This is a genomic window from Sandaracinaceae bacterium, assembly GCA_016706685.1.
Lineage (GTDB): Bacteria > Myxococcota_A > Polyangia > Polyangiales > Houyiibacteriaceae > JADJJE01.
In genome coordinates, this window is sequence record JADJJE010000004.1 from 57,672 (window position 1) to 115,010 (window position 57,339).

At 69.3% G+C, this 57,339-nt stretch carries 51 protein-coding genes, 2 tRNA genes and 1 pseudogene (2 of these 54 running past the window's edge); 42 read left to right on the forward strand and 12 right to left on the reverse strand.

Annotated elements, in window-relative coordinates; translation table 11 throughout:
• The 16 genes from IPI43_08085 to IPI43_08160 form a co-directional block, all read left to right on the forward strand.
• On the forward strand, positions 1-1,853 hold the 3' portion of the coding sequence (locus IPI43_08085) for a tetratricopeptide repeat protein (protein MBK7774087.1). The gene continues 8,284 nt to the left of window position 1, outside the view; only the last 1,853 of its 10,137 coding nucleotides appear in the window; the start codon falls outside the window, past its left edge; its stop codon occupies positions 1,851-1,853.
• A gap of 324 nt (positions 1,854-2,177) precedes the next feature.
• Positions 2,178-3,389 (forward strand): acetyl-CoA C-acetyltransferase, encoded by a 1,212-nt coding sequence (locus IPI43_08090; protein ID MBK7774088.1) that lies wholly within the window; start codon positions 2,178-2,180, stop codon positions 3,387-3,389.
• Between the two features lie 25 nt (positions 3,390-3,414).
• The gene (locus tag IPI43_08095; protein ID MBK7774089.1) at positions 3,415-5,592 is read left to right on the forward strand and encodes an enoyl-CoA hydratase/isomerase family protein; all 2,178 of its coding nucleotides are present in this window, start codon (positions 3,415-3,417) and stop codon (positions 5,590-5,592) included.
• A gap of 403 nt (positions 5,593-5,995) precedes the next feature.
• Positions 5,996-6,199 carry a hypothetical protein gene (locus tag IPI43_08100; GenBank protein MBK7774090.1) on the forward strand — a complete coding sequence of 68 codons (204 nt, stop codon included), beginning with the start codon at positions 5,996-5,998 and terminating at the stop codon, positions 6,197-6,199.
• A 124-nt stretch (positions 6,200-6,323) separates the two neighbouring features.
• Positions 6,324-8,276 (forward strand): threonine--tRNA ligase, encoded by a 1,953-nt coding sequence (gene thrS, locus IPI43_08105; GenBank protein ID MBK7774091.1) that lies wholly within the window; start codon positions 6,324-6,326, stop codon positions 8,274-8,276.
• A 69-nt stretch (positions 8,277-8,345) separates the two neighbouring features.
• On the forward strand, positions 8,346-9,167 hold the full coding sequence (locus IPI43_08110; protein ID MBK7774092.1) for a serine/threonine protein kinase: 822 nt from the start codon (positions 8,346-8,348) through the stop codon (positions 9,165-9,167).
• Positions 9,168-10,034: 867 nt separating this feature from the next.
• Positions 10,035-10,769: a translation initiation factor IF-3 gene (locus IPI43_08115; protein MBK7774093.1), complete on the forward strand. Its 735-nt coding sequence runs from the start codon at positions 10,035-10,037 to the stop codon at positions 10,767-10,769.
• A 119-nt stretch (positions 10,770-10,888) separates the two neighbouring features.
• The gene (gene rpmI / locus IPI43_08120; GenBank protein MBK7774094.1) at positions 10,889-11,083 is read left to right on the forward strand and encodes a 50S ribosomal protein L35; all 195 of its coding nucleotides are present in this window, start codon (positions 10,889-10,891) and stop codon (positions 11,081-11,083) included.
• A 6-nt stretch (positions 11,084-11,089) separates the two neighbouring features.
• On the forward strand, positions 11,090-11,434 hold the full coding sequence (gene rplT / locus IPI43_08125) for a 50S ribosomal protein L20 (GenBank protein ID MBK7774095.1): 345 nt from the start codon (positions 11,090-11,092) through the stop codon (positions 11,432-11,434).
• A gap of 139 nt (positions 11,435-11,573) precedes the next feature.
• A complete protein-coding gene (gene pheS, locus IPI43_08130; protein MBK7774096.1) occupies positions 11,574-12,644 on the forward strand; it encodes a phenylalanine--tRNA ligase subunit alpha in 1,071 nt (356 codons plus the stop codon).
• A 9-nt stretch (positions 12,645-12,653) separates the two neighbouring features.
• The gene (locus IPI43_08135) at positions 12,654-13,937 is read left to right on the forward strand and encodes a phenylalanine--tRNA ligase subunit beta (protein ID MBK7774097.1); all 1,284 of its coding nucleotides are present in this window, start codon (positions 12,654-12,656) and stop codon (positions 13,935-13,937) included.
• Entirely contained in the window at positions 13,934-15,178 is a 1,245-nt protein-coding gene (locus IPI43_08140) for a phenylalanine--tRNA ligase subunit beta (GenBank protein ID MBK7774098.1), read from the forward strand. Before IPI43_08135 ends, IPI43_08140 begins: the two co-directional genes overlap by 4 nt.
• Positions 15,179-15,454: 276 nt before the next feature.
• Complete coding sequence (locus tag IPI43_08145) at positions 15,455-15,805, forward strand: integration host factor subunit alpha (protein ID MBK7774099.1); 351 nt, start codon at positions 15,455-15,457, stop codon at positions 15,803-15,805.
• Between the two features lie 69 nt (positions 15,806-15,874).
• Positions 15,875-16,267, forward strand: a complete 393-nt coding sequence (locus IPI43_08150) for a MerR family transcriptional regulator (GenBank protein ID MBK7774100.1) — start codon at positions 15,875-15,877, stop codon at positions 16,265-16,267.
• 89 nt (positions 16,268-16,356) lie between these two features.
• Positions 16,357-16,430: transfer RNA gene (locus IPI43_08155), tRNA-Pro, on the forward strand.
• A 95-nt stretch (positions 16,431-16,525) separates the two neighbouring features.
• On the forward strand, positions 16,526-16,999 hold the full coding sequence (locus IPI43_08160; GenBank protein MBK7774101.1) for a hypothetical protein: 474 nt from the start codon (positions 16,526-16,528) through the stop codon (positions 16,997-16,999).
• An 18-nt stretch (positions 17,000-17,017) separates the two neighbouring features.
• Here IPI43_08160 and IPI43_08165 read toward each other — a convergent pair whose 3' ends face one another.
• The 3 genes and pseudogenes from IPI43_08165 to IPI43_08175 form a co-directional block, all read right to left on the reverse strand.
• Entirely contained in the window at positions 17,018-17,356 is a 339-nt protein-coding gene (locus IPI43_08165; protein ID MBK7774102.1) for an SCP2 sterol-binding domain-containing protein, read from the reverse strand.
• A 122-nt stretch (positions 17,357-17,478) separates the two neighbouring features.
• Complete coding sequence (locus IPI43_08170; GenBank protein ID MBK7774103.1) at positions 17,479-18,168, reverse strand: hypothetical protein; 690 nt, start codon at positions 18,166-18,168, stop codon at positions 17,479-17,481.
• 530 nt (positions 18,169-18,698) lie between these two features.
• Positions 18,699-18,944: pseudogene (locus IPI43_08175) on the reverse strand (winged helix-turn-helix transcriptional regulator).
• Positions 18,945-19,074: 130 nt separating this feature from the next.
• Here IPI43_08175 and surE point away from each other — a divergent pair.
• From surE to IPI43_08210, 7 genes are all read left to right on the forward strand, one after another.
• Positions 19,075-19,875, forward strand: a complete 801-nt coding sequence (surE, locus tag IPI43_08180; protein ID MBK7774104.1) for a 5'/3'-nucleotidase SurE — start codon at positions 19,075-19,077, stop codon at positions 19,873-19,875.
• A complete protein-coding gene (locus IPI43_08185) occupies positions 19,872-20,417 on the forward strand; it encodes an adenine phosphoribosyltransferase (GenBank protein ID MBK7774105.1) in 546 nt (181 codons plus the stop codon). The genes surE and IPI43_08185 overlap by 4 nt, the downstream gene beginning before the upstream one ends.
• Positions 20,418-20,545: 128 nt before the next feature.
• Entirely contained in the window at positions 20,546-22,366 is a 1,821-nt protein-coding gene (locus IPI43_08190) for an acyl-CoA dehydrogenase C-terminal domain-containing protein (protein MBK7774106.1), read from the forward strand.
• 76 nt (positions 22,367-22,442) lie between these two features.
• Positions 22,443-23,438 (forward strand): MBL fold metallo-hydrolase, encoded by a 996-nt coding sequence (locus tag IPI43_08195; GenBank protein ID MBK7774107.1) that lies wholly within the window; start codon positions 22,443-22,445, stop codon positions 23,436-23,438.
• A complete protein-coding gene (locus IPI43_08200) occupies positions 23,425-24,342 on the forward strand; it encodes a hypothetical protein (GenBank protein ID MBK7774108.1) in 918 nt (305 codons plus the stop codon). The genes IPI43_08195 and IPI43_08200 overlap by 14 nt, the downstream gene beginning before the upstream one ends.
• A gap of 44 nt (positions 24,343-24,386) precedes the next feature.
• Positions 24,387-24,833, forward strand: coding sequence for an SsrA-binding protein SmpB (smpB, locus tag IPI43_08205; protein MBK7774109.1), 447 nt, complete (start codon positions 24,387-24,389; stop codon positions 24,831-24,833).
• Positions 24,830-25,102: a hypothetical protein gene (locus IPI43_08210; protein ID MBK7774110.1), complete on the forward strand. Its 273-nt coding sequence runs from the start codon at positions 24,830-24,832 to the stop codon at positions 25,100-25,102. The genes smpB and IPI43_08210 overlap by 4 nt, the downstream gene beginning before the upstream one ends.
• 46 nt (positions 25,103-25,148) lie before the next feature.
• Here the strand turns inward: IPI43_08210 and thrC are convergent, their stop codons facing one another.
• The gene (gene thrC, locus IPI43_08215; GenBank protein MBK7774111.1) at positions 25,149-26,477 is read right to left on the reverse strand and encodes a threonine synthase; all 1,329 of its coding nucleotides are present in this window, start codon (positions 26,475-26,477) and stop codon (positions 25,149-25,151) included.
• Between the two features lie 60 nt (positions 26,478-26,537).
• Positions 26,538-28,016 (reverse strand): hypothetical protein, encoded by a 1,479-nt coding sequence (locus tag IPI43_08220; protein MBK7774112.1) that lies wholly within the window; start codon positions 28,014-28,016, stop codon positions 26,538-26,540.
• 219 nt (positions 28,017-28,235) lie between these two features.
• Between IPI43_08220 and IPI43_08225 the strand changes: the two genes are divergently transcribed.
• The 12 genes from IPI43_08225 to IPI43_08280 all read left to right on the forward strand — a co-directional run bounded on the left by IPI43_08225 (position 28,236) and on the right by IPI43_08280 (position 40,668).
• Entirely contained in the window at positions 28,236-29,864 is a 1,629-nt protein-coding gene (locus tag IPI43_08225; protein MBK7774113.1) for a L,D-transpeptidase family protein, read from the forward strand.
• 77 nt (positions 29,865-29,941) lie between these two features.
• Positions 29,942-30,199, forward strand: a complete 258-nt coding sequence (locus IPI43_08230; protein MBK7774114.1) for a hypothetical protein — start codon at positions 29,942-29,944, stop codon at positions 30,197-30,199.
• Entirely contained in the window at positions 30,196-30,357 is a 162-nt protein-coding gene (locus IPI43_08235) for a hypothetical protein (GenBank protein ID MBK7774115.1), read from the forward strand. The genes IPI43_08230 and IPI43_08235 overlap by 4 nt, the downstream gene beginning before the upstream one ends.
• Before the next feature lie 65 nt (positions 30,358-30,422).
• A complete protein-coding gene (locus IPI43_08240) occupies positions 30,423-30,743 on the forward strand; it encodes a hypothetical protein (GenBank protein ID MBK7774116.1) in 321 nt (106 codons plus the stop codon).
• A gap of 478 nt (positions 30,744-31,221) precedes the next feature.
• Positions 31,222-31,734 carry a ribosome maturation factor RimP gene (locus tag IPI43_08245; protein ID MBK7774117.1) on the forward strand — a complete coding sequence of 171 codons (513 nt, stop codon included), beginning with the start codon at positions 31,222-31,224 and terminating at the stop codon, positions 31,732-31,734.
• Between the two features lie 26 nt (positions 31,735-31,760).
• Positions 31,761-33,473 (forward strand): transcription termination/antitermination protein NusA, encoded by a 1,713-nt coding sequence (nusA, locus tag IPI43_08250; GenBank protein MBK7774118.1) that lies wholly within the window; start codon positions 31,761-31,763, stop codon positions 33,471-33,473.
• 21 nt (positions 33,474-33,494) lie between these two features.
• Positions 33,495-34,106 (forward strand): DUF448 domain-containing protein, encoded by a 612-nt coding sequence (locus IPI43_08255; protein ID MBK7774119.1) that lies wholly within the window; start codon positions 33,495-33,497, stop codon positions 34,104-34,106.
• Positions 34,106-36,895 carry a translation initiation factor IF-2 gene (gene infB, locus IPI43_08260; GenBank protein ID MBK7774120.1) on the forward strand — a complete coding sequence of 930 codons (2,790 nt, stop codon included), beginning with the start codon at positions 34,106-34,108 and terminating at the stop codon, positions 36,893-36,895. The genes IPI43_08255 and infB overlap by 1 nt, the downstream gene beginning before the upstream one ends.
• Positions 36,896-36,986: 91 nt before the next feature.
• On the forward strand, positions 36,987-37,400 hold the full coding sequence (gene rbfA / locus IPI43_08265) for a 30S ribosome-binding factor RbfA (protein MBK7774121.1): 414 nt from the start codon (positions 36,987-36,989) through the stop codon (positions 37,398-37,400).
• A complete protein-coding gene (locus IPI43_08270; GenBank protein ID MBK7774122.1) occupies positions 37,397-38,383 on the forward strand; it encodes a DHH family phosphoesterase in 987 nt (328 codons plus the stop codon). The genes rbfA and IPI43_08270 overlap by 4 nt, the downstream gene beginning before the upstream one ends.
• 33 nt (positions 38,384-38,416) lie before the next feature.
• A complete protein-coding gene (truB, locus tag IPI43_08275) occupies positions 38,417-39,427 on the forward strand; it encodes a tRNA pseudouridine(55) synthase TruB (GenBank protein ID MBK7774123.1) in 1,011 nt (336 codons plus the stop codon).
• Positions 39,428-39,441: 14 nt separating this feature from the next.
• The gene (locus IPI43_08280; protein MBK7774124.1) at positions 39,442-40,668 is read left to right on the forward strand and encodes an FAD-dependent oxidoreductase; all 1,227 of its coding nucleotides are present in this window, start codon (positions 39,442-39,444) and stop codon (positions 40,666-40,668) included.
• Positions 40,669-40,698: 30 nt separating this feature from the next.
• On the opposite strand, the gene IPI43_08285 is transcribed toward IPI43_08280, so the two are convergent.
• The 3 genes from IPI43_08285 to IPI43_08295 all read right to left on the reverse strand — a co-directional run bounded on the left by IPI43_08285 (position 40,699) and on the right by IPI43_08295 (position 44,651).
• Positions 40,699-43,956 carry a sulfatase-like hydrolase/transferase gene (locus IPI43_08285; GenBank protein ID MBK7774125.1) on the reverse strand — a complete coding sequence of 1,086 codons (3,258 nt, stop codon included), beginning with the start codon at positions 43,954-43,956 and terminating at the stop codon, positions 40,699-40,701.
• Between the two features lie 78 nt (positions 43,957-44,034).
• Positions 44,035-44,106 (reverse strand) — tRNA-Cys (locus tag IPI43_08290).
• Between the two features lie 107 nt (positions 44,107-44,213).
• Positions 44,214-44,651, reverse strand: a complete 438-nt coding sequence (locus IPI43_08295) for a hypothetical protein (protein MBK7774126.1) — start codon at positions 44,649-44,651, stop codon at positions 44,214-44,216.
• A 176-nt stretch (positions 44,652-44,827) separates the two neighbouring features.
• Here IPI43_08295 and acnA point away from each other — a divergent pair, with 176 nt between their 5' ends.
• From acnA to IPI43_08315, 4 genes are read left to right on the forward strand one after another with little or no spacing between them, the layout of a single operon-like run.
• The gene (acnA, locus tag IPI43_08300) at positions 44,828-47,506 is read left to right on the forward strand and encodes an aconitate hydratase AcnA (GenBank protein MBK7774127.1); all 2,679 of its coding nucleotides are present in this window, start codon (positions 44,828-44,830) and stop codon (positions 47,504-47,506) included.
• 27 nt (positions 47,507-47,533) lie between these two features.
• Positions 47,534-47,803 (forward strand): acyl carrier protein, encoded by a 270-nt coding sequence (locus tag IPI43_08305; protein MBK7774128.1) that lies wholly within the window; start codon positions 47,534-47,536, stop codon positions 47,801-47,803.
• Complete coding sequence (locus IPI43_08310; protein ID MBK7774129.1) at positions 47,800-48,573, forward strand: glycosyltransferase family 2 protein; 774 nt, start codon at positions 47,800-47,802, stop codon at positions 48,571-48,573. Before IPI43_08305 ends, IPI43_08310 begins: the two co-directional genes overlap by 4 nt.
• The gene (locus tag IPI43_08315) at positions 48,570-48,992 is read left to right on the forward strand and encodes an acyl-CoA thioesterase (protein MBK7774130.1); all 423 of its coding nucleotides are present in this window, start codon (positions 48,570-48,572) and stop codon (positions 48,990-48,992) included. The genes IPI43_08310 and IPI43_08315 overlap by 4 nt, the downstream gene beginning before the upstream one ends.
• A 554-nt stretch (positions 48,993-49,546) precedes the next feature.
• Here the strand turns inward: IPI43_08315 and IPI43_08320 are convergent.
• From IPI43_08320 to IPI43_08335, 4 genes are read right to left on the reverse strand one after another with little or no spacing between them, the layout of a single operon-like run.
• Positions 49,547-50,743, reverse strand: coding sequence for a tryptophan 7-halogenase (locus IPI43_08320; protein ID MBK7774131.1), 1,197 nt, complete (start codon positions 50,741-50,743; stop codon positions 49,547-49,549).
• On the reverse strand, positions 50,740-51,969 hold the full coding sequence (locus IPI43_08325) for a beta-ketoacyl-ACP synthase (protein ID MBK7774132.1): 1,230 nt from the start codon (positions 51,967-51,969) through the stop codon (positions 50,740-50,742). The genes IPI43_08320 and IPI43_08325 overlap by 4 nt, the downstream gene beginning before the upstream one ends.
• Positions 51,956-52,744, reverse strand: coding sequence for a beta-ketoacyl synthase chain length factor (locus IPI43_08330; protein MBK7774133.1), 789 nt, complete (start codon positions 52,742-52,744; stop codon positions 51,956-51,958). Before IPI43_08330 ends, IPI43_08325 begins: the two co-directional genes overlap by 14 nt.
• Positions 52,741-53,913 (reverse strand): beta-ketoacyl-ACP synthase, encoded by a 1,173-nt coding sequence (locus tag IPI43_08335; GenBank protein MBK7774134.1) that lies wholly within the window; start codon positions 53,911-53,913, stop codon positions 52,741-52,743. The genes IPI43_08330 and IPI43_08335 overlap by 4 nt, the downstream gene beginning before the upstream one ends.
• Positions 53,914-53,994: 81 nt before the next feature.
• Here IPI43_08335 and greA point away from each other — a divergent pair, with 81 nt between their 5' ends.
• The 3 genes in view from greA to IPI43_08350 are tightly spaced (at most 21 nt apart) and all read left to right on the forward strand, a layout consistent with a single transcriptional unit that may run on beyond the window.
• Positions 53,995-54,471 carry a transcription elongation factor GreA gene (gene greA / locus IPI43_08340; GenBank protein ID MBK7774135.1) on the forward strand — a complete coding sequence of 159 codons (477 nt, stop codon included), beginning with the start codon at positions 53,995-53,997 and terminating at the stop codon, positions 54,469-54,471.
• A gap of 21 nt (positions 54,472-54,492) precedes the next feature.
• Entirely contained in the window at positions 54,493-56,697 is a 2,205-nt protein-coding gene (locus tag IPI43_08345; GenBank protein ID MBK7774136.1) for an ATP-dependent DNA helicase RecG, read from the forward strand.
• On the forward strand, positions 56,694-57,339 hold the beginning of the coding sequence (locus IPI43_08350) for a sulfatase-like hydrolase/transferase (GenBank protein ID MBK7774137.1). Its footprint extends 2,471 nt past the window's final position; 646 of the gene's 3,117 nt are visible here — the first part of the coding sequence; its start codon is at positions 56,694-56,696; its stop codon lies off the right edge, out of view. The genes IPI43_08345 and IPI43_08350 overlap by 4 nt, the downstream gene beginning before the upstream one ends.

Genomic DNA, 57,339 nt, shown 5'->3' on the forward strand with positions numbered 1-57,339 from the left:
CCCTCGGGCGCGAGGAGATCACCGACATCTTCTATCGCTTGGGTGTGGTCAAGCGCGAGCAGAACGAGAAGCGCAAGGCGCTCAACATGTTCGACAAGGCGCTGGAGGAAGACAACTTCCACCGGCCCACGCTCGAGGCCGTCATCGGGCTCTACGAAGAGCAGCAGAAGTGGGACCAGGTCATCCACTACAAGAAGCAGATCCTCGAGGTCTCCACGAGCGACGACGAGCGCTTCAACTTGAACGTGGAGATCGGCGATCTCTGGAACGACAAGCAGAAGAACCCGGGCAAGGCCATCGAGTCCTACAAGGAAGCGACCTACCTCAAGCCGGAAGATCACCCCGTCCTGCACAAGCTCTTGGCCGCGTACCAGCGCACCAAGCAGTGGGAAGAGGCCATCGACATCATCGAGCAGATCTCGGCGGCCGATAAGCGCGACGTGGCTCGCGCGAAGTTCAGCTACACCGTGGCCGTCATTCGGCGCGACGAGCTGAAGGACGTGGACGGCGCCATCGACAAGTTCAACGAGGCGCTCGACACCAACCCGAAGGAGCTGAAGGCCTTCGAGGCCATCAACAAGATCCTCACGGAGAAGAAGGACTGGAAGGGCCTCGAGCGTGCGTACCGCAAGATGATCCATCGGGTCATCAACATGCCCGACATGAAGGACTTGCAGTTCAACCTGCTGCACACCCTGGGCATCATCTACCGCGACCGTCAGAAGAACTTCGACTCGGCCGCAGAGGCGTTCCGCATGGCGTCCGGGCTCAACCCCGACGCCGACACCATCCACGTCATCCTCGCCGAGCTCTACACGGCCATGGACGGCAAGAACGTGGAGGCCATCGGCGAGCATCAGTGGCTGCTCAAGCGTGACCCGAACCGGGTGGAGTCCTACCGCGCGCTGTACAAGCTGTACTTCGACGCGCGCGCCTACGACAAGGCCTGGTGTGTGGCCGCCACGCTCTCCTTCCTCAAGAAGGCGGACAACGAGCAGCAGCAGTTCTTCCAGCAGTACAAGCAGGAGGGGATGATTCGGCCCACCTCGCGCATCGACAACGAGCGCTGGCTGAAGCTGCTCTTCCACCCCGACGAAGACCTGGTGCTCTCGAAGATCTTCGAGCTCATGGCGGTCCCCCTCTTCGCCGTGAAGGGTGCGTCGGATCAGGCGCTCAACCTGCACACCCACAAGCCGGTGGACGTCGCCAACTCGGACGTCATGTTCGCACGCACGTTCGGCTTCGTGATGCAGGTCATGAACCTGGCCATTCAGCCGCGCCTCTTCGTGCTGCAGAACGTGCCCGGTGGCATGGCGGACCAGTGCAGCAAGCCGCTGCCCTCGGTGGTCGCCGGCAACGGTGTGCTCACCGGCTACAAGCCGCAGGACCTGACGTTCCTCATTGGCCGTCACCTCGCGTACTACCGCGGTGAGCACTTCATCCGCACCATGCTGCAGTCCCACACGGAGCTGCGCATGGTGCTGCTGGCGGCGCTCCGCATCGCGGGTGTGGGCCAAGCGGATCCGCAGGTGGACCAGTGGGCCCAGCAGCTGGTGCCGCACTTCCAGCAGGCGCAGATCGACACGCTGCGCGGCCTGTGCCGGCGCTTCATCGAGGCCGGCGGCTCGGCCGACGTGAAGGTCTGGATGCAGTGCGTGGAGGGCACCGCCATTCGCGCGGGCTTCTTGCTCTGCAACGACCTCGAGACCGCGGCCAACCTGGTGCGCCAGCTGCCGCCCGCGGGCACGGCCGACCTGCCGCCCGGCGACAAGCTGAAGGAGCTCGTGCTCTTCAGCATCTCGGAGCAGTACTTCGCGCTGCGCGAGGGCCTCGGCATCCAGATTCAGGTGTGAGTCTGAGGTTCCCGCGGTAAGTGGGATGAGGCATCCGGACCCCGGCGAGCGACTGAGAAGTCGTTCGACCGGGGTCTTCGGTTTTGGGGCTTGGGCTTGGTGGGGGGCGAGCACGAGCACGAGCACGTCAACGATCACGATCACGTCCACGCGGGCGTGATCGTGATCGTTGACGTGAACGTTGACGTGCTCCTGCTCGTGCTCGGAAAGGGGATCCGGCTTGCTCGAGCCAAGAATCCACACTAGAACGTGTTCCACTTTGGCGCCGCCCCTCGCTCTCGAGGGCGACTCGCTGCACCCCACCAGAGCCCCCCGGGTACCCACATGACTGAGTGCTTCATCTACGACGCCGTGCGCACGCCGCGCGGCAAGGGTCGCAAGAAGGACGGCGCGTTGGCCGACGCCACGCCGCTCCACCTCGCGAAGACCGTGCTGGCGGCGCTGCCCGCGCGCGGCTCGTTCGACAGCGCGGCCATCGACGACGTGATCCTGGGCTGCGTCGAGCCGGTCATGGAGCAAGGTGCCAACATCGGTCGCCTGGCGGCGCTGGCCGCAGGCTATGACGAGAGCGTCCCGGGCTTCCAGGTGAACCGCTTCTGCTCGTCGGGCCTCGAGGCCGTCAACCTGGCCGCCGCCAAGATCAAGGCCGGCGACGCCGACCTCGTGGTGGGTGGTGGCGTGGAGAGCATGAGCCGCGTGCCCATGGGCGCTGCCGGCGGCTCGTGGTCCACGGACCCGTCCATCGCGTTCCCCACGCACTTCGTGCCACAGGGCGTGAGTGCAGACCTGCTCGCCACCCTCAGCGGCCACAGCCGCCGTGACGTGGACGCGTTCGCCGCCGAGAGCCAGCGGCGCGCCAAGCAGGCCTGGGACGAGGGCCGCTTCGCGAAGTCGGTGGTGCCCGTGAAGGACGTCATCGGCGTCACCATGCTGGACCACGACGAGTTCATCCGCCCCGAGACCACGGTGGACAGCCTCGGGAAGTTGGAGGCCAGCTTCAAGGTCATGGGCGAGAGCTACGGCTTCGATGCGGTGGCCATCCAGCGCTACCCGCAGGTGGAAGCCATCAACCACATCCATCACGCCGGCAACAGCTCGGGCATCGTGGACGGTGCTTCAGCAGTGCTGCTGGGCAACGCGGAAGCCGGCGCGCGCCTGGGCCTCAAGCCCCGTGGCCGCATCGTCACCTCGTACAGCATCGGCAGCGAGCCGTGCCTCATGCTCGCGGGCCCCGCGCCGTCGGCCAGGAAGGCTCTGGCGCGCGCAGGCCTCACGGTGGCGGACATCGACCTCTGGGAGATCAACGAGGCCTTCGCGTCGGTCTGCATGCACTTCATGACGGAGATGGGCATCACCCACGAGGTCACCAACGTGAACGGCGGCGCCATCGCCATGGGCCATCCCCTCGGAGCCACTGGCGGCATGCTGGTCGGTGTCGTCCTCGACGAGCTCGAGCGCCGCAACCTGCGTCGCGGTCTCATCACCCTCTGTGTCGGCGCCGGCATGGGCACCACCACCATCATCGAGCGCGTCTGAGCGACCACGGAGAACGACAGTGACCATCATCGACTACAAAGTAGAAGACGGCTGCGCGATCCTGACGTGGGACGAGCAGGGCCAGCCCATGAACGTGCTCAACGGGCAGTCGCTCGCGGAGCTGGACGCCGGCGTGAAGCGCGCGCTGGCCGACGACGCCGTGAAGGGCATCGTCCTGACCAGCGGCAAGACCGGCATCTTCGTGGCGGGCGGCGACCTCAAGCAGATTGAAGCGCTGGGCAGCGGGCCCATCGACGCCGCGGATCTCTTGGCCAAGACCAGCCTGGTGCTGGACCAGCTGCGCCGCATGGAGACGTGCGGCAAGCCCGTGGTGGCCGCCATCAACGGCGTCTGCCTGGGCGGCGGGCTCGAGGTGGCGCTGGCCTGTCATCGCCGCATCGCGGTGGACTCGCCGCACGCGAAGATCGGCCTCCCCGAGGCGGGCATGGGCCTCATGCCGGGGGCCGGCGGCACGCAGCGTTTGCCGCGCTTGATTGGTGTCCAGGGGGCGCTCGGGCTGATCATGACCGGCAAGCAGTTGTCCCCCGAGGAGGCGCTCAAGCAGGGCGTCATCCACGAGGTGGTCGCGGTGGACCAGCTGCTCGCGAAGGCGAAGCAGTACGTGCAAGACGGCGGCAGCGCCATCCAGCCGTGGGACGACAAGCGCTACCAGGTGCCCGGCGGCGGCGCCGAGTCGCCCAAGTTCATGCAGACCATGATGGGCACCATCGCGATGACCCACATGAACACCTTCGGGAACATGCCCTCCCAGCAGGCCATCCTGTCGAGCGTGTACGAGGGCCTCGGCCTGCCCATGGACCGCGCCGGCAAGGTGGAGACGCGCTACTTCATCACGCTGCTGCAGGACCCCACGGCGCGCAGCATGCTGCGCACGCTGTTCTTCAGCCTGCAGGAGTGCCAGAAGGGCGCGCGCCGTCCGAAGGACGTGCCACGCAGCACCATCAAGAAGCTGGGCATCCTGGGCGCCGGGCTGATGGGACAGGGCGTGGCGCAGGTCTCGGCCAAGGTGGGCATCGACGTGGTGCTCCTGGACCGCGACCTGGCCGCCGCCGAGCGTGGCAAGGAGCGCGTGGCGGCTTCGCTGCAGCGTGACCTCGACAAGGGGCGCACCACGCAGGCCAAGAAGGACGCGCTGCTGGCGCGCATCCACGCCACCGCGTCGTACGAAGACCTCGCAGGCTGCGACCTGGTGGTGGAAGCGGTGTTCGAGGACCGTGGCATCAAGGCGGCGGTCACCAAGGCGGCCGAGGCTGTGCTCGGGCCTGACGCGGTGTTCGCGACCAACACCTCGGGTTTGCCCATCACGGGCCTGGCCGAGGCCTCGGTGCGCCCCGAGAACTTCATCGGCATGCACTTCTTCTCGCCCGTCGAGCGCATGCAGATGGTCGAAGTGATCATGGGCGCGAAGACCTCGCAGGCCACCCTCGCCAAGGCCTGGGACTTCATCCTGGCGATCAAGAAGGCCGCCATCGTGGTGAACGACAGCCCGGGCTTCTACACCAGCCGCGTGTTCGGGACGTTCATCACCGAGGGCAACCAGCTGCTGCTGGAGGGCGTTGCCCCCGCGCTCATCGAGAACGCGGCCAAGCTGGCGGGCATGCCCATGCCGCCGCTCAGCATCAGCGACCAGGTGGGCCTCGGCACGATGCACAAGGTGGCGCAGCAGGCCAAGAAGGACCACGCCGCCGCGGGCAAGGAGTGGAACCCGTCTCCCGCGCAGGGCGTCATCGCCAAGCTCATCGAGATCTACGACCGCTGGGGCGCGTACCCGCCGCCCAAGGAAGACGGCACGGCGCGCACGCCCGGTGGCTTCTACGAGTACGAGGGCAAGACCAAGCGCATCTGGCCAGAGCTACAGAGCGCGCTCAGCGAGTTCATCGCGCAGGGAGCTGCCCAGCCCAGCGGCGAGGAGGTGCGCACGCGCTATCTCTTCACCCAGTGCCTCGAAGCCGCCCGCTGCCTGGAGCAGGGGGTCATCACCGACGTCCGCGACGGCGATGTGGGGGTGATCCTGGCGGTCGGCTTCCCGGCGTTCACGGGCGGGCCGTTCACCTTCATCGACAACTACGGGGTATCCGAGTTCGTGGCTGACGCCGATGCCCTCGCGGCTCAGCATGGGGAGCGCTTCTCGCCACCGGCGCTGCTGCGTGAGATGGCCGCGGCGGGCAAGACGTTCTACTAGGGGGCGCGGCGGAGAGTCGGAGGAGCCCGGTTTGGCTGTGCGCCAGGCCGGGCTTCTGCCGTTTGGGATTCCGCCTCGTTGACCTGGGCGTTGTCGGCGACGGCGACGAAAAAGGGAGCACGGCCACGCGGTAAACGCACTCAGGGCCGTCGCCGTCGCCGTCGCCGTCAACGACAACGACAACGACAACGACAACGTCAACGACAACGACAACGACAACGTGGACACAGGATGGAGGTCGGCTTTGGGTCAACGTTCTGGCCCGGCCGGATAGCTTTCTCGCGTTGACAGAGTGAATCTTTCTCCGTCAGGTCTGTTTACTGTGGGTAACCCAGCTGTAAACTGTGGCTCAGGGTGCACCCCGGGGGGTGCGCCGCTGTTCGCAGACCGAAACGAGGCACCCATGTTCACCATCGATCCCAGTGACCAACAAGAAGCCGAGCTCGACCTGTACGACAACCTGGCCCGCATCTCCAAGGCGCCGCCCGCGCTGACCGAGAGCACCGAGTTCGAGTGCCAGGAGCTGCTGTCGTCCGTGACGGCTGCCCAGGCCACGGCCGAGGTGTTCGAGATGGACGACGACTCGTGGCAGTGCGGCCTCGCCTAGTACGTGGGACCAGCGCGTCGTTCGAGAGCTGCGCTCTCGTGATCTAGCCTTGTCAGCTGCGGCGGCGCGCCGTACAAGCACCCAGCGCGATCAGCACCGGTCGCCCTCTAGACAAGGCGCAGAGATGTCGGGAACAGCACGCGAAGTGCTCGCAGCCAGCGAGCAGCTCACCAAGCAAACCGTGGCGGCCATGGTCGATGGCAAGGTCTTCGACCTGCACACTGCGCTCCCGACTGCGTACACCAAGCTGACCCCCATCGAGTCCCATCAGGACACGGCGCTCAGCATCATTCGGCACAGCAGCGCCCACGTCATGGCCGACGCGGTGCAGCGCTTGTTTCCTGGCACCAAGGTGGCCTTCGGCCCCGCCATCGAGAACGGCTTCTACTACGACTACAGCCGCCCGAACGGCTCGTTCTCGGAGGAAGACCTGCGCGCCATCGAAGCGAAGATGCAGGAGATCATCGATGGCGACACGCCCTTCCGCCGCGAGAACGTGACCAAGGACGAGGCCCGCGCCATCCTGCAGGCGCTGGAAGAGCCGTTCAAGCTCGAGCATCTGGAGCGCCTCGAGGGGCAGATCTCGGTCTACCGCCACGGCGACTGGGTGGACCTCTGCGAGGGGCCGCACGTGCCCAGCACGGGCTTCCTGAAGGCCTTCAAGCTCACCACGGTGGCGGGGGCCTACTGGCGCGGCGACGAGCGCAACCCGATGCTGCAGCGCATCTACGGGACCGCGTTCGCGTCGCCCAAGGCGCTCAAGGCGCACCTCAAGCAGATTGAAGAGGCCAAGGCGCGCGACCACCGCAAGCTCGGCAAGGAGCTGGACCTCATCGCGTTCCACCCGTGGGCGCCGGCGTCGCCGTTCTTCCTCCCGCGGGGCGCGCAGGTCTACAACCGCCTCGTCGAGTACGTGCGGCACCTCTACGAGGGCACGGGCTACGAAGAGGTCATCACGCCGCAGATCTTCGACAAGGAGCTGTTCGTCACCTCGGGGCACTTGCCCGCGTATGAGGAGAACATGTTCATGGCGGCCACCATCGAGAACCTCGAGAAGGCGAGCGCCGCGCTCATCGAGAACCCGCCAAAGGACGCGCACGAGTGCGGCCACACGCTGGGCGACGCCATCCGCTTCGGCATCAAGCCCATGAACTGCCCCAGCCACTGCCTCATGTTCGGCATGCGGCACCACAGCTACCGCGACCTGCCATGGCGCGTGGCCGACTTCGGCCGCCTGCATCGCTTCGAGCGCAGCGGCGTGGTGCAGGGGCTCACGCGCGTGCGCACCTTCGCGCAGGACGACGCCCACATCTTCTGCACGCTCGACCAGGTGCAGAGCGAGATCCAGGCCTTCTTGGACTTGGTCTATCGCGTCTATGAAGACTTCGGCTTCGACGAGGTGCGCATCGTGATCGCCACGCGCCCCGACCAGCGCTTGGGCAGTGACGAGGTCTGGGACAAGTCCGAGGCCGCGCTCGAGGATGCCGTGAAGGCCAAGGGCCTCCCGTACACCATCGCCGAGGGCGAGGGCGCGTTCTACGGCCCCAAGATCGAGTTCCACCTGAAGGACGCGCTGGGCCGTCCGTGGCAGCTGGGCACCATCCAGGCGGACTTCAACCTGCCCGAGCGCTTCGACCTGACCTACATCGGGGAGGACAACACCACGCACCGCCCCGTCATGCTGCACCGTGCCGTGCTGGGCTCGGTGGAGCGCTTCCTCGGCGTGCTCATCGAGCACGTGGGTGGGTCGTTCCCCACCTGGCTTGCGCCCGAGCAGATCCACCTGGTCACGGTCGCTTCGGACTTCGATCCGTACGCCCACGAGGCTGCCAAGGTGCTACGTGAGAGCGGCTTCCGCGTGACCGTGGACACCACCAACGACCGCCTGGGCGCGAAGATCCGCAACGGCCGCCTGAAGCGCATCCCGTTCATCGGGGTCATCGGGCAGGCCGAGGTGGAAGGCCGTGGCCTCGCCATTCGCTCGCGCGACGAAGACAAGGATCTCGGTTTCATCGCTTTGGATGACGTCATCGCACGCCTGCGTGTAGAGTCGCTTCCCCCGAGCCGGCGCCACTAGCACGGAGCCCCTCACCACCTCATGGCCGGCCCTTCCACTCAGACACTGCGGAGAAGACTCGGGCAACGAGTGAAGAGCCGGTATCGCCTCTTGGAGGTGGTGGGCTCGGGCGGGCAGGGGGCTGTCTACCGGGCCGTGGACGAGCGCGACGGCGACCATGTGGCCGTGAAGATCCTCCACACCGAGGTGGCCGAAGACCCGAACGCGCGCGAGCGCCTGGTGCGCGAAGCCCGCGCGCTCATGGTGCTGGCGGGCACGGCGGCGCTCGAGGTGCTGGACCAGGGCTTCACGGAGGACGGCAACCTGGCGCTGGTCACCGAGCTGCTGAGCGGCGAAGAGCTGGACGACTTCTTGGTGCGCCACGAGCAGGGGGGTGGCCGCCTCAACGTGCCCGAAGCCCTGTCCCTCTTCCAGCCCATCGCCGACACGCTGAGCAAGGCGCACGCGCTCGGCATCGTGCACCGCGACCTCAAGCCGGCGAACGTGTTCCTGACCCAGGACGCCGCGCGTCGCGTGCGCCTGATGGACTTCGGCTTCGCGAAGTTCGGCCACCTGCGCAGCCTCACCGCCGATGGCTTCGTGGCGGGCAGTCCGAGCTACCTCTCGCCCGAGGCCTGGCGCAACCAGCCCGTCACGCCCAGCATGGACGTCTACGGCTTCGGAGCCATGATCTTCCGTGTGCTGGCTGGGGCGCCGCCCTTCGTGGGCGCCCACCCCATCGAGACCTTCCGCCTCTGCACCGGCGCGCCGCGGCCAAGCCTCCACGCCTTACGCCCGGAGCTCCCACCGGACGTGGACCGCTGGGTGCAAATGGCCCTCGCCGTGGACCCTTCGGAGCGGTTCCAGAACGCGGGCGCCTCGCTCGCGGCGCTCAAAGGCCTGCTCGCGTAGCTCACCTGGGTTCGAATGCGGGCGTGTTCGATCGGAGGGCGCGGGGCATCCTGGTCTGCGGGATCGCTCGCGCTGGCGCTCGCTCTGGCACCCCCCTGGAAGCGGCACTTCGCTGCGCTGCGTTTGCTTCCGGGGCCCCCCCAAGTCCCGCTGCCCAGGACGCCCCGCGCCCTCCCTGCAACCGCGTGGAATTCGATCCCTCGACTGAGCCCGTCGGGGGCTGCGAAGAGCCGCGAGCGGTGCATCCGGGCCCAGCAGCGCTCGACGGGGCAGTTGTGCTCGGGGGTGGGCTCACCTGAGCTCGACGAAGCGCGTGGGGCTGGGCGAGCCAGCCGGCCTCCACGAGCGCACCCACGTTCGGTCGAGTTCAGTCGAGCCTTCCCTTGCGAACGAAGGGCTTCTCGGGCCTCGTTTCCTTACATTCGAGGACGGGCAGGTGTTGGGGCGCGTGCGCCTACTCCAGACCCCGTCGAGTGACAGGGTCCACTCTGGGTACGGCCCGCATCCACCGTCGGACGCAGCCGCGCGCCGCTCCAGACGCTCGCGTGGAGCGGGACGGGCGCCCTGGGCAGCGGGGCTTGATGGGCCCCAGAAAACAAACGGAGCGAAGCGCAGTGCCGTTTTCAGGGAGGTATCAGAGCGAGCGCCAGCGCGAGCGCACCCGCAGACCGGGGTGCCCGTCCCGCTCCTCACGATCACCTTCCCGACGGGGGAGAGAAGCCCTCCGATCGCCAGAAGCGGGCCATACCCGAAGAGAGGGTGCTTCCGCTTTGCCAGGTTCGGGGGTAGGCTCTGCGCGCCGCTTCACTTGCCCGCTCGCGGAAAGTGAGTAGAAGAGGCCCCAGAATCCTTTCAGGAGAAGCCACCATCGCTAGCCGTCGATTTGATCCCCGTGACCGCCAGAGTCCCTTTGGTCCCCGAGTCAACGAACGCATCCGCGTTCCAGAGGTCCGTGTCATCGGGCCGGATGGGGCCATGCTCGGAGTGCTCGAGACCCACGAGGCTCGCCGCATCGCGAGGGAAGCCGATCTCGACCTCGTCGAGGTGAACCCCAAGGCTGTCCCGCCGGTCTGCAAGATCATGGACCACGGTCGCTTCAAGTACGAAGAGAAGAAGAAGCAGAACGAGGCCAAGAAGAAGCAGGCGCAGGTGGAGCTGAAGGAGATCAAGCTCCGCCCCAAGACCGACGAGCACGACATCGCGTTCAAGGTGAAGCACGCGCGCCGCTTCCTGGAAGAGGGCAACAAGGTCAAGATCACGGTGCGCTTCCGCGGCCGTGAGATCACGCACCCCGAGACCGCCCAGCGCCAGATCGACGCCATGGTCGAGGCCGTGGGTGACGTGGCCATCGTGGAGCTCTACCCACGCATGGAGGCCCGCACCATGACCGCCATGCTCGCGCCGCGCGTGAAGCCGAAGCCGCGCGCCGTGCGCGAGGGTGGTGGTGGCCGAGAGGCTGCCGTCGAGCGCACCGACAGCTCGTCCACGGACGACGAGTACGTCGACGACGAAAACTACGATGACGACGATGAGGACGACGACGACGACATGGACGACGCCGACCGCGCCGCCGCCGCCGAGAAGTTGGCCGACAAGACCTGACACCGGGGTGGCTCGACGCCGGGTCGCTTGACTCCGGCTCGCTTGCCCCGTAAACCACGCCCCCTTCCGCTCGCCGCCGCGTGTTCGCTGGTGTCCGAGCTTTTCAGTGAGGAATAGAGATGCCCAAGATGAAGACGAAGCGGGCTGCGGCCAAGCGCTTCAAGCTCACCGGTACCGGCCGGATTCGCCGCAGCAAGGCTGGCAAGCAGCACCTGATGCGCGGTAAGTCCGCCAACCGCCTCCGCAACCTCAAGAAGAACGACATGGTGAGTTCGGCCGACGCGCCGCGCATCATTCGTTTGCTGCAAGGCTGATTCGACATGCCACGCGCCAAACGAGGGTTCAAAGCCCGCCGCCGTCGTAACCGTGTCTTGAAGCTCGCCAGTGGCTACTACGGCGCTCGCAGCCGTCAGTTCCGCAGCGCCGTGTCGCAGGTGCGCCACGCCTGGAAGGACGCCTTCGCGGCGCGCCGCGTCAAGAAGCGCAACTTCCGCAAGCTGTGGATCACGCGCATCAACGCGGGTGCCCGTCAGCACGGGGTCACGTACTCCAAGCTGATCAACGCGCTCAAGAACAAGGACATCCAGATCGACCGCAAGGTCCTCGCGGATCTCGCCATGAACGAGCCGGCCGGCTTCAAGGCCGTCATCGACGCGACCCGCTAGTCCCCGCCCGACATGCTGCACGCCGTGACGCGGGGAACAATCATGGTTCCTGGTCACGGCGTCGCTGTTTCTGGCGTGGCACTTCTCCGTTCGTCTTTGGGTGTCTCGGGAGTTCTAGAGCATGAGTGATCACGACCCGATGGTTGAGTTGGCGGCGGGCCTCACGGCGATCGCAGCGGAGTACGAGGCGGCGCTCGAGGGCGCGGTCGACGAGCACGCGCTGCGCACGGCCAACGGTCGCTTCCTGGGCCCGCAGGGCTCCCTGACGCTGCTGATGAAGCGCATGCCGGAGCTGCCGGGCGACCGCCGCAAGGAGTTCGGCCAGCAGGGCAACGCGCTCAAGCAGGCCATCACCACGGCCTTCGACGGTCATCTGCTGCGCATCGCCCGAGCGCTGCGCGAGGCCGAGCTGACCGGCCCCGCGCTGGACGTCAGCCTGCCGGCGCGCCCCCGCCCGGTGGGGCGCCTGCACCCCATCACGCGCATCCAGGACGAGCTGCTGGACATCTTCGCGTCGCTGGGCTTCGAGGTGGCCGACGGGCCCGACATCGACTTCCACGAGAACTGCTTCGACAAGCTGGGCTTCCCGCCGGACCACCCCGCCACGGACATGCAGGACACGTTCTTCGTGACCCAGCGCGACCGCGGGGACGCCGCCACCACGCTGCTCCGCACGCACACGTCCACCATCCAGGTGCGCGAGATGTCGCGTCGCAAGCCGCCGCTCGCCATCGTGGCCCCGGGCACGGTCTACCGCCGCGACGACGACGCCACGCACTCGCCCATGTTCCACCAGATCGAAGCGTTCGTGGTGGACACCGACGTGACCTTCGCGGACTTGAAGGGCGTGCTGCAGCTGTTCGCGCAGCGCCTGTTCCACAAGGACATCACGGTGCGCGTGCGCCCCAGCTACTTCCCCTTCGTGGAGCCCGGCGGCGAGGTGGACTTCGGCTGCGTGTTCTGCCGCGCGTGGGAAGGCGACGCCGCGCGCACGGCCGCCTGCCGCGTGTGCAAGGGCTCGGGCTGGGTGGAGGTCCTGGGCTGCGGGATGATCCACCCCGTGGTCTTCGAGAACGTGGGCTACGACCCGAACGAGGTCAGCGGCTTCGCCCTGGGAATGGGCATGGATCGCCTGGCGATGCTCAAGTACGGCATCCCCAACATCAAGCTGCTGTACGAGAACGACGTGCGCTTTCTCTCCGCTTTCTGAGGACGAACGATGCTGGCTTCCCATGAATGGCTGAAGGCGCTGAGCGGTGTGCAGATCTCCGCTCAGGAGATGGCAGAGAAGCTCACGTCGGCTGGGCTCGAGGTGGAGTCGCTCACCCGCAAGGGCGAGGGGCTCGAGCACGTGGTGGTGGCCGAGGTGCGCGCCATGCGGCCGCACCCCGCGCGCGAGAAGCTGCGCTTGGTCACCGTGTTCGACGGCGAGCGCGAGCAGGAGGTGGTGTGCGGCGCGCCCAACGTCCCGGCTCCCGGGGGCAGGGTGATCCTCGCCAAGCTGGGCGCCGTGCTGCCGGGCAACTTCGTCATCGCCGAGCGTGAGCTGGGCGGGGTCATCTCGTGCGGCATGCTGTGCAGCGAGGGCGAGCTGCAGATTGGCCCCGGCGGTGAGGGCATCTTCGTGTTCGGCGAGGGCGACCCCGCGGCGCCCGGCACGCCTGTGGCGGACGCGCTCTGCCTGCACGACGTCATCTTCGAGATTGGGCTGACCCCCAACCGCCCCGACTGCCTGGGCCACATCGGCCTCGCGCGCGAAGTGGCGCTGTTGGCGGGGGTTCCGTTCAGTGCGCCGCTCGCGCCTGCACCCCAGCGCCTGGCCACGGGCGGTGAGGCAGGCTGGCAGGCTTCCGCCACGCGCTTCGAGCTGGCCTTCGCGGGCGAAGCGGCGTCGCGCGTGCCGGCGCCCAGCAGCGGCGCCCCGGTGCGAGTCACCATCGAAGACGCGGTGCGCTGCCCGCGCTACGGCGCGGCGCTGGTGCACGGGGTGACCGTGGCGCCCAGCCCCTTCTGGCTGCGCTATCGCCTTCAGAACCTGGGGGTGCGCGCCATCTCCAACCTGGTGGACGCCACCAACCTGGTCATGCTCGAGCACGGCCACCCCATCCACGGGTTCGACCTGGCTCGCGTGAAGGGGAGCGCCATCATCGTGCGCGGCGCGACCCCGGGCGAGAGCATGCAGACGCTGGACGGCACCACGCGCCAGCTCGAGGCAGGCGACCTGCTCATTTGCGATGGCGAGCGGCCGGTGGCGCTGGCCGGTGTGATGGGCGGCCTCGACAGCGAGATCCGCACCGACACGCGCGACGTGCTCATCGAGTGCGCGTTCTTCCAGCCCCAGGCCGTGCGGCGTACGTCGCGACGCGTGGGTCTGCACACGGACGCCAGCCACCGCTTCGAGCGCGGCGTGGACCCGCGCGGTGTACAGCGTGTGCTGGCCCGCGCGGCGCAGCTCATCGCCGACCTGGGCGGCGGCGTGCCGTGGGGACGGCTGTCGAGGTGATTGCCAGCGAGAGCCCCGCGCGCCGCATCGAGCTGCGCGCGGGCAGCGTGCAGGCCCTGCTGGGCGTGGACGTCCCCGTGGCCATCTGCGAGCGCATCCTGCGCGGCATCGGCTGCGACATCGTGCAGAACACCAGCGCGGGCTTCGTGGTGGACGCGCCCACGTTCCGGCCGGATCTCGCGCGCGAGGTGGACCTGATCGAAGAGGTGGCGCGCATCCACGGCTTCGACAACATCCCGGCCAAGACGCCGCGCGTGCGGCCGTCGGACACGGGCACTCCGGCGCCCATCACGTTCCGGCGGCGCGCGCTCCTCGCGGGCGTGGCCGTGGGCATGCACCAGGCCATCAACTACCGCTTCCTGGCGGTGGGCGACCTGCGCCGCGCGCGCGTGTCCACGGACGCCGTCGCGCTGGCCAACCCGCTCTCCGAAGAGCGCAGCGTCATGCGCACGTCACTCCTGCCCTCGCTGCTGGCGGCGGCCGGCGCGGCGCAGCGGCACCAGGCGCGCAGCGTCTCGCTCTTCGAGGTGGGTCGCACCTTCCACCCTCGCGGGCCGAGCGACGCGGCCACCCAGAGCGCCGACGCCCACCTCCCCGTGGAGCGCGAGTGGCTCTCGCTCTTGCTGGCGGGCGCAGCGGACACCTGGCTGGGTGACGACCGCAGCTTCGACTTCTACGACATGAAGGGCCGCGTGGAGGCGCTGGTGCACACCCTGGTGGGCGTGCTGCCGGAGCTGGTGGTGGACACCGAGCTCGACCAGCGCGCGCCCGCCTTGCACCCCCGCCGGCGCGCCAGCGTGCGCGTGGCCGGTGAGACGCTGGGCGTCGTTGGCGAGCTGCACCCCGAGGTGGTGGACGACTTCGGCCTCGACGGCCGCCCGCTCTACGCGGAGCTCGACATGCAGGCCCTCGAGCGCGCGAGCGTGCGCGTGGGCGTCACGCAGGCGGGCGAGCTGCCGCGCTTCCCCGCCACCACGCGCGACCTGGCGCTCTTGCTGGCCGACGAGCACCCCGCAGGCGACGTGGCCGCGGCCATGGCGGCCGAGGGCGCGCCACTGGCGGAGTCCGTGCGCGTGTTCGACGTGTACCGCGGCGACCAGATCCCTGCGGGACACCGCAGCGTGGCGTTCCGCGTGACCTACCGCGACCCCGCCGCGACGCTCAAGGACAAGGACGTGGACAGCGCGCACGCTCGCGTGGTCAAGACCGTCACGGCGCGCTTCGGCGCCCAGCAACGTTAGAGCGTGATGCCGGATGGGCGGAAGTCCTGGCTTGTCTGAAGCGCCGCGTGCGGCGTTGCTCCTCCTCCCCGATGCGACAGCATCGACTCGTCGTCGCGCCTTGCTCGCGCCCCTTCATCCTGCGCCATCCCCTTGCGCCCATCCTGCATCACGCTCTGGCCCGCGAGCGCGATCGCCGCGGCCGCCCGAGCGCCGAAAGCTCACGCTTGAGCTTGGCGCGTTCCTGTGGTTTTCTCGTGTCCTTCTGGCGCTCTAGCCGACTCCGCGAGGTTCCTGGTGACGAAAGCTGAAATCATCGACGCCGTGTACGAGAAGGTCGGCGGGTTCTCGAAGAAAGAAGCCGCCGAGGTCGTGGAGGCGATGTTCGACACCATGAAAGAGGTGCTCGCCGAGGGGGAGAAGATCAAGATCTCCGGCTTCGGGAACTTCGTCGTGCGCGACAAGAGCCAGCGCTGGGGGCGCAACCCGCAGACCGGCGAGCCCATCCCGATCAGCGCGCGCAGCGTGCTGACGTTCAAGCCGAGCCAGGTCTTGAAGACCGCCCTCAACCCGCACCGTGAAGCGTCGAGCGATCTGGACGACCAGGACGAAGACGACGACCGCGCCGGCGACGCCGAGCAGGGCTGATGACGCGTGGTGCGGCGGCGCCCCAGTCTGCCTGATCGCCTCTTCTTCAAGATTGGAGAGGTCGCGGAGATGGTCGGCGTGAAGACGCACGTGCTGCGCTACTGGGAGGGCGAGTTCGACCAGCTGCGACCCAAGAAGACCCGCGGCGCCCATCGGCACTTCACGCGCGCCGACGTGGACATGGCGATGCAGATTCGCCGCTTGCTGCACGACGAGGGCTACACGGTGGCCGGCGCCAAGCTGCGCCTCGCCGAGCTGGAGGACCGCGCGACGCCCGCGCCCCGTCGTGAGGTGGCTCTCCGCGCCGAGCTGCTGGGCCTGCGGGCGGACCTCGTGAAGGCGCTCGCACGCCTCGACCGACTCATCGCGCCGCCGCCGCCGGTGCCCGACACCGAGGTGCGGGTGGAGGCCGTGGTGCCTGCGATGGCGCGGCTCCGTCAGCCCACGCGCACGCGCGCATGAGCGCGACGTTTAGTGGAAAAAGGCATTGCCAATCCAGCGGCTTGCAGTATCTTCCGCGTCCCTCACCCCACCATCCAGAACGCCGTTGTCGGGGCGTAGCGCAGCTTGGTAGCGCACTATACTGGGGGTGTAGGGGTCGCTGGTTCGAATCCAGTCGCCCCGACTAGAAAGCCCGCAAGCACTCGTGCTGCGGGCTTTCGCCTTTGTGTCGGAAGTCAGCGACCACCTCGGGGAGACTTCGCGGTATCGTGGGCGTGGATGGCCAACGAGTCTGGACGACCGCGCGCCCGCACCACGCTGGACTATTGGCCAGTCGTCGTGAACGTCATCGAGAACGGCCATGACCTCTCCGAGATAGAAGACGTGCTCGCGGTGAACGAAGTCGCGCTCTCACGTGGGCCGCAGTTCGTCACCATCCGCGACTTCCGCACGCACAACCAGCAGGTCACCGCGCTGCAGCGCAAGCGCCTCGCGCAGTGGCAGGACGACAACTGGAAGCTCATCCAAGCGCGCTGCTTGGGGGTGGCCAACATCATGCCGTCGCCAGTGGTGCGCGGCGTCCTGCGGGCGGTGTTCTGGATGTCCACGCCTCCCACGCGGGAGGAGGTCTTCGACACCACCGAGCAGGCCGTGGCCGCAGCCTACCGCTGGGCCAAGGAGGCCAACCTGCTCATCCCCTCTGGCTTCACCCCCGAGCGCCTGACTGCCGACCTCTTGGCCAACAAGATCTGAGCGCTCGGGTTCAGGTCCTCACTCGGCGGGCGGGAGGAACTTCTTCATCTTCTGCGCGAGCGGGATCTTGCCCTTCACCTTCATCTTGCGCGTCATGTACGCCTTGGCGCCGTCCAGCTCGCCGTTGCCCATCTGAAGGAAGTGCTCGCCCTTCATGGTGATGGTCACGGAGGGGTTCGGGTGCTCGCCGGCGGTCACGGGACCGAGCACGCCGTCCTCCACCGAGAAGTGGAACTGACCGGAGTTGTCGCCCGAGAAGTCGTACTGGATGACGCAGCTCACGCCCTTGGCTTCGCTGGAAATGAAGCGCTCGCCGAGGCGCTCGAAGTACTCACTGATGCTCGAAACCTTATTCATTGCCAGCCTCCAAAGGGGGTACTGAGGTGTACGGAGACCGAAGATATACAGCGTAGACCTGAGGCTCGCCAGCCCAAAGTGAAACCTGTTCTATTTTGCGCGAGCCGCCCGCAGACCCTGTCTCATGCGGCCAGCGCCCCCTGCGCCACGCTGTAGTGCCCCGCGGCCAGCGCCCGCGCCGTCTCGGCGGGTGTCTTTGGCTGGCGCGCACACCACTCGAGGTACGCCAGGAACGAGATGTCCGGGTCGCTCACCTGATGGGCGGGCATCGGGAAGTCTCCCTGCACGGCACGCTCGAGCGCCGTGAGCAGGTTCTCGTGGTAGCCCTCGTACACGGTGAGGTCGCGCATCCACTCGGCGCGCGGGTCCCTGCCGTCCACCACGTCGCGCGCGCGCCGCAGTGCCTCCTCGAGCTTGCCCGGGTGCACCGACAACATCTGTAGGTCGTAGACGAACTGCACGCCGTCATGGTGCGCCCCGAGCAGGTGGCAGATCACACGCTCGGGCGAGCTCAGCAACCCCGAGAAGTCCAGCGGCGCGACCGCCTTCTCGCGCAGCAAGAACGGGAAGCGCAGCGGCCGCGACTCGAGCAACCGGGCGCGCAGGCTGGGCCGCACGGGGTGCGTGGCGCTGGTGCCGATGCTCTCGGGCCGGAACACCACGCGGTGCCACATGCGCAGCACTCCCAGCGAGATCTGCCAAGCGTTGGGGACATCCGTCACCAAGCCAGCGCGGCGAATCTGGTCCAGCCGCTCTTCCACGACGTCGGGGCGAAACAAGATGGGGTAGAGCAGGGTGCGGTCGAGGTTCATGGGGCAATCTCCAGGGAGAGAGGGGCGGGCCGCGCCACGAGGCGCGCGACGTTGGCGCGGTCACGCTGCGCGAGCGCATCCAGCAGCGGCTCGATCGCGCTCGGCGATGGCGCCGCGAGCCATGCGCGCAGCAGGCCGTAGCCCACCACGTTGGTCTCGGGGGCTGCGTAGAGCTGCTGCTCGAGCTCCGGCAGCGCGGCGAGTGCATCCAGCACGGGGTTGAAGGCCAGCCGCAGCACGCGGTTGCCCGCGGCGTCCAGCAGCGCGCGCACCACGTCCATGTCCAACGCCGAGAGCGTGTGCGGGTCCGAGTTGCCCGCCTGCACGGCCTCTGCGAAGGCGTCTAGGGCAACCGAAACGGGGCTGACGTCCGGGCGGCGCGCCGCGATCTCGAGCAGCACGGCCCGCGCCAGGTGGCGCCGGGCGGCCAGCATGTCCGTGACCCAGCCCGCCAGCTCGGTGCGGGAGCGCCCACGCGCCACGGACAGCACGCTGGGCAGCAGCGTGGGCCCCGACTCGCGCTGGAAGTCTTGCACCTCGTAGCCGCGCCCCTGGCGCACCGACAAGAGCCCCTCCGAGCGGAGCTGCGCGAGCGCACTGCGCACCGTGACCCGGTTGACGCCGAACTGGGCGGCGAGGTCGCGCTCTGGCGGCAGGCGCGCCCCCACGGTGAGGGCCCCATTCAAGATGCGCCCGCGCAGCTGCTCGGCGCACAGGTCCACAGCGGAAGCCTGCGTCAGGGTGTCGAACGGGGTGTCGTGGGCAGAAGATGGCATTGGTTGAATGGTCCGACCAATTTACGCGACTCGCCTGTCAGGGTCAATGGAGAACTTCGCCACGCTGGCAATCACGGGAGATAGCCGTACGCTCACGGCTCTCCGCGTGTCTGCCCGCGGGCCCCCCACGATGACGCGCGACACCGACCGCCCCCTGATCCTGGTCTCGAACGACGACGGCGTGAACGCGCTCGGGAACGTGGCGCTGCGCCGTGCCCTGGCCCGCATCGCCGAGGTGTACACCGTGGCGCCGGAGTACGAGCAGAGCGCGAAGAGCCACTCCATCTCGCTGCACGTACCGCTGCGCTTCCGCACGGTGGAGCCCCGCGTGCACGCCGTGGACGGCACACCCGCCGACTGCGTGTACGTGGCGCTCTTCATGGAGTCGCTGCTGCCTCGCAAGCCGGACCTGGTGGTGAGCGGCATCAACCACGGGGCCAACTTGGGCACCGACGTGCACTACTCCGGCACCGTGGCGGCGGCGCGCGAGGCGGCGCTGCGCGGCATCCCAGCCATCGCGTTCTCCAACCTGCATCACGGCAACATGGAGGCCATGGCCGAGGTGGCTACGCAGCTGTGTGAGCGCATGCTGGCGTCGCTGCACGGCCGCGTGTCCACCGACGCCGAGGGCAACGCGCCGCTCATCAACGTGAACTTCCCGGACCGCCCGGAGCCGCGTGGCATCGTGGCGGCGTCGCTCGGGCAGCGGCACTACGCCGAGGGCGTGGACCTGCGCGACGACCCGCGCGGGCGCCCCTACTTCTGGATCGGCGGCGCCGGCGGCGTGCACCACCCCGAGATGCCTGGCTCCGACACCGAGGCGGTGGACGGCGGCTTCGTCAGCGTCTCGCCGCTCTCGCTGCGCGTCACCGACACCACTCAGCTCGGGCTCGCCGCCTTCGTGGCGGGGCCCTCGGAGGATCACTCATGAGTCAGCAAGACCAGCCGGACCAACGCATCGCTCTCGTGGCAGGGCTCATCCGCGAGGTGCCGGATTTCCCGAAGCCCGGCATCCTCTTCAAGGACATCACCCCGCTGCTCGCCAGCGCGGAGGGTTTCCACGCGTGCACTACCCTCATGCGCGAGTCCGTGGCCGACCTGGCACCCGACACCATCGTGGGCGTGGAGGCGCGCGGCTTCTTGTTCGGCGTGGCGCTGGCCACCCAGCTCAGCCTGGGCTTCGTGCCCGTGCGCAAGCCCGGGAAGCTGCCGGCCGAGACGCTCTCGGTGTCCTACGAGCTCGAGTACGGCAGCGACTCGCTCGAGATCCACCGGGACGCGCTGCGCCCGGGCGCCCGCGTGGTGATCGTGGACGACCTGCTCGCCACGGGCGGCACGGCGGCGGCCACGGCCGAGCTGGTGCGCAAGGCAGGGGGCCAGGTGGTGGGCTTCGCGGTGGTCATCGACCTGGCGTTCCTGGGCGGCGCGGCCAAGCTGGATGCGCCCGTGCGAGCGATTCTGACGTACACGTGAAGGGTTTTCGCACGACCCTGACCGTTCGGTAGACAAACTCTGACCATGTGGTAGAGAGAGGGCGCCACTCTCTCGGTGGACGACACGAGACGCGACGGGCACGCCCGCGCTTACTTGGAGACCCCCACATGCCGCAGTACAAAGCCCCGCTTCGGGACACGCGCTTTCTCATCAACGACGTCCTCGACTACCCCGGCCACTACGCCCAGCTGCCGAACGGGAAAGAGGCCACCCCCGACGTGGTCGACAGCATCCTCGAACACTGCGCCGCGTTCTGCGAAGGCGTGCTCGCGCCGCTCTATCAGTCTGGCGACAAGGAGGGCTGCAAGCTCGAGAACGGCGTGGTCACCACGCCGAAGGGCTACAAGGCGGCCTACGACCAGTTCGTGGAGGGCGGCTGGCAGGGGCTCTCACACCCCGAGATCTACGGCGGCCAGGGCATGCCCATGTCGCTCGGCGTCTTCAAGGCCGAGATGATGGGCACCGCCAACTGGGCGTTCAATATGTACCCAGGCCTGAGCCTGGGCGCGATGAACACCATCATGCTGCACGGCACCGAGGAGCAGCGCATGGCGTACATGCCGCCGCTCACCGAGGGGCGCTGGATGGGCACCATGTGCCTGACCGAGCCGCAGTGCGGCACCGACCTCGGCCAGGTGAGCAGCAAGGCCGTGCCGCGCGGCGACGGCAGCTACGATGTGACCGGCACCAAGATCTTCATCTCGGCCGGTGACCACGACCTCTGCGAGAACATCGTGCACGTGGTGCTGGCGCGCATCCCGGGCGCGCCCGCGGGCACGCGCGGCATCTCGCTGTTCATCATCCCCAAGTTCCTGCCCAGCGCGGACGGCGGGAAGGGCGACTTCAACAACGTGGTGTGCAGCGGCATCGAGCACAAGATGGGCATCAAGGCCTCGGCCACCTGCACCATCGAGTTCGAGGGCTCGCGCGCGTTCATGCTGGGGCCCGAGAACAAGGGCCTCGAGTGCATGTTCACGTTCATGAACACGGCGCGCATCGGCACGGCCCTACAGGGCGTGTGCGCCACCGAGCTGTCGTATCAGGGCGCGCTGGCGTACTCGAAGGACCGCCGCTCCATGCGCGCGCTGTCGGGCAAGAAGGAGCCCGACAAGGTGGCCGACGCCATCCACCACCACGCCGACGTACGGCGCATGCTGCTGACCATGAAGGCCGTGTCCGAGGGTGGCCGCGCCATGCTCTATCACGCCGCCAAGATGGCCGACTTCATGACGGTGGCCGTGGAGCAGGGCAACGACAAGGAGCGCGAGCTGTGGGACGAGCGGCTGGGCTTCTACACGCCCATCCTCAAGGGCTTCCTCACGGAGCTGGGCTACGAGTGCACCAACATGGGCGTGCAGGTCTTCGGCGGGCACGGCTACATCGGTGAGCACGGCATGGAGCAGATCGTGCGCGACACGAAGATCGCCACGCTCTACGAGGGCACCACGGGCATCCAGGCGCTGGACCTCCTGGGCCGCAAGGTGCTCATCGCCAGCAAGGGCAAGGCCATCGCCGAGTACACCGGCGAGATCATGAAGTTCTGCGGCGAGCACGCCACGAACCCGAAGATGCGGCCGTTCATCGTGTCGCTGGGCAAGGTGTGCGCGCAGTGGAACTACCTCACCGTTCGGCTCGCGCTGGGCGCTCGCAAGGACCGCGACGTGGTGGCCGCCAACGCCGTGGACTTCCTGATGTACTCCGGCTACGCGATGATGGCGTTCTTCTGGGCCAAGATGGTGGCCGCAGCCTTTGCCAAGCTCGCGAGCGGCGATGGCGTGGAGACGCCCGAGTTCTACCGGGCCAAGATCCAGACCGGCGAGTTCTACTTCGACCGCGTCCTGCCGCGCAGCAAGGCGCACGCCGGGTCCATCTTGTCGCCCATCAAGAGCACCATGCAGATGCCCATCGAGGCGTTCTCCGAGCGCTGAACCGGGCGTCCGTCCACGCCGCCGCGCCCCGTGAACAGGGCCTTGCGCTATCCGCCGCTCCGAGCATGATGGGCGGATGGTGCAGGGCTCTGATCACTTCGACGGTCGCCGCTTCCTGAACACGGACGTGAAGGGCAGGCGCCACAGCAGCAGCGCCGACGCCATCAAGTGGTTCGTCACGCGCAAGCGCCCCAAGGTCACGCCCATCGTCAGCGAGCCGGGGCCCGCGCCGGCGCAGCGCGTTCACGGGCGTGAGGTGCGGGTCACGTGGGTGGGCCACGCCACCGCGCTCATTCAGCACGACGGGCTCAACATGCTGACGGACCCCATCTGGGAGCCGCGCTGCAGCCCGTTCCGGTTCATGGGGCCCAAGCGCTTTCGCGCGCCCGGCATCCGCTTCGAGGACCTGCCGCCCATCGACGTGGTGCTGCTGAGCCACGACCACTACGACCACCTGTGCGTGCGCACGTTGAAGCGCTTGCAGGCGCACTCGGCGCCGCAGATCGTCACGGGGTTGCGGGTGGGCGAGGTGCTCGCGCGCAACGGCATCGGCAACGTGCACGAGCTGGACTGGTGGGACTCGGTGGAGGTGGCGCCCGGGGTGGTGGTGGTGTTCACGCCGGCCAAGCACTTCTCGGGGCGCTCGCCGTTCGACCTGGACCGCCGGCTGTGGGGCGGTCTCTACGTGCACGCACCGGCCGGAGGCATCTACTACGCCGGAGACTCGGGCTACTGCACACACTTCCGCGACATCCGCGAGCGGCTCGGCAGCCCCCGTGTGGCGCTGCTTCCCATCGGCGCGTTCGAGCCGCGCTGGTTCATGTCGCCGGTGCACATGGACCCGGCCCAGGCGGTTCAGGCGCACTTGGACTTGGGCGCCGTCACGTCGGTGGCAGTGCACTACGGCAGCTTCGCGCTGGCCGACGACGAGCAAGGCCAGCCCGAGCGCGAGCTCACCGCGGCCCTGCGCGCGCAGCGTGTGCCCGAGTCGCGCTTCCGCATGCTCCCGCACGGTGACGCCGTGGGCCTCCCGCGCGGCGTGGCGGAGCTCGGCGTGGATGCCGTGGCGTAGCCAGACGCTCTCCGGGTCGGTGCTGCTCGGGGCGCTGATGGCGGCTGGCTGCGTGGAGCCGGTGCCGCCGCGCGACCCGGCGGACTACCTGCGCGTGGGCGTGGACCCGCGCGAGGAGGCTGCCCACCTGGCGCGTGCCTTCGAGGACGACGGCTACCGCGTGCGTCGTCTGGTGAACGCGGACAGGGTGGCCATGCTGGACGCCGTTGGCCCCGAGGGGCAGAGCGCGCTGCGGGTGGTGACGCACGTGGGCGTGGCGCTGGGCATCGACGTGCCGGACCGAGGCTTCCCCACGCGGGAGCGCGTGCGTGGGCTGCCGGCGCCGCTCTCGGGGGGGGACCTGGACGGTGACGGCGCCATCGAGCTGCTGATCGCGGTGGTGGACCGCACGCGCATGGGCGAGTGCATCGCGGTGGTGCGCGTGGACGAGCACGGCCAGGTGAGCGAGGTCTTCGTGGACACGAGCCCCGTGCAGGAACACGCCTGCGCGGAGCGGGCCGAGGACGTGGCCGGCGACGCCCGCGCCGAGCTGCTCGTGGTGGGGCGTTACCTCATCCCACCCCTCAATGTGCCCGCCAGTGTGGCCGTGCCCTTCACCGGCTTCGAGGGCCGCTACGTGCCCATGGGCCCCGAGGCGGCGCGCTACTTCGCGGGCGAGCGCAGTGTGCGTCTCGAGCGCCTCATGGATGCTCGGCGCGCGCGTGAGGCCGACACCATCTCCCGCCTGGCGGTGGAGCTGGGCGTGCTGCGCTTCTTCGAGTGGGGCGACGCGGAGCGCGCCATCCTGGCGCTGGACGAAGAGTCCGAGGGCGCGCATGTGGACGCGCTGGCCGCGGGTCGCGAGCTGATCCGCGCGCTGGCCGAGGCACCCGGTGGGCGTGCAGCCCAGGACGAAACGGAGTAGACCCGGGCGTGGCCAAGAAGCGTGTCGAAAAGGGCGTCAGCGGCATGGAGTTGCTGGTCTGCCGCAACCCCAAGGCGGCGCAGACCTACGAGATCGAGGAGAAGCTCGAGGTCGGGATGATCCTGGTGGGCAGCGAGGTGAAGAGCCTGCGCAACCGCAAGGCCGACCTCGACGGCGCCTACGCGGTGATCGAGAACGACGAGCTGTTCCTGCACAAGATGCACATCGCTCCCTATGAGCAGAGCGGCTACTCGGGACACGCCACCAAGCGCGTTCGCAAGCTGCTGGCGCACCACGCCGAGATCGAGAAGTGGCGCGGCAAGCTCACCACCAAGGGCTACACGCTGGTCCCCCTGCAGGTGTACTTCAAGGGAGGCGTGGCCAAGTGCCAGCTGGGCCTGGGGCGCGGCAAGAAGAAGGGCGACGAGCGCGAGGCGCTCAAGGCCAAGGCGGAGCTCAGCGAGGCCCGCGACGCCGCGAGGCGCCGATGAGCGCGTTCCCCATCCCGCTGACCTTGCGTGGTGGCGAAGAGGGCGTGCTGGAGGGCTGGGACGGTGCATTCCTGCTGGTGCGTGTGCCCATGCCTTTTGCGCCGGGCACGCCTGTGCGCGTCTTGATCTCGCTGCCCACCCCGCTGCCGTTCGAGGGCAAGTCGCTGGGCAGCAAGCTGGGGGACGACGGCCTGTTCACCATGCGCCTGCGGCCCGTCACGCTGCCCAAGACCACACGCGTGGCGCTCGATGCGCTGCGCGACGCCTGAGGCTCAGCGAGGCTGAACCCCTAGTGCCCTCCGGGGAGGGCGCCGGTCAGAGATCGAAGCCGCTCAGGACCTCGCGCTTCACGGCCTCGAAGTCGTTCGGCAGGTCGATGGGCGTGTTGGGGTGCTTGCTGGTCACGCCCTCGATGCGCCCCTCGTGGTAACGAATCTTGAACTGCGTGAACTTGAGCCCGTTGGCGGTGGAGACCACCACGATGCGCTGGCCCGGCTGGATGTTGCCCGCCGCGACCTGCTTCTCGAGGGCAGCGAGCGCCACGCCCGTGTGTGGGCAGGTGTAGAGGCCGCTGCGGTCGGCCGCAGCCGAGGCCTCAGCCAGCTCGGCCTCGGACGCCTGCTCCACGATGCCGTCGAACTTCTTCAAGGTGCGGATGGCGCGCCGCACGCTGACCGGGTTGCCGATGCGGATGGCGCTGGCCTCGGTGGCGCCGGCGGTGATGGCCTCGAAGTTCTCGTAGCCCGCCTTGTAGGCGCGGTAGAGCGGGTTGGCCTGCTCCGCCTGCGCAAGCATGAGGCGCGGGCGACGCTTGACGAGGCCCAACTCGAACAGCATGTCGAAGCCGGCGCCGAGCGCGGCCACGTTGCCCAGGTTGCCGCCGGGGATGATGACCCAGTCCGGCAGGTCCCAGTCGAACTGCTGGGCGATCTCGATGGCGACCGTCTTCTGGCCCTCGAGCCGCAGCGAGTTCATGGAGTTGGCGAGGTACACACCTTCTTCGAGGGCGAGCTTCTGCACGATGGCCATGCAGCCGTCGAAGTCCGTGTCGAGCGCGCAGACCTTGGCGCCGTTGGCGAGCGGCTGCACCAGCTGGGCGGTGCTGATCTTGCCCTTGGGCAGCAGCACCACGCTGGGGATGCCGGCGCTGGCGCAGTAGGCCGCGAGCGCGGCGCTGGTGTCGCCCGTGGAGGCGCACGCGATGGCCTTGATGGGCTTCCCGTCCGCGATCATCTGCTTCACGGTGCTGACCAGCACGGTCATGCCGAGGTCCTTGAACGACCCGGTGTGCGAGTTGCCGCAGTTCTTGATCCACAGCTCGTCCAAGCCGAGGCTCTTGCCGTAGCGCTCCGCCCAGAAGAGGTTGCTGCCGCCCTCCGCGGTGCTCACCACGTTCTCGGGGCGCACGTGCGGCTGCACCCACTCCTTCTTGCCCCACACGCCGCTGCCGTAGGGCCACTGGCGCGTCATCCAGCGCTTGTCGAAGATGCCCTTCCACTCGTCGGCGGTCTTCTCCTTGAGCGCCGCCATGTCGTGCGCCACCTCGAGGAGCTCACCGCATGCCGGGCACTGGTAGATGACGGTGTCGAGGGGCCAGCTGCCGGGACAGCCCGCGGTGCAGCGGAAGGACGCGCTATAGGACATGATGGCGCGAGTATATCGGGTCGCGGGGGTGTGGCCAGCGCAAGCAGTGCAGCAGCGGACTTAGGGCGCCGGCGTGGCGGCGGGGGTGCCCGTCGTGCTGCCCCCTCCGGCAGCGGCGGCGCGGCGACGCTCGGCCTCGCGGGCCCACGCCTCGAACTGCCGGCGCGCCAGGTCGAGCCCATAGCGGACGTCGTCGGCGGTGGCCCGGCCGCGGATCTCCACGCGCTCCCCCTGCGGGACGAACGTGAAGCTCTGCAGGACGCTCACCCGGTTGCCGAGCACCATACGCACGGCAAAGCTCTGCACGGCTCCGTCTCGTTGGGCGGTCCAGTAGGCGATGGCGTCCGCGGCCAACTGCTCGCTGGGGAACACGGCCACCCCGTCGATGGCCACGATGCGCGGACCCACCTCCCGAATGGCCAGGCGCGCACGGAGAGGGATCACGTCCGGATTGCCGGCCGACATGAGGAACGCGTGCACGCCCTCGATCTCGAGGCTGAGCCCTTCGTTGGGGCCCATCGAGAGGAGCACGTCGGGACCGACGGCTTCTTCGAGCCCCTCGGCCTCCCCGCCCCGGGCGGCGCGCGCCTCCGTCATGGCGAGCGCCACCGCGAGATCTTCCGAGCGCGAGATGGTGAAGTGCTGCGGGCTGAGCATGGCCAGCACGCGTGGCGTGTTCCCCTCGTTGGCCCAGGGGGCGACCTGCACTCCGTCTTGCGTGGCCCACGTGGCTTGCGTGCCGCGCGCGTCGGCCATGCGGTCCACGGCGGCGCGCGTGAAGGACTCGTCGTGCACGTGCCGTCCAGCCACCAGGATGCGGCTGCGAAGCCGGTTGGGAGTGGCGATCAGCACGCGCTCGAGGTCGTTGAGCGGGTCGATGCCCGAGCCGCCGAGCAGCTCCTGCCAGTCCGGGACCGCCGCGATCAGCGCGCGCACCTCGTTGGCCACCACGGACTGCCGCAGGCGCCCCATGTCGAGGCGCAGGGCCAGCTGAGCACCGGCCGGGATGCGCGCCGGGCCATGCACCGTGGCGCTGGCCACGGGCAGACGCGACACGTTCGGGCCGGCATCCGTGCTGGCGTCCGGGCCCGCGTCCGCCACCTGGAGCGGCACTCCGCCATCGAGGCCGTCGCTGCCGAGCCCGCCGGCGTCGTTCACCGCCGCGTCGTCCATGCCACCGTCGATGCCCGCCATGACGCCCGCGTCCATGGCCATGACGCCCGCGTCTTCGGTCGCGTGCGCACCCGGCCCGTCGCCCTCGCCGTCGCCCTCGTCGCCGGCAGCGCTCTCGTCCAGCGCTTCTTGGATGGGGGGCGCGTTGACCATCACGGCCTCCATGGCCTCGGTCATGCCGAACTCCACCTGGTCGGGCATGCCGAACTCGAAGTCCAGCTCGGGCACGGTGGACATCTCCGCGACGGTCAACGCCATGCCGGCATGCAGGCCGAGCGAGATCGCGAGCGCCAGGGGGAGGGCGTATGGGGTGAGGCGGCGCGCGCGCACGGGCTGTTCGACGCTACCCCGAGAGGGGTCATTCATGGGGCGAGCGGGGGACAGGGGTTGACGGAGCCATGAGGTCGGTTCAAGGGTTCCCGCGAGCTTCGGGCATAGAGCGCCGGTCCTCGAAGTTCATGAATGGTGCCACGGCGCGTTGTGTTCCTCATGTCCGCATTGTCCTCGACTCACGCCACGTCTCCGCGCCGCCCACTCACAGGGCGCGCTCTCTCTAGCATCCTTCGCCGGGCCGGTCTCTGGCTGATGCTCGCATGCGTGGGCACGGGCTGCGGTGGGCAGGCCAGCGAAGACGCCACCGAAGAGACCAGCGGCTCCACCGAGACTGCCGCAGGCGATCCGACGGCAGCCGGGCAGGCCGACGCCGAAGACGGCGGCGCGGAAGACGGCGGAGCCGAGGACGGCGGCGCCACGGCAGGGACCACGCCCAAGCGCATCTTCGCGCAGCGCTTCGTGGTGGCCATTCGCGAGAGCCCGGCCGAGACGGCCACGCGCATCGGACGCATGCGCGCGGGCTCGGTGCTGAACGCCAAGACGGCGGCTCCCGTGGGCTTCACGGACTGCCCGGCGGGCTGGTACGAGCTCGAGACGGGCGGCTTCGTCTGCAACCGGCGCGAGGTCATCGCGTTCGACGGAGACCGCCTGCCCGAGGTGCGCTTCCGCCAGCCCCGCATGGCGGACCCGCTGCCCTACGAGTTCGGCTACATCCGCAGCGAGGTCCCGGTCTACCGGCGGCCGCCCACGGATGAAGAGGCCATGGAGCACGAGGGTTGGCGTCCGCCCGCGCCCGAAGGGGCCGAGGGCACCGAGGGCAACACCACCGCGCCGAGCGAGGGCGGCAGCGCCCAGGCCGCAGCGGAGCCCACTCCGGCCGCCGTGGAACCGCCCACGCCGGCTGCTCCCGTGGAGGCGACCCCCACCCCTCCGGTGGCGGTCGCCGAGGGCACCGAGGTGCTCCCCGAGGAAGAGCCCGAGCCCGTCACGCTGGACTCGCTGCGCGGCGAAGGCGTGGTGCACCACCGGGCCATGCGCGGCTTCTGGGTGAGCCTCGACCGCCGCATCCGCTCCGGCCCGCGCAGCTACTGGCGCACGCAGAGCTCGCTCTTCGTCCCCGCGCGCGCCATCACCACGCGCCCCGGCAGCACCTTCGCGGGCTTGGCGCTGGACGAGACCACCACCCTCCCGGTGGGCTTCATCTCGCGCCGCCAGGGCATCAACGCCGAGTCCATGGACGAGCGTGGCCGCCTGCGCCGCGCCCGCCGCATGTACCACCGGGACTCCTTCGCCATCGCGCGCGAAGAGACCGTGGGCAACCGCCTGTACTACGTCACCGCCGAGGGCCTCTACTACCGCGCGGACCAGGTCATGAAGGTAGACCGCATCGAGCGCGAAGCCCGCATCCCGGCTGGCGTGAAGTGGATCGAGGTCAACCTCGAGAACCAGACCCTGGTGGCCTACGACGGCGATCGCCCCATGTACGTCACGCTCATCTCGTCCGGCCGTGTGAAGCGCCGCGGCGACGAAGACCACGACCACCACACCCCGACAGGCGTCTTCCGCATTCGCGAGAAGCACATCACCAACACCATGGACGGCGACGGAACCGTGGTGGACGGCCCCTACAGCATCGAAGACGTGCCCTACGTCCAGTACTTCTGGCGCTCCTTCGCCTTCCACACGGCCTTCTGGCACGACAACTTCGGCCGCACCAAGAGCCACGGCTGCGTGAACATGTCGCCCGCCGACTCACGCTGGCTCTTCAACTGGACCACCCCTGGCCTCCCCGGCGGCTGGCACTCGGTCTGGGCCCCGGAGGGCGAAGCCGACACCGCGCCCACCTACGTCTGGGTCCACGGCGAGACCCCGCTCGGCTGAGCAGCACCGCAGCCTCCACTGACAGAAAGTCCACGCACCACCAGAGGTCTGGCGTAGAGTCCCCCCAAGGTGACTCCATGACGACTGGCACGGCTGCGCGCATCGACCGCGGAAACTTGGCGGACCACCTCCGCACCCTCGGCTACGAGCCCACCCCCATCGCCAACGACACCTGGCGCGCCCACCTCAAGGCCGCCGGCCGCACCTTCCCCCTCTTGGTGCGCACCCACGAAGGCTACGTCACCTTCGCCATCGTCCCCCTCCTCAAGACCCCGAGGACGGCATCCACGCCGCCAAGCTCTACAACGAGCTCCTCCGCCTCAACCACGTCTTGATGTTCGCCAAATTCTCCATCGACGACGACCTCGACATCGTCCTCTCGGTCGAATACCCCCTCGGCCAGCTCGACCCCAGCGAAGTCGCCGACGCCCTCTCGGCGCTAGGCCACTACGCGGACCAGCACTTCACCGCCCTGACCCAGCTCCTGGCTTGATCGCGACGCGTCCAAGTCCCTTCCGGTGTTGAGCCCGCATTCGCGTCCGTGATAGCGTCGGCCTCATGCAAGGACTGTGGAACTCACTCGCGGCAGCGATGTTGCCGCTCGCTCTCTTGATGTCGCTCACCGTCGATGGGGGATGCGCCACATCCTTCACCGGTTCCGCTCGCGTCGAAGGCGGCGCCGCCACCTGCCGACAGAAGTGTGAGGCAGACGGCCTCTACTTCGCAGGCATGGTTCACATGGGCGAGTACACCAACGGCTGCATCTGCTCCGTGGATTCGGGAGCCGCGGCGGTCCAGAAGGCAGTAGGCGGTGCCGCTGCCGCCGCCGTCGGGGTCGTCCTCCAGATGCGGGCAGGCCAACAAAGCGCTTCGCACTGAGCCCTGCGGCCAGCGAGTAGCCCTAGCGCGCCCCAGCCAGCCCACGTGAGCCCAGTCGAGCCCCCACGGCCACCCCCCTCCGCCACGCGGAGGAGGCCGCCACGCCCGACGGGAGCCACCGGCCAGCCCACCGCGGGTCCAGGCCCTACAAGGGCCGGGGCGGGGCGGGGGTCAGCAAGGGCGTGGGGAGGACCCCCAAAAGCAAACGCAGCGCGCAGCGCGAAGTGCCGCTTTTAGGGAGGACCCGACAGGACGCGCCAGCGCGTCCGTGCCCGCCGCGACCCCCGCCCCGCCCCGGCCGATCGATCCCGCAAGCGCCCGGTGGACCCAGCCGACCCAAGGAGGAGGTTGCGCGGCCCCCACCACAGTGGTACTTTCCGGCCGCCATTGTAAGAATCCTTGCAAGGGTGGACTCCCGGGTCCGCCCTTTTCGCATTTCTGGGGGTTCTTCGGTGCCGGTCTCGATCGGCAGTCCACCATGTCCAAACGCACCGACGCACTCATCACCACGCTCGAAGCCATCATCGAGCCGGTCTGCCTGGCCCACGGGGTAGAGCTGGTCGAGGTGCGCCATGTGCCCCAGAAGTCGGCCTCGGTGATTCGCATCACCATCGACCGCGCGCGCGCCGACGGCAAAGACGGCAGCGACATCACGCTGACCGACTGCACCGACGTGAGCCGCGACGTGTCGGCGGCCATGGACGTGCACGAAGAGGCCATGCCGCCGATGTACCACCTCGAGGTGAGCTCGCCCGGCATCGAGCGGCCGCTGGTCAAGCCCGCCGACTTCGAGCGCTTCGCCGGTCGCGAGGTCGCGCTGCGCACGCTGGTGCCGTTCGGGCCCACCAAGCAGCGCAAGTTCCAGGGAGTCCTCCGCGGTCTGGTCCGCGCCGAGGGCGAAGAAGAGTTCGTTGAGTTGAACGTGAGCGGGGCGGATGTGCGCATCCCCTTCGAGTCCATCACCCAAGCCAACCTTGTGTATCGGTTCTGAGCCGCGCGTCGGCAGCAGGGAATGTCATGAGTCAGGGCAACATGTCTCTTTCAAGCGTCATCGACTTGGTCAGCCAGGAGAAAGGCATCGACCGCTCCGTGCTGGTCGAGGCCACCGAGCAGGCCATCCTCACCGCGGCCAAGCGCACCTTCGGCCCCGACCGTGAGCTCGAGGCGCGGTACAATGAAGAGAGCGGCGCCGTCGACCTCTTCCAGTACATGACCGTGGTCGAAGAGGTGGACGACCCCGAGCTCGAGATCTCGACCGAGGACGCGGAGCGTCACGGCCTCGAGGCCGAGGTGGGCGAGGAGCTTGGCTTCCAGATCTTCTACCTGGCCGGTGACATGGAGCGCGCCCGCGAGCAGGACCGCCTCTTCGGGCACCTCCTGGGCATCTCGCAGCAGCGCCAGGGCTTCGGCCGCATCGCAGCGCAAACGGCCAAGCAGGTCATCATCCAGCGCGTGCGCGACGCCGAGCGCGAGCGCGTGTTCAACGACTACAAGAACCGCATCGGCGAGATCGTCACCGGCGTGGTGCGCCGCTTCGAGCGCGGCAGCAACATCATCGTGGACTTCGGCAACGGCGTGGAGGCCGTGCTGCCGAGCCGCGAGCAGACCCCGCGCGAGAGCTACCGCCCGGGTGACCGCGTGGAGGCGCTCCTCAAGAGCATCGACCGCGAGGCGCGTGGCCCGCAGATCATCCTGTCGCGCACCGACGTGGGCCTGCTGGTGAAGCTCTTCGAGCGCGAGGTGCCGGAGATCTTCGAGGGCATCGTGCGCGTGGTGGCCGCGGCTCGTGAGCCGGGCGCTCGCAGCAAGATCGCGGTCAGCAGCCGCGACAGCGACGTGGACCCCGTGGGCGCGTGCGTGGGCATGAAGGGCTCGCGCGTGCAGGCCGTGGTGCAGGAGCTGCGCGGCGAGAAGATCGACATCGTGCCGTTCGACCGCGACCCGGCGCGCTTCGTGTGCAACGCCATCGCGCCCGCCGACGTGTCGCGCGTCGTCATCGACGAGCAGAACCACTCGATGGAGCTCGTGGTGCCCGACAGCAAGCTCTCGCTCGCCATCGGTCGCCGCGGCCAGAACGTGCGCCTCGCGTCGCAGCTCACCAAGTGGCGCCTCGACATCGTGAGCGAGGTTCGCTTCAAGCAGATGGAGGAGGAGGCCATCGAGGTGCTCGGTCGCGTGGGCGACGCCAACCTCGGCCGCACCCTCTACCGCCTGGGCTTCCGCACCCTGGACGAGGTCGCCGAGGCGAGCCTCGAAGAGCTGGCCGGCATCGAGGGCGTGACCGACGCCGAAGAGCTGCGCCGCCTGGCCGAGGTCGAGGTCGAGACCATGCGCAAGGAGCGCATGGTGGAGCTGGCCAAGGGCGACGAGGTCCCCAACGACAAGCTCAAGTTGCTGCTCGTGCCGGGTGTGTCGCAGCGCATCGTCGACGCGCTGGACGCCGGCGGCTACGGCTCGCTCCAGGCCATCCTGCGCGAGACCGACGTGGACCGCTTCGCGCTGCAGGCCGGCCTGGACGCTGCCTACGCCAAGGAGCTGAAGCAGGGCGTGGAGGAGTTCGTGAAGGGTCCCTGGGCCCAGCTCGAGGCCACCATCAAGGCCAACCGCGCCAAGTCCCGCAAGGCGGCGGCCGACAAGGCTGCCGTGGCGGCGGCCGAGAAGGCTGCTTCGGCAGCACCGGCCACCCCCGACTCGGCCGACGACGACGACGACGAAGTGCAGGACGCGTAGCCTCGAGGCGACGCGGTATCCATGAACGCCCAGGAAGCGAACGAGGAACCCGAGACGCACCCCGAAAGGATGTGCGTGGGCTGCCGGCAGAAGGCCGAGCGGCAGGACCTCGTGCGCTTCGCGTTGGGTCCCACCCCTCCATACGTTGCCCCTGATCCGGGACGGCGGCTGGGCGGGAAGGGGGCCTCGGTGCACCCGACGCGGGCTTGCCTCGAGCGGGCCATCGCTCGGGGTGGCTTTGCCCGGGCGGCCAAGCAGCCGGTCCACCTGAACCTCGACGCGATCGTGGCCGCCCTGGTGGCGTTCGAGCAGCGTCGTGCCAGCAGCCTCCTGATGGCCGCGTATCGCAGTCGCAAGCTCGTTCTGGGCACGGATGCCGTGCGGGAAGCGATGCGCGCGGGTGGCATCCCGTTGCTGGTCGTGGCACACGACGCCGCAGGACGAAGGTTCGAGATTGAGAAAGCCGCGGAGCGCTTGGGCACCGCGTGTGTGGTGTTCGGCGACAAGGCAGCGCTCGGCGCGTTGCTTCGCAAGGATGAGGTCGGTGTGCTCGCCCTCCTCGACGCTGGAGTAGCTGCTGAGTTTGCTCAGGCGGCTGCGAGAATACGGGCACTTAGAGAGGACGAAGGTTAGTGCGAGTCTACGAAGTGGCGCGAGAGCTCGGGATCGAGAACAAGGAGCTCATGCGGCGGATCTCGACGCTGGGGATCCCCGTGAGCAATCACATGAGCGTCCTCGAGCAGTTCCAGATCGAGCAAATCCGTCGCGCAATCGACAAGGAAAACGCCGGGAACGTGGTCGAGGAGCGAATTCGCCCCACCGTGGTTCGCCGTACGCGCAAGAAGGAAGCTGGGGCTGACGAGGCGCCCGCTGCCACGCCGCCACAGGTCGAGGAGCGCATCGCCCGCCCTGCCGTCCCGATGGCCAGCGAGCCCCGTCCTGCCGCAGCCGTCGTGAAGCAGGCCCCGCGCGCCGAGGCCGCCCCTGCGCCGCGTGTGGAGGCCGAGCCCACCCGCGCCGAGGCCAAGGCACCCGAGAGCGTGCCCGTCGCCAGCACCCCGAGCCGTGATCCCGAGGAAAACGAGGCGCCGGTGCGCCGCGCCGAAGCCAGCCCCGTGGCGGCACCTCGCGCCGAAAGCCAGCCGGAAGAGGCGCCTCGTGCGCCGCGCCCGAGCGATCAGCGTGGCCCCAGCCAGCCCGTGCGCCGGCCTGTGGCGTCCGAGTCGGACGACGCCCCCGCCCGCGTGGTGCCTCGCTCCGAGCTGCGCGCCGAGAGCGAGACGGTCGCCGTGAAGGTGCCCGCGCCCACCCAGGAAGAGCTCGAGGGCATGAGCGACGATCGCTCGTCCGTGGCTCCGTCCAGCACGTCCGAGCGCTTCGCGCACACCCACCTTCCGCCGGGCGTCACGCGTCGTGGCAACACCGTGGCCACCAGCTCGCTCACCGTCTCCGACGAGAAGCGCCGCAAGATCGTCGCGCAGCACCAGCAGCAGCAGACCCAGACGCGTCGTAAGATCGTCAACCGCTCCAGCATCGGTCCGGCCGGTCGTCCGCCGGCTCGCCCCGCTCGTCGTCCGAAGCCGGGCGCGCCCGGAACGGTCAAGCGGCTGCGCCCGCTCGAGACCTCGTTGCCCGGCGCCCAGAAGCGCATCATCCGCATCGAGGACCAGATCCAGCTGCAGACGCTGGCTCAGCGCATGAGCCTCAAGGCCACGGATGTGCTCATGGAGCTCATCCAGCAGGGCGTCACCAACGTGCACATCAACAGCACGCTGGACGCGGACACCGCCACGCTGCTGGCGTCGGTGTTCAACTACGAGGTCGAGAACGTTGCCCGCACCGAGGACGAGATCGTCGGCGATGCGCGTGGTGACTTCGAGAACCTCGAGTCGGACCGGGCCCTGCGTGCCCCCGTCGTGACCGTCATGGGCCACGTCGACCACGGCAAGACCTCGCTGCTGGACAAGATCCGCAATGAGACGGTGGCCGCGGGCGAGGCCGGCGGCATCACGCAGCACATCGGTGCCTACCGCGTGGAGGTCATGCTGGAAGGCGAGGCCCGCAGCATCGTGTTCCTGGACACGCCGGGCCACGAGGCGTTCACCGCCATGCGCGCTCGCGGCGCAGACGCCACCGACGTCGTCATCCTCGTGGTGGCGGCCGACGACGGCATCATGCCGCAGACGCGTGAGGCCATCACCCACGCCAAGCAGGCGAAGGTGCCCATCGTGGTGGCGCTCAACAAGTGCGACCGCGAAGACGCCCAGCCCGAGCGCGTGAAGCACGAGCTCGCCTCGCTCGGCTTGCAGCCGGAAGAGTGGGGCGGCGAGACCATCTTCGTGGAGACCAGCGCGCACACGGGCCTCGGCATCGAGCGCCTGCTGCAGTCCGTGCTGCTCCAAGCCGAGCTCTTGGACCTCCAGGCCAACGTGAACATCCCCGCCGAGGGCGTGGTGCTCGAGGCCAAGCTCGACCGCGGTCGCGGTCCGGTGGCCAACGTGCTGGTGCGCGACGGAACGCTGAAGCCGGGTGACTACGTGGTCGCGGGTCAGGCCTGGGGCCGCGTCCGCGCCATGATGGACGACCGCGGGCGCATCGTGAAGGTCGCTGGTCCGGCGACGCCCGTCGAAATCCTGGGTCTTCAGGACCTGCCCTCCGCTGGCGACATGATCTACCAGGTCAAGAACCAGAAGAAGGCTCAAGAGGTCGCGGAGTCGTACAAGAAGGCCGGCGGCAAGCCCATCCAGGCCCAGATGTCCGGCGCGCGCGGGCTCGAAGAGTTCCAGAAGATGATGAACAGCGGCGACGTCGAGGAGCTGCGCTTGGTCTTGAAGGCCGACGTGCAGGGCTCGCTCGAGGCGCTCAAGAAGTCGCTGTTGGCGCTCACGACCGACAAGGTCAAGGTCAACATCATCCTGAGCGGCGTCGGTGGCATCACCGAGAACGACATCATGCTGGCGGCCGGTGGCAACGCCATGGTCATCGGCTTCAACGTGCGGCCGCAGGGCAAGGGCACGGCCATCGCCAAGAAAGAGCGCGTGGACGTCCGCAACTACTCCATCATCTACGAGGCGCTCGATGACGTGCGCGCGGCGATGCGGAAGCTGCTGGCGCCCAACTACATCGAGAAGGAACTCGGCAAGGCGCAGGTCCGAATGGTGTTCACCATTCCGAAGGCCGGCACCATCGCAGGCTCCATGGTCTTGGACGGCAAGATCCTGCGCACCGGCAAGGCGCGCGTGGTCCGGGCTGGCGAGGTCCTCTTCCGCGGCGACGTGGCCTCTCTCCGTCGCCACAAGGACGACGTGAAGGAGGTCGGCACCGGCTTCGAGTGCGGTATCGGCCTGGCCGGCTTCAACGAGATGCAAGAGGGCGACATCATCGAGGCCTACGAGCTCGTGCAGATCGAGGCGACGCTCTAGGGCGCCGGTCCTCGCCTTTGCATCTCTGCCCGTCAGGGCACACCCTTGAGAGACGGCGATGCCACGATCAGAGCAGAAACGCAGCGTTCGCGTGGCAGAGCGCGTCCGGGCCGAGGTGATGGAGCTGCTCCTGCGCGGCGCCATCCGCGATCCGCGCGTGAAGGATGTGCTGGTGTCGGAGGTGCGCGTCACCGACGACCTCGGGCACGCCCGCGTCTACGTGCGCACGCTCCAACCCTCCGACGAGAAGCGGCGCGTGGAGGTGGTCAAGGGCCTCGATCACGCGGCCGGCTTCATCCGCCGCGAGGTGGGCGCCAAGCTGGGGCTGCGGTACACGCCGGCGTTCCAGTTCTTCTGGGACTCCGTCATGGACTCGGCCCTGCAGATCGAGAGCGTGCTCGCCGAGATCCGGGCCGACTCCGAGGTGGCCGAGGCTGCGGCAGCCGCCGAGGGTGAGGCCGGCGCAGGCGCGCAGCTGCCTAACACCGTCGAGGACGAGCCGTGAAGGGCATCGACGAGGCGGTGCGTATGGTCCAGGAAGGCCAGCGCTTCCTCGTTGCGTGTCATCGCCGCCCCGACGCCGACGCGTTCGGCAGCGCGCTGGGCTTTGCCGCCGTGCTCCAGGAGCTGGGCAAGGACGCCACGCTGTATGTGCCGGACGAGCTGTCGCTGCCGCTGCACTACCTGGCGGACTGCATGCCGCGCGTGCGCGAGCTGCCTGCCGGCGCGCGCTTCGACTCCACTTGGGTGATGGACACCGCGGCCAAGTCGCTGTTGCCGGACGGGCTGCCGGGGCACGAGGTGCGCGGGCCGCTCATCATCGTGGACCACCACGCTGCGCACGATGACGTGGGCGACCTCAAGCTGCGCGACACGGAGGCTTGCTCCACGGGCGAAGTCATCGCCACGCTGGCCCGTGAGCTGGGGGTCTGGCCGCTCCCGCGCGCCGCCGCCACGCCGCTCTACGCTGCCATCGTGGCGGACACGGGTGGCTTCCGCTATCCGGCCACCAAGCCCAAGACGCTGCGCCTGGGGGCCGACCTGCTGGAGGCCGGCGCCGACCCGTGGGAAGCCGCGTACGAGCTCTTCGAAGGCTGGGAGCAGCCGCGCATGAAGCTGCTGGCGTCCATCTTGGACACGCTCGTGGTGTCCGACTGCGGGCGTCTCGCCATGCTGCGCGTCACGCGCAAGATGCTGGCCGACGTGGGCGCCAACGACGACATGGTGGAGGGCATGGTCAACTACGGGCGCATGCTTCGCGGGGTCGAGATCGCGGCGCTGCTGTGGGAGTGGCCTGGGGACAACGGCGCCCTCGACACCAAGATCAGCCTGCGCTCGCGCGGCACCGCGGACATCAGCCTCATCGCCGTGGCCCTCGGCGGCGGCGGCCACCGTAACGCCGCGGGCGCGCAGTGCAGCGAAGACCTCGACACCGTGGCCGTGCGCATCCGCCGTGAGGCGCTCGCCATCTTGGGGCCAGCGTGCTGACGCGCTCTGGTCGAGCGAGCTGAAGGGACACCCGTGGCCAAGCCGCGCCCCCCGAAGCTCGCGCCCGTGGACGGCTTGCTCGTGGTGGACAAGCCCATCGGGCCCACTTCGCATGACGTGGTGCAGTGGGCGCGCCGGGTGCTGGGCACGTCACAGGTGGGCCACACGGGCACGCTCGACCCGATGGCCAGCGGTGTGTTGGTGCTGGGAGTAGGGCAGGGCACCAAGCTGATGCCGCACCTGGGCGCCGAGGACAAGCGCTACGAGGCCACGCTGCGGCTGGGTCGCGGCACCCGCACGCTGGACGCCGAGGGCGAGGTGCTGGAGCGTGTGCGCGTGCCGGAGGGGCTCACCCTCGAGCGCGTGCGCGAGGTGGCCGCCACGTTCGTGGGCACGCTGTCGCAGCAGGCACCGGACGTCAGCGCGATCAAGGTGGGGGGGCGGGCGCTCCACGAGCGCGTGCGTGCGGGCGAGACCGTGGACGCGCCGTTTCGCGACGTGGTCTGCCATGCTCTCGAGGTGCACGCGCTTCAGCCGGTCTTGAATGACCCCGAGGGCGCGCTCGACGTGACGCTCGCGCTGCACACGGGCAAGGGTTACTACGTGCGCTCGCTGGGGCGCGACCTGGCGCTGGCGCTCGGGACCGTGGGGCACCTGGTGCAGCTGCGGCGCACCCGCAACGGGGCCTTCGACGTGGAGGGTGCGCTCGATGGCGCGCTGCTGGCGGGTGTGCACGACGACGCCTGCAAGGTCGCCACGCGCGCCGCCGTTCGTCCGCTGTCCGAGGCCGTTTTGTCGCTGGGTGCGCTGCAGGTGAGTCCTGCCGCGGTGGCCGAGCTGCGCTTCGGACGCCCCCTGTCACTCGAGGCGCTCTCGCCCGTGACCTCGTGGGACGAGGTGCCCGCGGTGCCCGTGTTCGCGCTGCTCGACGAAGCGGCTGAATTGGTGGCGCTGGTGGAGCGCCGCGACGACCGCTTGTACGTGGTGCGGGGGTTCCCCGCGAAACCCAGCCAGGAGGCCGAGTGGAGCACGTTGACTACCTGATCGTGGGCGCGGGGATGAGCGGTCTGGCCGTGGCGGACCGCCTGGGCAAGGAGCGCAGCTACCTGGTGCTCGAGGCCGACCGGGAGGTGGGTGGCTACTGCAAGACCGTCCGGCAAGATGGCTTCGTGTGGGACTACTCGGGGCACTTCTTCCACTTCCGCCATCCGGAGATCGAGGCCGAGCTGGTGGCCCGCATGCGCGACCAGCGCATCCTCAAGGTGGAGAAGGACAGCCGCGTCTACTACGCCGGCAAGATGGTGGACTTTCCGTTCCAGAAGAACATCCACCAGCTGCCGCTCGACGAGTTCCTGGAGTGTCTGCACGACCTCTACTTCCGCGAAGAGCGCGTGCCGGACAGCTTCCTCGAGATGCTCTACGCCAAGTTCGGGCGCGGCATCGCGGAGAAGTTTCTCATCCCGTACAACGAGAAGCTCTACGCCACGGACCTCGGCAAGCTGGACGTGGACGCCATGGGGCGCTTCTTCCCACACGCGGAGCTCAGCGAGATCATCGCGGGCTTCCGGAAGAGCGACAACCGCAGCTACAACGCGACGTTCACGTACCCCGAGGGCGGCGCCATCCAGTATGTCCACGCGCTGCTCGGCGGAGTGGACGAGGCGCGCGTGGCGCTGGGTGAGCGGCTGTTGGCCGTGGACCTCGCGGCCAAGGTGGCCACCACCACGCGGCGCGACATCCGCTTCGAGCACCTGATCAGCTCGGCCCCCTTCGACGCGTTGCTCCGTCTCGCTGGCGTGCACCACGACCCCACCATCTACTCTTACAATCAGGTGGAGGTGTGGAACCTGGGCTTCGATCGCAAGGGGCCGCCCGGCTATCACTGGGTGTACTTCCCACAGCGCGACGTCTCGTTCTATCGCGTGGGCTTCTACGACAACATCTTTGGGTCCGACCGCATGTCGCTCTACGTGGAGCTCGGGCGGAGGGCCCACGATCAGGTCGACGACCAAGTGGCCGAAGAGAGCCTTGCGGCGGTGCTGCGCGACCTCGAGCGCGTGGGCCTCGTCGACGGGCACCAGCTGGTTTCGAAGCACCACGTGGTGATGAACCCCGCGTACGTGCACATCACCGTGGACTCGCTGCGCGACGTGGCCGAGAAGAAGGCGCTGCTGCGCGAGCACGGCGTGCACAGCCTCGGCCGCTACGGATCGTGGACCTACTGCTCCATCGAGGACAACATCGTGGAGGCGCGCGCGCTGGTGGACCAGCTGCTGGGCGGCTGACACTCCACCTCCCGGCAAGCCGTGCCCGCCTCAGTGACTGGGCGTGGGCGGGGTGACCGGAGACAGCAACGGCACCAGCAGCACGTGGTCCACCTCCACGCGCTCGCCCTCGGGTGCGCGGATGACGGCGCGCGCGGACGTGCCCACCAGCGAGCTGCGGGGCACGCGCACGCGCATCTCACGCCAGTCGGAGGCCACCTCGCCCTGCAGGTCGGGCAGCGGCGCCACGTCACGGGCGGCCTCGATGGCGAGCGTGACCGGGAAGGGCGCCCCCTCACCCACGCGCCGAATGCGCAGGATGACCACCACCTCTTCGGGCTGAGCCGCGCCAGCTTCTGCGCTGGCGCCTGGCTCGGGCGCACGCACGCTCGCGGGCAGGGCGAGGCGCAGCGTCATCTCGTGGGCCTGCGACGCGCAGGTGGTGCGCGCGAGGTAGTCCCAGTCCCGCAGCCGCGGGTGCTCCTGGCACTCCACGATGGTGCGGTTGCGGCGCGCTGCGGCGCGGTCGAGATCCACGCCGCCCACCAGCCCGAGGCGCAGCGCGTTCAGCCGGATGAGCGACTCGGGCGCGGAGGTCAGCTCGGCTTCGTGTCCCGTGAGCTGCAGCAGCAGCGGCAGCGCACGCGCGTCCTCCAGCTGCCCGAGGCTGCGCGCCACGCCGTCGCGCACGTTGGAGCGCGTCTCCCAGTCGAGGATGTCCACCAGGTAGCTGTAGGCGCGCTGGTCGCCCAGGTGCCCGAGCGCGATGATGGAGAGCAGGCGAAAGCGGAACTCGGTGAGCAGCTCGATGAGCGGCTCGAGCGCGATGGGGTTCTGCAGGCGCCCCAGCCAGCGCACGGACTCTTCGCGCTCGTAGGTGTCGGTGGTGAGCCGCAGGGTGTCCAGCAGGCCAGGGACGGCCTCGGGGTCACGCAGGCGCGCGAGCGACACGGCGGCGCGGGTGCGCAGATCGGCGTCCTCCACGTGCACCAGACGGCGCAGGGCGTCGCGGGCGCGCGGGTCGAACAGGCGGCCGAGTGCGATGGCGGCTTCGGCGGCGACCAACGCGTCGTCGGACTCGAGGGCCGTCATCAGAGCCGGCTTCGAGCGTTCGTCCGACAGGCGGCCAATCATCTGCGCAGCCTCACAGCGCTGCTCGCGCGTGGCGTTCGGATCGGCGAGCAGCTCGTTGAGGGGATCCACGGCGCGCCGGTCGTTCATGCGGCCCCAAGCGAGCGCCTGCTCGTGCGGGCTGAGCGGCGTGGTGGCGCCGGCTTGCTGCAGGGCGTCGATGAACGCGTAGAGCTCGCCACGCATCACCTCGATGCGCTCCGGCTGGGCGTTCGCGAGGTTCACGCGCTCCTGCGGGTCGTTCTCGAGGTCGTACAGCGCGAACGTGTTGAAGCGCAGGTCGGCCACCAGCTTGTAGGGCCAGTCCACCACCATGCGGGAGCGCGAGACCGCAGCGAAGGCCGGGCCCACGTCGCTCACGTCGCCGCGCATCAACGGACGCAGATCCTCCCCCTGCATGGTGGTCGGGGGCAGCACGTCGATCAGGCCGAGGATGGTGGGCGCCACGTCCACCAGCTCCACCGGCGCACCGATGCGCCGCGGCGCGTAGTCGGGCGCGTGCACCATGAGCGGCACCCGGATCTGCTCCTCGAACAGCGTGGAGCCGTGATAGACGCCGCCGTGGTCGCGGAACTCCTCGCCGTGATCGGCGGTCAGCACCACGATGATGGGCCGCCTGAGGCGGGCGCGGGCCTCGCGCAACAGCCGCCCAAAGGCGCGGTCCACGTGCGCGATCTCACCGTCGTAGCGGTCCATGTCGGACGTGCCGTAGCGCGTGTCCTGGTAGGGCTCGTGCACGTCGAAGAAGTGCGTCCAGAGCAGGCTCGGCGGCTCGCCGTCGGCCACCACGCGGTCGATCTCGGCGAGCGCCAGGTCCGTGCGCAGCTCGGCTTCGAGGTTGGCGTGCTCGTGGCGCGCGAACCCGAGCGAGTTGTGCTCGTAGAGGCGCAGGCTCTCGCCCTCGGTGTGGAAGATGCCGAGGGTGTAGAGGCCGGCGGTGGCGTAGCCCGACTCGCCGAGCGTGGACGCCAGCGTGGCCTCCGGAAGCGGAAGCTCGAGGCGCGTGGTCTGGTGCAGGTGCTGGCTGACCATCAGCGAGCACAGCGAGTAGCTGCTGTGCGGGGCCGCCGCGTAGGCTCGCTCGAAGACCACGGACTCGGCCGCGAACGCGTCGATCTCGGGGCTGAGGTCGCCGCGCGCCGTGTAGCCGTAGGCGCCCAAGTGGTCGGCCCGCAGGGCGTCGATGGTGACGAGCAGGACGTGCGCCTCGGCGGAGGCAGGCGGGGGGGCGCCCTGGTCGCCCTCCGGCCGCGTGCTCCGGTCGCGCTCGGCCCGACGGGCGCGGGCCACGGCGATGGCTTCGTCGCTGGCGTCACGGCGCGACACCGCGAGCAGCGGCTCGAGCGCCAGCATCACGCTGCGCGAGTTGGAGGCGCGCGCGTCCACCAGGGCGACGCGGACGTTCTGGTTCAGCTCGAGGGTGAGCAGCGTTGCGAGCAACGCCCCCACGGCGAACACCAGCGTGCTGGCCAGTGTGCCGCGGCGCTGTGGAGGACGCAGGCCCGCCAGGGGTGGGAGGATGTCCTCGCGCAGGAGCCAGAGCCCCAGCGCCGCGAGGGCTGCCTGGGCCACCGTCAGACACGCGTGCAGGTAGTCGTAGAGGTTGGGCAGGAAGGTCTGGTCGAGCTTCGCCAGGATTCCCGAGAGCAACAGGGCGCCCGTCCCCGCCAGCCGTCGCGCGCGCGGGGCGAGCGGGGCCTGCGCGATGGCCAGCAGCGCTCGCAGCGCCACATAGACACCAGCGACCAGCACCAAGCCCAGCAGCCCGGCGAAGACCGAGCGGTAGGGCATCATGGACATCTTGCCGCCGGTGAAGAGCAGCTGCCCCACCATCACGGCTCCGGGCGCCAACAGCAGGGTGCCGCTGAGTGGCCGCAGCCGGGCGAGCGTGCGGGCCGGCGACGCGCTGTTGGCCGCGCGGGCGGCGAACCGCGCCTCGAGGGCTCCCGCGACGGCGCCGCCGAGAGCCCCGAGCAGCGCGCCGAGGCTCAGCTGGATGGCGATCAGGCGCAGCAGGAAGCCGGCGCGGTCGCCCCACAACTGGAGCCATAGCCACTGGGCACCAAAGTCCCCCATGGCGGTGACCAGCCCAGCGCCCGCCCCCAACAACACGCCGACGCCAGCGCAGCGGAGGGCCGGCCGTGGGGCTTCATCGAGCTGGGGGGACGAGTCGGTCATTCAGCGGTGCCAGAGGGCCGGAAAACACGACGCCCCGAGGATTTGGGTCCTGGGGCGTCGTGTGGGCGTGCTGTCTAGAGGCGCCGACCGGACTCGAACCGGTGTGTGACGGTTTTGCAAACCGTTGCCTAACCACTTGGCTACGGCGCCGTGGGGGGGACGTTTAGCGCCCGCCGGGCGGCTTGTCCATCCCGAAATGCCCAGAGGAGGTGTCGCCCATGGCGGCGGCGTGTCGAGGCCGCCGCCCGGGCGGGGCACTACTTGCGGGCGCGCTTGGCCTTCTTCTCGGGAACCGGCGCGTCGAAGGTGATGCCGATCATCTTCCAGGCGTCTTCGGAGTAGCCGTAGGCGGACTGCGTGGCGTGCACCACCTCCATGATGGCGGCGTTGGTCTCGAACTTGCGGGGCTTCACACCCTGGCGCTTGAGCGAGGCCAACGTCTCACCGAGCCCGAGCAGCTCGTTGGTGTGGCTGACGGCCTCCACCGGCTTGAGCGCCTCACCGCGCTTGCCGTCTTTGAGCTCTTGGATGAGCCGCTTGCGACGCTTCTCGGTGCGACCATCGAGCTTGGGACCTTCTTTGGTGCCACCTTCGAGAAGTGCGTTGAGTTGCCGCGCGGTACGGCGCTTCGCGATTGCTTCTGGGCTTCCCCGGCCACCGGACTTCTTGGTCGTTGCGCGCTTACGAGCTGCCATGTTGCTGATCCTTGTTCTCGAACGTTTCCTGTTTGAGGCGGCCACGTTCAACTAGATGTTGCGCCGTCTATATCATAAATCAAACACGTACCAACCCGTTTTCAGGGCCTCTCGGGTGAAATGATCGAGCGCACATCGCGGTAGAACGGCGTTCTCGGACGTGGTAGGCAACGCGCATGACGCGCTCCGTTGACAGCTTCAAGAGCCGCACGACCCTCGACGTCGCCGGCGCCTCCATCGACATTTTCCGCTTGGACGCCGTGAATTCGGCCGGCCACGGAGACATCCGCCGGTTGCCGTACTCCATCCGAGTGCTGCTCGAGAACCTCCTCCGCTGCGAGGATGGCAAGACGGTCACCAAGGCCGACATCGAGGCGGTGGCCTCGTGGAATCCGGCCGCCGCACCCTCGTCGGAGATCGCCTTCCGGCCTGCGCGCGTCCTCTTGCAGGACTTCACGGGTGTTCCCGTCGTGGTCGACCTGGCCGCCATGCGCGACCAGTTCGCCAAGATGGGCGGCGACCCGGCCCGCATCAACCCCCTCGAGCCGGTCGATCTGGTCATCGACCACTCGGTCCAGGTGGACGCCTACGGCACCTCGTCTTCCTTCGACGACAACGTGAAGCTGGAGTTCGAGCGCAACCAGGAGCGCTACCAGTTCCTGAAGTGGGGCCAGACGGCATTCCAGAACATGCGCGTCGTTCCTCCCGGCACCGGCATCGTCCATCAGGTCAACCTCGAGTACCTCGCGCCCGTGGTCTGTGTTCGTAAGGTGGGCGATCAAACGGTGGCGTACCCCGACTCGCTGGTCGGTACGGACTCGCACACCACCATGATCAACGGCATCGGCGTGCTCGGCTGGGGCGTCGGCGGAATCGAGGCCGAAGCCTGCATGCTGGGGCAGCCCATCGCCATGCTCATCCCGCAGGTGATCGGCTTCAAGCTCACCGGCAAGCTCCCCGAGGGCGCCACGGCCACGGACGCGGTGCTCACCATCGTGCAGATGCTCCGCAAGAAGGGCGTCGTCGAGAAGTTCGTGGAGTTCTACGGCACCGGCATGGAGAGCCTCTCGCTCCCGGACCGCGCCACGATCGCGAACATGGCACCCGAGTATGGTGCGACGATCGGCTTCTTCCCCGTCGACGCCGAGTCGCTCAACTACCTGCGCTTCAGCGGCCGTGACGACGCGCACGTGGCCCTCACGGAGCAGGTGCTGCGCGAGATGAGCCTGTTCTACACGCCCGACCAGCCGGAGCCGGTCTTCACGGACACGCTCGAGCTGGACCTGAGCACCGTGGTGCCCAGCCTGGCCGGCCCGAAGCGCCCCCAGGACCGCGTGCCGCTCGACACGTCGAAGGCCGCGTACCTCAAGGCCCAGACCGAGTTCACCAACGCGCCCGAGAAGAGCGCCACCATCACGCGCGGCGCGGAGACCTTCGAGCTGCGCAACGGCGCGGTGGTCATCGCGGCCATCACCAGCTGCACCAACACGTCCAACCCGGCGGTCATGCTGGCGGCGGGCCTGGTGGCCAAGAAGGCCAACGCGCTGGGCATCAAGACCAAGCCGTGGGTCAAGACCAGCTTGGCGCCCGGCTCGCAGGTCGTCACCGAGTACCTCAAGCAGGCGGACCTGCTGGACGACCTGAACGCGCAGCGCTTCAACATCGTGGGCTACGGCTGCACCACCTGCATCGGCAACAGCGGCCCGCTGGACGACGACATCACGGCGGCCATCCGCGACAACGACCTGTGCGTGGTCTCCGCGCTCAGCGGCAACCGCAACTTCGAGGGGCGTGTGTCGCCGCTCACGCGCTGCAACTACCTCGCGTCGCCGCCGCTTGTCGTGGTGTACGCGCTGGCCGGCCGCATGGACATCGACCTCGCCACCGAGCCGCTCGGCCAGGGCAAGGACGGCAAGGACGTGTTCCTGAAGGACGTGTGGCCCAGCAACGCCGAGGTCACCGAGGCCATCCGCACCGCGGTCAAGCGCGAGCACTTCATCGAGCGCTACTCGGTGGTGCTCGAGGGCCCTCCGCAGTGGCGCGAGGTCACCTTCGCCGAGGGCAGCCGCTACCAGTGGGACGACGACTCCACCTACGTGCGCAACCCTCCCTTCTTCGAGGGCGTCACCGCGGGGGCACCGCCCAAGCCGCTCGACATCACGGGCGCGCGCGTGCTGGCGCTGCTGGGCGACTCGGTCACCACCGACCACATCTCCCCGGCGGGCTCCATCTCCCGCAAGGGCCCGGCCGCCAAGTACCTCGAAGAGCATGGCGTGGCCCCGGCCGACTTCAACAGCTACGGCAGCCGCCGCGGCAACCACGAAGTCATGATGCGCGGCACGTTCGCCAACATCCGTCTGCGCAACCTCGTGGCGCCCGGCACCGAGGGTGGCGTCACGCGCCATCTCCCCGACGGCGAGCAGATGAGCATCTTCGACGCGGCCATGAAGTACCAGGACGAGGGCATCCCGCTGGTGGTCATCGCCGGCAAGGAGTACGGCACCGGCTCCTCGCGCGACTGGGCGGCCAAGGGCACCTACCTGTTGGGCGTGAAGGCCGTCATCACCGAGAGCTACGAGCGCATCCACCGCAGCAACCTCATCGGCATGGGCGTCATTCCGCTCGAGTTCAAGCCCGGTGACTCGCGCGAGACGCTGGGCCTCACCGGCGAAGAGGTGCTCAGCATCACGGGCATTTCGAGCGGTCTGGTGCCGGGCAAGCGCCTCACGGTGACCACCGACACCGGCAAGACCTTCGAGGTCGTGGCGCGCATCGACACCCCGCAAGAGGTCGAGTACCTGGAGCACGGTGGCATCCTTCAGTACGTGCTGCGGCAGATGGCCGCCACCGCGTGAGCGGGCGAGCCCAGTCAGGAACACGCCATGAGTGACACGAAGCACCCCGAGCTCGAGAGCCAGATCAAGAAGCTGATCGTCGACGCGCTGATGCTGGACGACGTGACGCCCGAGCAGATCGAGACCGACGCGCCCTTGTTCAACGAGGGGCTGGGGCTCGATTCCATCGACGCGCTCGAGCTGGCCATCGCGCTCGACAAGGCGTTCGGGGTCAAGATCCGCGCCGAAGACGAAGGCACCCGGGCGGTCTTCCGCTCGGTGGCCACGCTGGCCGCGTTCGTGGCCGAGAACCGATGAGCGCAGGGCCGAGCGCGTTTCGCCCCTGCGTCGTCATCCCCTCCTACAACAACCCGGTGACCATCCGGCGCGTCGTCCTCGCGGTGAGGGCCTACGTGCCGGACGTCATCGTCGTGGATGACGGCAGCTCCGAGGAGGGGCGGGCGGCCATCGCGGCGCTGGGCGTCGAGGGCATCGCCACGGTGCACCACCGCGCGGCCAACGGCGGGAAGGGCGCCGCCGTGAAGGACGCGCTGCGCCTCGCGCGCGACGCCGGCTTCAGTCACGCCCTGCAGGTGGACGCCGACGGGCAGCACACGCTGGAGGACATCCCGCGCATGCTCGAGGCCGCCCGAGACGCACCCACGGCGCTCATCCTGGGTCAGCCCGTGTTCGACGAGAGCGCCCCCAAGGCGCGCTTGGTGGGCCGGCGCATCACCATCTTCTGGACGCGCCTCGAGGTGGGCGGCTCCGCCATCGCAGACCCCATGTGCGGCTTCCGCGTCTACCCGCTGCCGGTCAGCGCCGAGGTCCACGTGTGGGGCGACCGCATGGACTTCGACCCCGAGATCGCGGTGCGCCTGGTGTGGGAGGGCGTGCCCACGCGCAACGTGGAGACGCGCGTGCGCTACGTGAGCGCCGACGACGGCGGCGTGTCCCACTTCCACGCGTTCAAGGACAACGTGCTCATCAGCCTGATGCACTCGCGGCTCATGACGCTCAAGATCATGCGCTTCCTCTTCGGCTGGCTCTGGCGTGGGCGCTCCCCGCGCGGCAGGCTCCCGTCATGACGCACCACGTGGTCTCGGTGGAGCTGGAGGTTCCCTTCCACGACGTGGACTCGCTCCAGATCGTCTGGCACGGCCACTACTACAAGTACATCGAGATCGCGCGCACCGCGCTGATGCGCCACGTGGGCCTCGACAACCACGAGATCATGCGACTTGGCCACGGTCTGGTCATGGGCGAGACCCAGTGCAAGCACACCGGCGTGCTGCGCTACGGCGACCGCGTGCGCGTGGACGCCTGGTTCAAGGACTACACGCAGCGCCTGTGCATCGCCTACGAAGTGCGCAACCTCACCAGCGGTAAGCGCGCCGCGCGGGCGCGCACCGTGCTGGTCACGCTGAACGCCCGCGGGGAGCTCAACCTGGCGACGCCCCCGGACATGATCGCGCGGATTGACGCGGCGCTCGCGGCGCCCGGGTAGGCTCTCCCGGGGTTCGAAGGGAGGCGTGATCGTGAGGAGGGCGACGGGCACCCTGGTCTGCGGGGCCGGTCGCGCTGGCGCTCCCTCGGGTGCCTCCCCCATTTCGGCGCGTCCGTTGGACGCTTGAAATAGGGCCCCCCCCACCCCCGCTGCCCAGGGCGCCCGTCGCCCTCCACGGTGGCGCGTTTCGTCCAGGTGAGCGCGAATGGGGCGCGGCGAGTCCGCTGAGCGCGCGGAGGGCTCGACTGGGCCCGCCGGGCGTCCATCGGGACTCGACGGGCGCAGTCCCACTCCGTCGAGCCCAGCCGAGCCCCCCCGTGAGCCGAGGACGCCGCGCCGACTGCGCGTGCACCCGAGCAACCTCGAGACGCCTGCCGGGAGGGGGACGGGCGCCCTGGGCAGCGGGGCTTGATGGGCCCCAGAAAACAAACGCAGCGCGCAGCGCGGAGTGCCGTTTTCAGGGAGGTATCAGAGCGAGCGCCAGCGCGAGCGCACCCGCAGACCAGGGTGCCCGTCCCCCTCCGATCGATCACGCCCCCAGGTTACCCCATGAGTCACACGCGCAGACGCCGCCGGTCACTGAGGAGCATTTTCTGGAACGGGTTGTCGTCGCGGTAGAGGTCGCCCGCCAGGACGCTCACCACGCCGCGCGTGATCAACGGGTCCGGGGAGTCGTAGAAGAAGATGCGGTGCACGAGGTCGGCGCTGTAGAAGCGGCCGCACAACGAGCCGAACACGTCGTAGGCGTGCTGCATGTAGTCCACGAGGGGCTTGGCCAGGGTGGGGTCAGCCTCCGTGCCGGCCACGAGCGCCGTGTGGAGGAGGTCAGCGATCTTCTCGCCGCCGATCATGGCGAACGTCACGCCCGAGGAGAAGACCGGGTCGAGGAAGCAGGCAGAGTCGCCCACACAGGCATAGCGGGCGCCCGCAGGGGCGTCGTTCTTGTAGCTGTAGTTGCCGATGGTGATGCGGTCCACGCGCTCGGCTCCGGCGGTCAGGCGCTGCAGCGTGGGCGAGTTGGCCACGAACGTGTTCAGGGTGTCCTCGGAGATGCCGCGCTCGCGTGTGACGCGACCCACGCTGAGGCGCTTGCCCGCGAGCGGAATGCCCCATGCCCAGCCGTCTTCCAGCATGAACACCAGGATGTTGCCGGTCTCGCCGAGCTCGGCCACGGCAGCGTCGCTCAGGCCGTGAAAGTGGCAGCCCACCGCCGCGATGCCCAGGCCCTCGATGCGGCGGCGAGTGCGCAGCTGACCGGACATGAACGCGTTCTGGCCCGTGGCGTCGATCAGGTAGCGCCCCACGAACGTGCCTGCGCTGGTGTCCACGCGCACCCCGTCGTCGGAGAGGTGGACGCGCTCGGCACGCGTGCCGTAGCGAATGTCCACGCCCATGGCGGCCGCCCGGTCGGCCAGCATCAGATCGAACTCGGCGCGCTCCACCTGATAGGCGTGCGGGGGCGTGCCCGGCAGGCCGTTCGCGAAGCGGAAGTCCACGCGGTCGCCGGTGCGCTCGTCGAGGAACACCGCGCCCTGCTTCAGGACGAAGCGAGCGGGGTCCGACAAGTCCACGCCCAGCCGCTCGAACAGCGCCAGGTCGGCGGGCAGCAGTGACTCGCCGATGTGGAAGCGTGGGAAGGTCTCCTTCTCCACGACCAGGACGCGGTGCCCCGCCTGGGTGAGCAGGTTGGCCGAGGTGGTCCCAGCGGGACCCGCACCGAGCACGATGACGTCGAACGAGGGGTGAGTCATGGAGCCTGAAGGAGGAGGGATGTGTTGATCCCGCCGAAAGCGAAGTTGTTGGTCATCACCACGCGCGGCCGCGCCGAGCGTGTGGTCTGCACGTAGTCTAGCGGAGCGCAGGCAGGGTCGACTTGATCCAGATTACGGGTGGCGGGCAGGAACCCGTCGCGCATGGCGCCCACGCAGAACGCCAGCTCGATGGCCCCGCATGCCCCGAGCGTGTGCCCGGTGTGGCCCTTGGTGCTGCTGACCGGCACGCGGTTGCCCAGCACGGCAAAGGTGGCCTGACTCTCCACGATGTCGCCGATCTCCGTGGCCGTGGCGTGGGCGTTCAGATACTCCACCTGGCTCGCCGGGATGGCCGCGCTCTCGAGCGCCAGGCGCATGGCGCTGGCCATGCCCACGGCCGAAGGTGCCGTGACGTGGGTTCCGTCGCAGCTCAGGCCGAACCCGATGACCTCGCCCAGGATGTCGGCGCCGCGGGCGATGGCGTGATCCCAGCGTTCGAGCACCACCGCGCCCGCTCCTTCGCCCACCACCAGGCCGTCGCGCGCCGCATCGAACGGGCGTGGTGTGCTGCCAGGGTGGTCGTGAGCCAGGGAGGCGGCATACATGCCGTCGAACACGGCCACGTGCGTGGGGTGTAGCTCCTCCGCGCCGCCCGCGATCATGACGTCTTGCACGCCCGCGCGGATGGCTTCGTAGGCCTGCCCGATGGCCAGGCTGCCGCTGGCGCAGGCCGCGCAGGTGGGCAGCACGCGTCCCGTGACGCCGTAGTAGATGGCCAGGTTGGCGGCGCAGGTGTGCGCCATGAACTGCAGGTAGATGCTGGACCCGCCGCCGCGCAGGTCGTTGTCCAGCAGCCAGCTGCGCGCCATGCGCTCCCAGGCGTCGCTGCTGCCGTGCGTGGAGCCGAAGGCGATGCCGCAGCGCCCGCCGCGGATGGTCTCCTCCGGCAGCCCCGCTTGGGCGATGGCCTGCTCGGTGGCGTGGAGCGCCAGGCGCGCCACGCGGCCCATGGTGCGCACTTGCTTGCGGGTCCATCGGTTGAGGTCGAGGCCCTGCACTTCGGCGATGAGCTCGGCGTCCAGCCCGCCATAGGCGCGCCAGCGGTCCGTGCGCGTGATGCCGTGCGTGCCAGCGCGCAGCGCCTCGAGCGCCGTCTCGAGGTCGTTGCCGATGGGCGACGCAATGCCGAGCCCGGTGATGGCGACGCGCGCCTCAGGTCCTCGCACGCGCCTCCGCGTTCGACTGGACTTCACACCACCAGGGCTCGCCGCCCGGCAGGCTGAGGGGAACTCGCCCTGCGCGGCCGCTGTCGAGCGCGTCGATGACGTCCAGCAGGGGCGCGATGGGGTTGCCGGAGAAGCGCGTGTCCGCGGCGAAGAGCGCCTCGGGCGAGCGCTGCGGAATGCTCAAGGTGCCGAGCGAGCCACGCTCGGGGTGCGGCGCGCGCCCCAGCACCACCGCCACCCCCAGCGCCTCGTGCGGCGAGAAGTGCGTGAGCGGCGCAGGCAGGCGCTCGTCGGCGAGCGCGACCACGGCCGTCTCGTAGCGGTCGTGCTGCAGCAGCAGGATGGCCTCCAGCAGCGAGAGCGCCACGGTGTCGTGGCCCCCGGCGATGGCGGTGGCGTACCCACTGTTGTCCATGGCGATGGAGAACATGCCGGCGCCCGTGTTGTGCACGCTGTTCTTGAAGCGCGCGGGTGACAGCAGGCCCTTGTCTTCTTGGAACATCTCCATCTGCGCGACGGCGATCTCCATCTCGCCGTGGCAGCTACCGAACACCAGCGCGGGCTGTGCGGGCGAGAGCCCGGCGTCCAAGCACGCCTGGTGCGCCACCTCGGCCGCGGCCAGCGTCAGGATGCTGCAGCCACGCTTGTTGCGCGACTGCACGAAGTCCACCGCAGGCCGCTGCGCCTCGGCGTCTGGCACACCCGCGCGAAACGCAGCGAGGTTGGGGAACGAAGGCGTGAAGAAGCCACGCCCCAGCACGTGGACGGCGGTCACGCGGGCCTCCCCAGCAGCACGCTGCAGTTGTTGCCGCCGAAGGCGAACGAGTTGCTGAGCACGTAGCGCGGCTGGAGGTCCAAGCGCTCGCTGGGCACGTGGATGGTGATCTCCGGGTCGCGCGGGGTGGAGCCGACGCTGGCGGGCAAGAAGCCCTCCTCGATGGAGACGATGCCGAAGATGGCCTCGACCGCGCCGCACGCGCCGAGGGTGTGCCCCGTGTAGCCCTTGGTGGAGACCACCGGCACCTCGCGTCCGAGCAACGTCTCGACGGCCTGCGACTCGGCGCTGTCGTTGTGCTTGGTGCCCGTGCCGTGCGCGTTGACGTAGTCCACGTCTGCGGCGGTGAGCCCCGCCTGCTCGAGCGCATGGGCCATGGCCGCCAGGGCGCCGCGGCCCTCGGGGTGCGGCGACGAAGGGTGGAAGGCGTCGCTGCTCTCGCCCACGCCCAGCAACATGGCGCGCGGGGTGCCGCTGCGCTCCACCAGCGCGAACGCGGCTCCCTCGCCGATGTTCATGCCCGGTCGGTCGGCGCTGAAGGGCATGCAGGGCCCCTCGGCCATGACCCCCAAGCTGAAGAAGCCCCGCACCGTGGTGTGGCAGAGGGCGTCGGCGCCGCCCACCAGCACCGCGTCGGCCAGGCCAGCGTCCAGCAGACGGCGCGCCGAAGCGAAGACCTTGCCGCTGGACGAGCAGGCCGTGCTCACGATGTACGCGGGCCCGCTGAAGCCGCCGAGCTTGCGGCAGATGTCCGTGGTGATGTGGAACGGGTGCTGCGTGCGGTAGTCGAAGCTGGCCGGCAGCGTGCCCTCGTGATGATGGGCCGCGTGCGCCAGCTCCGTGGCCCGTATGCCGCCCGTGCTGGTGCCGAGGACGCAGGCCACGCGGCTGGGGCCCCACTGAGACACGGCGCGGGCGACCTCGCTGGCGATGGACTCGAACCCCAGCTGGGTGACCCGCGCCAGGCGCGAGTCGTGCTCCGCGATGCGTGAGTCGAGCTCCGGAAGCTCCCCCGGGATGGTCCCCGTGACCGTCATGAAGGGCACGTCGAGCGGCACCGGAGACAGCCCGCGCTCGCCGCGCCGCAGCTGCGCGAGCACCGAGGCCGTGTCGCGACCGAGACCACACGCGAGCCCATAGGCCGTGACGGGGTAGGGGGTGACGCGCATGGCCAGGCTCTTATCATGGCAGGGGGTCCGCCGCACGGCGTCACGCTTGCTTCCCAGCGTGGAACCGTCTACGACTTGCGTATGGAACGGGTCCCCATGACACCCGAGGGCTATGCAGCCCTCAAGAGCGAACTGGCCGAACTCAAGGCCGAGCGCCCCAAGATCTCACAGCAGATCGGCGAGGCGGCAGATCATGGCGACCTGAAGGAGAACGCCGAGTACCACGCCGCCCGCGAGAAGCAGGGCATGATGGAAGCCCGCATCGCCGTGGTGGAAGACCAGCTCTCGCGCGCCGAGGTCATCGACCCGGCCACGCTGGGCGGCGACAAAGTCATGTTCGGCGCCTGGGTGGAGCTCGAAGAGGTGGAGACCGGGACCACCAAGGTCTACCGACTGGTGGGCTCCGAAGAGTCCAACGTGGAGAAGGGCTACATCTCCGTGACGTCGCCCGTGGCGCGCGCGCTCATCAACCGCGAGGCGGGCGACGAGGTCAGCGTGAAGACCCCCGGCGGCGTGCGGACGTACGAGATCACGGCCGTCCGCTGGTCGGCGTCCTGATCCACGAGCCGGACCAAGGCCATGGGCGCGCAGAAGGCGACGGGCCCCGCGGAGCCGAGGGATGCTGCGGACAGCGCGGCGCTCGAGGCGGTGCTCGCCACCTCGGTGGTCAGCCTTCCTGGCATCGGTAAGGTCTCTGGCCAGGCGCTCGAGCGGCGTGGGCTGGTGGCGGTGGGCGACCTGCTGTGGCTGTTGCCGCGGCGGTACGACGACCAACGGGTCATCATCCCCATCGCAGAGCTGGGCCCGGGGGCCAGGGCCATGACCGAAGGCGTGGTGCGCTCGGTCTCCCAGCCGCCGCCGCGCGGGGGGCGTCGGCTGTCGGAAGTGCGCTTGGTGCCCCGCCCTGGAGACGCGCCAGGGCGCTACGGGCAGCTCCGGCTGGTGTGGTTCCACGGGCTGCCGGGGCTCGAGAAGCGCTTCCCCGTGGGGGCCACGGTGCGGGTGTACGGTCGCGTGGACGAGCACCGCGGGACGCTGACCATCGCGCACCCGGAGGTGCACGTGGATGACGGCATGATCGTGCCGCGCTACCCCGAGATCCCCGGCGTGACCGGCGCTGCGCTGCGCAAAGCCATCCGCGCGGCCGTGGCGCGCGTGGGCGTCTTCGTGCCGGACGCCATCCCAGAAACGTATCGTGAGCGCGCGGGCCTGGGCCCCGTGGGGCAGGCGCTGGTGGCGCTGCACGTGCCACCCCCGGACCTGCCGGCCGAAACGCTGGGCGACTGGAACCGCGGCGAGAGCCCGCACCACGGGCGGCTCGCCACGGAGGAACTCTTCCTTCTGGAGCTGGCGCTGCAGTGGCGGCGCGCCGAGGAGGCGGGGCTGCCGGCGCGGCCGTGCCCCATCGCGCAGGATGTGGCCCGCGAGCACGCGGCCCAGCTGCCGTTCACGCTCACCGCCGCACAGCAGGGGGCCCTTCATGAGGTGTCGGCCGACCTCGCGCGCGAGCAGCCCATGCGCCGCATGCTGCAGGGCGAGGTGGGCAGCGGAAAGACGGCGGTGGCGCTGTTGGCCAGCGCGCAGGTGGTGGCCGCGGGGGCTCAAGTGGCGTGGCTGGTGCCCACCGAGGTGTTGGCCGAGCAGCACTTCCGCAACGTCTCGGCCGTGGCTGCACGACTGGGCCTCACGCCAGTGCTGCTGGCGGGCAAGCTGCGCGCGGGCGAGCGCCGCGAGCGCATCGGGCGCATCGAAGACGGCAGCGCCAACGTCATCGTGGGGACGCACGCGCTGCTGAGCGAGAGCGTGGCCTTCCGCGACCTGGCCGCGGTGGTGGTGGACGAGCAGCACCGCTTCGGCGTGGCGCAGCGCCTCAAGCTGGTGGACAAGGCGGGCGCGCGCGCGCCTCACCTGCTGGTCATGACCGCCACGCCCATCCCGCGCAGCCTGGCGCTGGTGCTCTACGGCGACCTCGAGGTGAGCGTCATCAACGCGCTACCTCCGGGGCGCAAGCCCATCATCACCCGGCGCTACCCGCACGGCACCCGGGCGGATGCGTACCGGCAGCTGGAGCGAGCGCTGGACGCCGGAGGCCGCGCCTTCGTGGTGTGCCCCACCATTCGCCCCAGCGCGAAGGACCAAGACGATGCCGACGATGCGGGCGATGCGGGTGCCGCGAGCCCGCGGGGCGTGGAGGACGTGCACGCCGAGCTGACCGCTCGCTTCGGTGCCGACCGGGTGGCCAAGCTGCACGCGCAGCTGGATCACGACACCCGCACGGACGCGTTGGCGCGCTTTGTGGCAGGCAGCGCGAGCGTGCTGGTGGCCACCACCATCGTGGAGGTGGGCGTGGACGTGCCCGAGGCCAACCTCATGCTGGTGGAAGACGCCGAGCGCTTCGGCCTGAGCCAGCTGCACCAGCTGCGCGGGCGGGTGGGGCGCGGCGAGCGGCAGAGCGCTTGCTTGCTGCTCCACGCCGACGAGCTCACGCCCGACGCGGAGCTGCGCCTGGCCGCCATGTGCGCCACGCAAGACGGCTTCGAGCTGGCCGAGCGGGACCTGGCCATTCGCGGCCCGGGGCAGCTGTTCGGGGTGCGCCAAGCGGGTGGCACCGGCTTTCGCTTCGCGGACCTGTTTCGCGACCTGGACCGTTTGCAGCAAGCGCGCGAGCTGGCCCGCGGGTTGGTGAGCGAAGACCCGCGGTTGCTCGCCCCAGAGCACGCGCGAACGCGCAGCGCCGTGCGGCGGGTGCTGGAGCAGGCCGTCGTGGCCGAGGAGTCGGGATGACCGGTGCAGAGCAACGGGAGGCCCAGCCCGGCGAGGCCCACGCGGTGGCCGACTGGCCCGTGCGCGCGCTGCTCGGGGGGCTGCTGGTCTCGGTCATCGAGCTCGGCTTTGCGCTCTCGGGGAACACCTGGTCGCTGTTTTTGGGCAACGCCGAGCGTGATGCCTATGTGGGGCTCGCGCTGCTGACCGGCGTCTGCGCTTCCACGTTGGTGTTCGGGCTCGGGGTCTTGCTGCGTCGCGTCAGCGCCGATCCGGTGTGGCGCGGGTGGCTGATGGGGGGCCTGGCGTTCGCGGCTTGCCTGGTGCTGCTCTACCTGCTCAGCGACGGGCGCCGCGTGCGCGATTCCGCGCTTCGGTTGCCCGTGGTGGCGCTGCTCGCGGGTGGCGCCGGCGTCGTGGTCGTGAAGGCCTCTCCCTGGCTCGAAGCGCGTGCGCGCAGCGGCGGAAGCTTGGCGTTGGCGGGCCTCTTCACCGCGCTCTCGTGTGGAGCTGCGGCGGCGGACGCAACGCTCCTGCTGCGGCTCTATCCGGCGTTCCACGTGGCGCTCGCGGTGCTGGTGGTCCTCGGCGCGTCGCTCGCTGTGTGGCTGCTCCCCGTCCGGCTCGCCCGTCTTCGGCAGCACGCGCGCTTCCGTGGGGCTG

Coding starts and splice junctions, on each gene's coding strand:
- IPI43_08090 (MBK7774088.1), top strand. CDS start 2,178: ATGACTGAGTGCTTCATCTACGACGCCGTGCGCACGCCGCGCGGCAAG.
- IPI43_08100 (MBK7774090.1), top strand. CDS start 5,996: ATGTTCACCATCGATCCCAGTGACCAACAAGAAGCCGAGCTCGACCTG.
- thrS (MBK7774091.1), top strand. CDS start 6,324: ATGTCGGGAACAGCACGCGAAGTGCTCGCAGCCAGCGAGCAGCTCACC.
- rpmI (MBK7774094.1), top strand. CDS start 10,889: ATGCCCAAGATGAAGACGAAGCGGGCTGCGGCCAAGCGCTTCAAGCTC.
- rplT (MBK7774095.1), top strand. CDS start 11,090: ATGCCACGCGCCAAACGAGGGTTCAAAGCCCGCCGCCGTCGTAACCGT.
- pheS (MBK7774096.1), top strand. CDS start 11,574: ATGGTTGAGTTGGCGGCGGGCCTCACGGCGATCGCAGCGGAGTACGAG.
- IPI43_08135 (MBK7774097.1), top strand. CDS start 12,654: ATGCTGGCTTCCCATGAATGGCTGAAGGCGCTGAGCGGTGTGCAGATC.
- IPI43_08150 (MBK7774100.1), top strand. CDS start 15,875: ATGGTCGGCGTGAAGACGCACGTGCTGCGCTACTGGGAGGGCGAGTTC.
- IPI43_08160 (MBK7774101.1), top strand. CDS start 16,526: ATGGCCAACGAGTCTGGACGACCGCGCGCCCGCACCACGCTGGACTAT.
- IPI43_08165 (MBK7774102.1), bottom strand. CDS start 17,356: ATGAATAAGGTTTCGAGCATCAGTGAGTACTTCGAGCGCCTCGGCGAG.
- IPI43_08170 (MBK7774103.1), bottom strand. CDS start 18,168: ATGAACCTCGACCGCACCCTGCTCTACCCCATCTTGTTTCGCCCCGAC.
- surE (MBK7774104.1), top strand. CDS start 19,075: ATGACGCGCGACACCGACCGCCCCCTGATCCTGGTCTCGAACGACGAC.
- IPI43_08185 (MBK7774105.1), top strand. CDS start 19,872: ATGAGTCAGCAAGACCAGCCGGACCAACGCATCGCTCTCGTGGCAGGG.
- IPI43_08190 (MBK7774106.1), top strand. CDS start 20,546: ATGCCGCAGTACAAAGCCCCGCTTCGGGACACGCGCTTTCTCATCAAC.
- IPI43_08195 (MBK7774107.1), top strand. CDS start 22,443: ATGGTGCAGGGCTCTGATCACTTCGACGGTCGCCGCTTCCTGAACACG.
- IPI43_08200 (MBK7774108.1), top strand. CDS start 23,425: ATGCCGTGGCGTAGCCAGACGCTCTCCGGGTCGGTGCTGCTCGGGGCG.
- smpB (MBK7774109.1), top strand. CDS start 24,387: ATGGAGTTGCTGGTCTGCCGCAACCCCAAGGCGGCGCAGACCTACGAG.
- IPI43_08210 (MBK7774110.1), top strand. CDS start 24,830: ATGAGCGCGTTCCCCATCCCGCTGACCTTGCGTGGTGGCGAAGAGGGC.
- thrC (MBK7774111.1), bottom strand. CDS start 26,477: ATGTCCTATAGCGCGTCCTTCCGCTGCACCGCGGGCTGTCCCGGCAGC.
- IPI43_08220 (MBK7774112.1), bottom strand. CDS start 28,016: ATGAATGACCCCTCTCGGGGTAGCGTCGAACAGCCCGTGCGCGCGCGC.
- IPI43_08225 (MBK7774113.1), top strand. CDS start 28,236: ATGCTCGCATGCGTGGGCACGGGCTGCGGTGGGCAGGCCAGCGAAGAC.
- IPI43_08230 (MBK7774114.1), top strand. CDS start 29,942: ATGACGACTGGCACGGCTGCGCGCATCGACCGCGGAAACTTGGCGGAC.
- IPI43_08240 (MBK7774116.1), top strand. CDS start 30,423: ATGCAAGGACTGTGGAACTCACTCGCGGCAGCGATGTTGCCGCTCGCT.
- IPI43_08245 (MBK7774117.1), top strand. CDS start 31,222: ATGTCCAAACGCACCGACGCACTCATCACCACGCTCGAAGCCATCATC.
- nusA (MBK7774118.1), top strand. CDS start 31,761: ATGAGTCAGGGCAACATGTCTCTTTCAAGCGTCATCGACTTGGTCAGC.
- IPI43_08255 (MBK7774119.1), top strand. CDS start 33,495: ATGAACGCCCAGGAAGCGAACGAGGAACCCGAGACGCACCCCGAAAGG.
- IPI43_08280 (MBK7774124.1), top strand. CDS start 39,442: ATGAGCGGTCTGGCCGTGGCGGACCGCCTGGGCAAGGAGCGCAGCTAC.
- IPI43_08285 (MBK7774125.1), bottom strand. CDS start 43,956: ATGACCGACTCGTCCCCCCAGCTCGATGAAGCCCCACGGCCGGCCCTC.
- IPI43_08295 (MBK7774126.1), bottom strand. CDS start 44,651: ATGGCAGCTCGTAAGCGCGCAACGACCAAGAAGTCCGGTGGCCGGGGA.
- acnA (MBK7774127.1), top strand. CDS start 44,828: ATGACGCGCTCCGTTGACAGCTTCAAGAGCCGCACGACCCTCGACGTC.
- IPI43_08305 (MBK7774128.1), top strand. CDS start 47,534: ATGAGTGACACGAAGCACCCCGAGCTCGAGAGCCAGATCAAGAAGCTG.
- IPI43_08310 (MBK7774129.1), top strand. CDS start 47,800: ATGAGCGCAGGGCCGAGCGCGTTTCGCCCCTGCGTCGTCATCCCCTCC.
- IPI43_08315 (MBK7774130.1), top strand. CDS start 48,570: ATGACGCACCACGTGGTCTCGGTGGAGCTGGAGGTTCCCTTCCACGAC.
- IPI43_08320 (MBK7774131.1), bottom strand. CDS start 50,743: ATGACTCACCCCTCGTTCGACGTCATCGTGCTCGGTGCGGGTCCCGCT.
- IPI43_08335 (MBK7774134.1), bottom strand. CDS start 53,913: ATGCGCGTCACCCCCTACCCCGTCACGGCCTATGGGCTCGCGTGTGGT.
- greA (MBK7774135.1), top strand. CDS start 53,995: ATGGAACGGGTCCCCATGACACCCGAGGGCTATGCAGCCCTCAAGAGC.
- IPI43_08345 (MBK7774136.1), top strand. CDS start 54,493: ATGGGCGCGCAGAAGGCGACGGGCCCCGCGGAGCCGAGGGATGCTGCG.